General features: G+C 71.7%; 43 protein-coding genes and 1 pseudogene (1 of these 44 running past the window's edge). 24 read left to right on the plus strand and 20 right to left on the minus strand.

Annotation, left to right across the window (positions count from 1 at the left end):
• Window positions 1–434 precede the first annotated feature (434 nt).
• On the plus strand, window positions 435–1,379 hold the full coding sequence (locus ACIPXC_RS09665; protein WP_401615298.1) for a GDP-L-fucose synthase family protein: 945 nt from the start codon (window positions 435–437) through the stop codon (window positions 1,377–1,379).
• A 22-nt stretch (window positions 1,380–1,401) separates the two neighbouring features.
• Here ACIPXC_RS09665 and ACIPXC_RS09670 read toward each other — a convergent pair whose 3' ends face one another.
• Window positions 1,402–2,877 (minus strand): sugar transferase, encoded by a 1,476-nt coding sequence (locus tag ACIPXC_RS09670; protein WP_401615300.1) that lies wholly within the window; start codon window positions 2,875–2,877, stop codon window positions 1,402–1,404.
• Between the two features lie 380 nt (window positions 2,878–3,257).
• Here ACIPXC_RS09670 and ACIPXC_RS09675 point away from each other — a divergent pair, with 380 nt between their 5' ends.
• The gene (locus ACIPXC_RS09675) at window positions 3,258–5,525 is read left to right on the plus strand and encodes a M4 family metallopeptidase (RefSeq protein ID WP_401615302.1); all 2,268 of its coding nucleotides are present in this window, start codon (window positions 3,258–3,260) and stop codon (window positions 5,523–5,525) included.
• A gap of 130 nt (window positions 5,526–5,655) precedes the next feature.
• On the opposite strand, the gene ACIPXC_RS09680 is transcribed toward ACIPXC_RS09675, so the two are convergent.
• Both ACIPXC_RS09680 and glgP read right to left on the minus strand, forming a co-directional pair.
• Window positions 5,656–6,252, minus strand: a complete 597-nt coding sequence (locus tag ACIPXC_RS09680; RefSeq protein ID WP_401615304.1) for a hypothetical protein — start codon at window positions 6,250–6,252, stop codon at window positions 5,656–5,658.
• A 191-nt stretch (window positions 6,253–6,443) separates the two neighbouring features.
• Window positions 6,444–9,080 carry an alpha-glucan family phosphorylase gene (glgP, locus tag ACIPXC_RS09685; protein ID WP_401615306.1) on the minus strand — a complete coding sequence of 879 codons (2,637 nt, stop codon included), beginning with the start codon at window positions 9,078–9,080 and terminating at the stop codon, window positions 6,444–6,446.
• A gap of 763 nt (window positions 9,081–9,843) precedes the next feature.
• Here glgP and ACIPXC_RS09690 point away from each other — a divergent pair.
• The 5 genes from ACIPXC_RS09690 (at window position 9,844) to ACIPXC_RS09710 (ending at window position 18,475) form a co-directional block, all read left to right on the plus strand.
• Window positions 9,844–11,838 (plus strand): maltotransferase domain-containing protein, encoded by a 1,995-nt coding sequence (locus ACIPXC_RS09690; protein ID WP_401615308.1) that lies wholly within the window; start codon window positions 9,844–9,846, stop codon window positions 11,836–11,838.
• Entirely contained in the window at window positions 11,835–13,553 is a 1,719-nt protein-coding gene (gene treS / locus ACIPXC_RS09695) for a maltose alpha-D-glucosyltransferase (RefSeq protein ID WP_401615310.1), read from the plus strand. The genes ACIPXC_RS09690 and treS overlap by 4 nt, the downstream gene beginning before the upstream one ends.
• Before the next feature lie 178 nt (window positions 13,554–13,731).
• Complete coding sequence (locus ACIPXC_RS09700; protein WP_401615312.1) at window positions 13,732–15,195, plus strand: maltokinase; 1,464 nt, start codon at window positions 13,732–13,734, stop codon at window positions 15,193–15,195.
• Entirely contained in the window at window positions 15,192–17,480 is a 2,289-nt protein-coding gene (gene glgB, locus ACIPXC_RS09705) for a 1,4-alpha-glucan branching enzyme (RefSeq protein WP_401615314.1), read from the plus strand. The genes ACIPXC_RS09700 and glgB overlap by 4 nt, the downstream gene beginning before the upstream one ends.
• Window positions 17,481–17,845: 365 nt before the next feature.
• The gene (locus ACIPXC_RS09710; RefSeq protein WP_401615556.1) at window positions 17,846–18,475 is read left to right on the plus strand and encodes a helix-turn-helix domain-containing protein; all 630 of its coding nucleotides are present in this window, start codon (window positions 17,846–17,848) and stop codon (window positions 18,473–18,475) included.
• Window positions 18,476–18,676: 201 nt separating this feature from the next.
• Here the strand turns inward: ACIPXC_RS09710 and ACIPXC_RS09715 are convergent, their stop codons facing one another.
• Both ACIPXC_RS09715 and ACIPXC_RS09720 read right to left on the minus strand, forming a co-directional pair.
• Window positions 18,677–20,695, minus strand: a complete 2,019-nt coding sequence (locus ACIPXC_RS09715; protein WP_401615316.1) for a hypothetical protein — start codon at window positions 20,693–20,695, stop codon at window positions 18,677–18,679.
• Window positions 20,696–21,007: 312 nt separating this feature from the next.
• Entirely contained in the window at window positions 21,008–22,033 is a 1,026-nt protein-coding gene (locus tag ACIPXC_RS09720) for an ATP-dependent 6-phosphofructokinase (RefSeq protein WP_401615318.1), read from the minus strand.
• Window positions 22,034–22,310: 277 nt separating this feature from the next.
• On the opposite strand from ACIPXC_RS09720, the gene pta reads away from it, so the two are divergent.
• The 3 genes from pta to pyk all read left to right on the plus strand — a co-directional run bounded on the left by pta (window position 22,311) and on the right by pyk (window position 27,170).
• Complete coding sequence (gene pta / locus ACIPXC_RS09725; protein ID WP_401615320.1) at window positions 22,311–24,401, plus strand: phosphate acetyltransferase; 2,091 nt, start codon at window positions 22,311–22,313, stop codon at window positions 24,399–24,401.
• 62 nt (window positions 24,402–24,463) lie between these two features.
• A complete protein-coding gene (locus ACIPXC_RS09730) occupies window positions 24,464–25,678 on the plus strand; it encodes an acetate kinase (RefSeq protein ID WP_401615322.1) in 1,215 nt (404 codons plus the stop codon).
• A gap of 61 nt (window positions 25,679–25,739) precedes the next feature.
• On the plus strand, window positions 25,740–27,170 hold the full coding sequence (pyk, locus tag ACIPXC_RS09735) for a pyruvate kinase (protein WP_401615324.1): 1,431 nt from the start codon (window positions 25,740–25,742) through the stop codon (window positions 27,168–27,170).
• Window positions 27,171–27,271: 101 nt separating this feature from the next.
• Here pyk and ACIPXC_RS09740 read toward each other — a convergent pair whose 3' ends face one another.
• The 4 genes from ACIPXC_RS09740 to ACIPXC_RS09755 form a co-directional block, all read right to left on the minus strand.
• Entirely contained in the window at window positions 27,272–28,546 is a 1,275-nt protein-coding gene (locus ACIPXC_RS09740) for a hypothetical protein (RefSeq protein ID WP_401615326.1), read from the minus strand.
• Window positions 28,536–29,108, minus strand: coding sequence for a DUF6114 domain-containing protein (locus ACIPXC_RS09745; RefSeq protein WP_401615327.1), 573 nt, complete (start codon window positions 29,106–29,108; stop codon window positions 28,536–28,538). The genes ACIPXC_RS09740 and ACIPXC_RS09745 overlap by 11 nt, the downstream gene beginning before the upstream one ends.
• A gap of 108 nt (window positions 29,109–29,216) precedes the next feature.
• On the minus strand, window positions 29,217–29,858 hold the full coding sequence (locus ACIPXC_RS09750; protein WP_401615329.1) for a DUF6230 family protein: 642 nt from the start codon (window positions 29,856–29,858) through the stop codon (window positions 29,217–29,219).
• Window positions 29,859–30,488: 630 nt separating this feature from the next.
• Complete coding sequence (locus tag ACIPXC_RS09755) at window positions 30,489–31,487, minus strand: tetratricopeptide repeat protein (RefSeq protein WP_401615331.1); 999 nt, start codon at window positions 31,485–31,487, stop codon at window positions 30,489–30,491.
• Between the two features lie 272 nt (window positions 31,488–31,759).
• Between ACIPXC_RS09755 and ACIPXC_RS09760 the strand changes: the two genes are divergently transcribed.
• Window positions 31,760–32,380 (plus strand): TetR/AcrR family transcriptional regulator, encoded by a 621-nt coding sequence (locus tag ACIPXC_RS09760; RefSeq protein ID WP_401615333.1) that lies wholly within the window; start codon window positions 31,760–31,762, stop codon window positions 32,378–32,380.
• A gap of 228 nt (window positions 32,381–32,608) precedes the next feature.
• On the opposite strand, the gene ACIPXC_RS09765 is transcribed toward ACIPXC_RS09760, so the two are convergent.
• From ACIPXC_RS09765 to ACIPXC_RS09775, 3 genes are all read right to left on the minus strand, one after another.
• A complete protein-coding gene (locus ACIPXC_RS09765) occupies window positions 32,609–34,309 on the minus strand; it encodes a methylmalonyl-CoA mutase (protein ID WP_030964206.1) in 1,701 nt (566 codons plus the stop codon).
• An 87-nt stretch (window positions 34,310–34,396) separates the two neighbouring features.
• Entirely contained in the window at window positions 34,397–34,726 is a 330-nt protein-coding gene (locus ACIPXC_RS09770) for a DUF3817 domain-containing protein (RefSeq protein ID WP_030031371.1), read from the minus strand.
• A gap of 74 nt (window positions 34,727–34,800) precedes the next feature.
• Window positions 34,801–35,310, minus strand: coding sequence for a MarR family winged helix-turn-helix transcriptional regulator (locus tag ACIPXC_RS09775; protein ID WP_030655839.1), 510 nt, complete (start codon window positions 35,308–35,310; stop codon window positions 34,801–34,803).
• Window positions 35,311–35,592: 282 nt separating this feature from the next.
• Here ACIPXC_RS09775 and ACIPXC_RS09780 point away from each other — a divergent pair, with 282 nt between their 5' ends.
• Window positions 35,593–36,624 carry a glycoside hydrolase family 6 protein gene (locus ACIPXC_RS09780; protein ID WP_401615336.1) on the plus strand — a complete coding sequence of 344 codons (1,032 nt, stop codon included), beginning with the start codon at window positions 35,593–35,595 and terminating at the stop codon, window positions 36,622–36,624.
• 11 nt (window positions 36,625–36,635) lie between these two features.
• On the opposite strand, the gene ACIPXC_RS09785 is transcribed toward ACIPXC_RS09780, so the two are convergent.
• From ACIPXC_RS09785 to ACIPXC_RS09795, 3 genes are read right to left on the minus strand one after another with little or no spacing between them, the layout of a single operon-like run.
• Window positions 36,636–37,268 (minus strand): TetR/AcrR family transcriptional regulator, encoded by a 633-nt coding sequence (locus tag ACIPXC_RS09785; protein WP_401615338.1) that lies wholly within the window; start codon window positions 37,266–37,268, stop codon window positions 36,636–36,638.
• Window positions 37,265–37,954: a DUF4166 domain-containing protein gene (locus tag ACIPXC_RS09790; protein WP_401615340.1), complete on the minus strand. Its 690-nt coding sequence runs from the start codon at window positions 37,952–37,954 to the stop codon at window positions 37,265–37,267. The genes ACIPXC_RS09785 and ACIPXC_RS09790 overlap by 4 nt, the downstream gene beginning before the upstream one ends.
• The gene (locus tag ACIPXC_RS09795; RefSeq protein WP_401615558.1) at window positions 37,951–38,649 is read right to left on the minus strand and encodes a hypothetical protein; all 699 of its coding nucleotides are present in this window, start codon (window positions 38,647–38,649) and stop codon (window positions 37,951–37,953) included. The genes ACIPXC_RS09790 and ACIPXC_RS09795 overlap by 4 nt, the downstream gene beginning before the upstream one ends.
• Window positions 38,650–39,382: 733 nt before the next feature.
• On the opposite strand from ACIPXC_RS09795, the gene ACIPXC_RS09800 reads away from it, so the two are divergent.
• Window positions 39,383–39,718: an Imm51 family immunity protein gene (locus tag ACIPXC_RS09800; protein WP_401615342.1), complete on the plus strand. Its 336-nt coding sequence runs from the start codon at window positions 39,383–39,385 to the stop codon at window positions 39,716–39,718.
• Between the two features lie 108 nt (window positions 39,719–39,826).
• Here the strand turns inward: ACIPXC_RS09800 and ACIPXC_RS09805 are convergent, their stop codons facing one another.
• From ACIPXC_RS09805 to ACIPXC_RS09815, 3 genes and pseudogenes are all read right to left on the minus strand, one after another.
• Window positions 39,827–40,933: a helix-turn-helix domain-containing protein gene (locus ACIPXC_RS09805; protein ID WP_401615344.1), complete on the minus strand. Its 1,107-nt coding sequence runs from the start codon at window positions 40,931–40,933 to the stop codon at window positions 39,827–39,829.
• A gap of 627 nt (window positions 40,934–41,560) precedes the next feature.
• Window positions 41,561–41,698: pseudogene (locus ACIPXC_RS09810) on the minus strand (MTH1187 family thiamine-binding protein); the annotation flags it as partial.
• Entirely contained in the window at window positions 41,695–42,039 is a 345-nt protein-coding gene (locus ACIPXC_RS09815; RefSeq protein WP_046776190.1) for a DUF3817 domain-containing protein, read from the minus strand. The gene ACIPXC_RS09815 and the pseudogene ACIPXC_RS09810, both read right to left, overlap by 4 nt.
• Window positions 42,040–42,225: 186 nt before the next feature.
• Between ACIPXC_RS09815 and ACIPXC_RS09820 the strand changes: the two genes are divergently transcribed.
• The 4 genes from ACIPXC_RS09820 (at window position 42,226) to ACIPXC_RS09835 (ending at window position 44,870) form a co-directional block, all read left to right on the plus strand.
• Window positions 42,226–42,864 (plus strand): AIM24 family protein, encoded by a 639-nt coding sequence (locus tag ACIPXC_RS09820; protein WP_401615346.1) that lies wholly within the window; start codon window positions 42,226–42,228, stop codon window positions 42,862–42,864.
• Window positions 42,864–43,514, plus strand: coding sequence for an AIM24 family protein (locus ACIPXC_RS09825; RefSeq protein WP_401615348.1), 651 nt, complete (start codon window positions 42,864–42,866; stop codon window positions 43,512–43,514). The genes ACIPXC_RS09820 and ACIPXC_RS09825 overlap by 1 nt, the downstream gene beginning before the upstream one ends.
• Window positions 43,515–43,528: 14 nt before the next feature.
• Window positions 43,529–44,329, plus strand: coding sequence for an AIM24 family protein (locus tag ACIPXC_RS09830; RefSeq protein WP_401615559.1), 801 nt, complete (start codon window positions 43,529–43,531; stop codon window positions 44,327–44,329).
• A gap of 64 nt (window positions 44,330–44,393) precedes the next feature.
• A complete protein-coding gene (locus tag ACIPXC_RS09835) occupies window positions 44,394–44,870 on the plus strand; it encodes a MarR family winged helix-turn-helix transcriptional regulator (RefSeq protein WP_401615561.1) in 477 nt (158 codons plus the stop codon).
• 618 nt (window positions 44,871–45,488) lie between these two features.
• Here the strand turns inward: ACIPXC_RS09835 and meaB are convergent.
• Both meaB and ACIPXC_RS09845 read right to left on the minus strand, forming a co-directional pair.
• Complete coding sequence (meaB, locus tag ACIPXC_RS09840) at window positions 45,489–46,451, minus strand: methylmalonyl Co-A mutase-associated GTPase MeaB (RefSeq protein ID WP_030964224.1); 963 nt, start codon at window positions 46,449–46,451, stop codon at window positions 45,489–45,491.
• A gap of 76 nt (window positions 46,452–46,527) precedes the next feature.
• On the minus strand, window positions 46,528–47,727 hold the full coding sequence (locus ACIPXC_RS09845; protein ID WP_401615350.1) for an acetyl-CoA C-acetyltransferase: 1,200 nt from the start codon (window positions 47,725–47,727) through the stop codon (window positions 46,528–46,530).
• A gap of 135 nt (window positions 47,728–47,862) precedes the next feature.
• On the opposite strand from ACIPXC_RS09845, the gene mce reads away from it, so the two are divergent.
• The 7 genes from mce to ACIPXC_RS09880 form a co-directional block, all read left to right on the plus strand.
• Window positions 47,863–48,291 (plus strand): methylmalonyl-CoA epimerase, encoded by a 429-nt coding sequence (gene mce / locus ACIPXC_RS09850; RefSeq protein ID WP_401615352.1) that lies wholly within the window; start codon window positions 47,863–47,865, stop codon window positions 48,289–48,291.
• Window positions 48,292–48,480: 189 nt separating this feature from the next.
• Window positions 48,481–53,037, plus strand: coding sequence for a polarized growth protein Scy (gene scy, locus ACIPXC_RS09855; protein ID WP_401615353.1), 4,557 nt, complete (start codon window positions 48,481–48,483; stop codon window positions 53,035–53,037).
• Window positions 53,038–53,233: 196 nt separating this feature from the next.
• Window positions 53,234–54,172, plus strand: a complete 939-nt coding sequence (locus ACIPXC_RS09860) for a cellulose-binding protein (RefSeq protein WP_030964228.1) — start codon at window positions 53,234–53,236, stop codon at window positions 54,170–54,172.
• Window positions 54,173–54,272: 100 nt separating this feature from the next.
• The gene (locus ACIPXC_RS09865; RefSeq protein ID WP_401615356.1) at window positions 54,273–55,286 is read left to right on the plus strand and encodes an ABC transporter ATP-binding protein; all 1,014 of its coding nucleotides are present in this window, start codon (window positions 54,273–54,275) and stop codon (window positions 55,284–55,286) included.
• Between the two features lie 2 nt (window positions 55,287–55,288).
• Window positions 55,289–56,065 carry an ABC transporter permease gene (locus ACIPXC_RS09870; RefSeq protein WP_401615357.1) on the plus strand — a complete coding sequence of 259 codons (777 nt, stop codon included), beginning with the start codon at window positions 55,289–55,291 and terminating at the stop codon, window positions 56,063–56,065.
• Between the two features lie 153 nt (window positions 56,066–56,218).
• Entirely contained in the window at window positions 56,219–57,334 is a 1,116-nt protein-coding gene (locus tag ACIPXC_RS09875) for an ABC transporter ATP-binding protein (protein ID WP_401615359.1), read from the plus strand.
• Window positions 57,331–57,671: the start of an ABC transporter permease gene (locus ACIPXC_RS09880; RefSeq protein ID WP_401615361.1), read on the plus strand. The gene runs 496 nt beyond the window's last position; 341 of the gene's 837 nt are visible here — the first part of the coding sequence; the start codon lies at window positions 57,331–57,333; its stop codon lies off the right edge, out of view. The genes ACIPXC_RS09875 and ACIPXC_RS09880 overlap by 4 nt, the downstream gene beginning before the upstream one ends.

Raw genomic sequence — 57,671 nt, forward strand, 5'->3', positions numbered from 1 at the left:
TTCCCCACACCCCGCTCTTCCGATCTCCGCTCCTGACCGGGCGACGCCCCGGGGCGTCGCCCGGTCAGGAGCGGTGGCCGGCCCGGCGGATGGCACCGGAACCGGGTCCCGGGCGGCCGGCGACGCGGGAAGCGGGTCCGGGCCGCAGACCGTGGCCCGCCGACAGCGGAGTCCGGCGCCGCAGACCGGGGCCCGCCGACAGCACTGTCCGACGCCGCAGACCGTGGCCCGCCGACAGCACTGTCCGACGCCGCAGACCGGGGCCCGCCGACAGCGGAGTCCGGCGCCGCAGACCGTGGCCCGCCGACAGCACTGTCCGACGCCGCAGACCGTGGCCCGCCGACAGCGCTGTCCGGCGCGGCCGGGGCCGCGGCCGGGGCGCCGGCCGCGGACCACTGCGGCCCCCGCGGGAGCGGACTGGCATCATCGGCGGTATGACAAGTTCGCTGCCGCTCCTCCCCCCGAACGCCCGCGTCTTCGTCGCGGGCCACCGCGGCCTCGTGGGGTCCGCGGTCGCCCGGCGGCTCACCGCCGACGGCCACGAGGTGCTCACCCGGGGCCGTGCCGACCTCGACCTGCGCGACGCCGCCGCCACCGGCGCGTATCTGAAGGACGTCCGCCCCGACGCCGTCGTGCTGGCCGCCGCCAAGGTCGGCGGGATCATGGCCAACAGCACGTATCCGGTGCAGTTCCTGGAGGAGAACCTGCAGATCCAGCTCAGCGTGATCGGCGGCGCCCACGCCGCCGGTGTGGGCCGGCTGCTGTTCCTCGGATCCTCCTGCATCTACCCGAAGATGGCACCGCAGCCGATCCACGAGGACGCGCTGCTGACCGGACCGCTGGAGCCGACCAACGAGGCCTACGCCCTCGCGAAGATCGCCGGCATCGTCCAGGTGCAGTCGTACCGCAAGCAGTACGGGGCCTCGTACATCTCGGCGATGCCCACGAACCTCTACGGGCCCGGCGACAACTTCGACCTGGAGACCTCGCACGTCCTGCCCGCGCTCATCCGGCGTTTCCACGAGGCCGCCGCCGAGGGCCGCGAGGAGGTCACGCTGTGGGGATCCGGCACCCCGCGGCGGGAGTTCCTGCACGTGGACGACCTGGCCGCGGCCTGCGCCGTGCTGCTGGAGAGCTACGACGGCGACGAGCCCGTCAACATCGGCTGCGGCGAGGACCTCACCATCCGCGAACTGGCCGAGACGGTCGCCGAGGTGACCGGCTTCCGGGGCCGGCTCGCGTGGGACACCTCCAAGCCGGACGGGACGCCCCGCAAGCTGCTGGACGTCGGCCGCCTGACCTCGCTCGGCTGGAAGCCCGGCATCCCGCTGCGGGACGGCATCGCTTCCACGTACAAGTGGTGGCGCGAGCAGAGCTGATCGCACAGGCGGCCTCGGCCCCTCAGTACGCTCCGCGACCGTCGACGACGGCGCGGAGCGTACGGCCCATCACGTCGACGTCACTGGTGAAGGACCAGTTGTCGACGTACTGCAGGTCCAGCTGGATCGTCTCGTCCCAGGACAGGTCCGACCTGCCGCTGATCTGCCACAGCCCCGTCATCCCGGGCCGCACGGTGAGCCGGCGCAGCTCGACCTCGTCGTACTGGGCCACCTCCTCGGGCAGCGGCGGGCGGGGGCCGACCAGCGACATGTCGCCGATGAGTACGTTGACGAGCTGCGGCAGCTCGTCCAGGGACGTGCGGCGCAGGAGCCGGCCCACCCGGGTGACCCGGGGGTCGCGCCGCATCTTGAACATCAGGCCGTCGTTCTCGTTGGCCCCGGCCAGCTCGGCCTTGCGGGCGTCGGCGTCCACCACCATCGTGCGGAACTTCCACATGACGAAGGGCACCCCGTCGCGGCCGATGCGCCGCTGCCGGTAGAAGGCCGGACCGCGCGAGCCGAAGCGGATCGCGAGGACGATCCCGAGGAAGAACGGGGAGAGCAGCAGCAGGCCCGCCGCGGCGCCCACCCGGTCCAGCACCGACTTCAGCATCGTCTGCACGCCACGGCCGACCGGCGGCGCGACGCGCAGCACGGCGAGTCCGCCCGCGGAGAGGGTCTCCAGGCGCTTGACGGAGACCTCCACCAGCCCGGGGAAGACGGCGAGTTCGAGACCCGCGTCATGCAGGGCCCAGGCGACGCGGCGCAGCCGCTCCCCCGTGAAGCGCACGCCGGGCGCCACCAGCACCAGGTCGGCATGGTGGCTGAGGACCGCACCGAGCACGGCCGCGGAGTCGACACCGGGTGCCTCGGGCGCTTCGCTGTCGAGCCGTGCCGCCACGGGGACTCCGCTGGCGAGCGGCCCGGTGCCGACCGGGACGACGCCGACGACGACGTACGGGTGGTCGGTGCGGGCGGCGAGGTGCGCGATGACGTCCTCGGCCGCGTCGGGTTCCCCTATCACCAGCACGCGGCTCACGGCCTGGGCCTCGCGGCGGGCCGCCGAGAGGTGCCGGTAGGTCAGCTTGTGGCAGGCGACGGTGATCAGCAGGGCGGGCAGCAGGGCTCCGAGGGCGGACAGCCGGGGCGTGTCCTCCTCCGTCACCACGCGCGCCACGGCCAGGACGCCGATCAGAATCAGCCAGTCGTGAAGGACCGGGAGCACTCCGCGGGACTCACCGAGCGCCCGGGTGGCGTACCGGCGGCGCAACGCCTGGATCCCGGTCCACGCCACCGCGGCGGCCAGGGCGCAGTAGACGGGCCGGACCTGCTGGGCGGCGTCGAAGACGAGCGCCACAGGGACGGCCGCACCGAAGAAGTCGGCGGCTATCGCGGCAGGACGGTACCAGCGGGCCTTGTCCCCGAGGCGCCGCACAGGCGCCAGGGTTCCATGGGCCGCCCTGGCCACTCTTTGCGCAGGAAAATGAACATGCCTCATGGGCCCCCCTGGCACGTGGTCTATGACAGTGGCAAGTGTTCACGCTTCCCCTGGCGATGAACATCTGCCGCACCGGCAAACAGTACGACAAACGCCCGTACGGTAAACGCCGTTTCGGTCAACCCAGCCTCTTGTTGCGCAAGTGTTAGCAAACGGTAGCTGGCGTTCCGCATCCCGGACGCCCTGCGCGCACACGAAGGTGAAGGGTCCGGATACCGGATATGCATCTTCGAACAACGAACCGTTTCCGGCCAACATTTTGACGCGGCCCTGACATTCGACCCGCCAAGTGGCAATCTTCGACCGTTCATCGCACCGCACCTGCTCTGCCCGGAGGCCCACCCAGCCATCCGGAACCCCCCTTGCAGAAGGAGTCTGCGTTGAGGTCCACCCCCCAGAGGCGTGCCACCGCGGCGGGCGCGCTCGTTGCCGCGGCAGCCCTGCTCGCCGTAGGTATACAGACCGGAACCGCCACCGCCGACGCCACCGCGTCACAGGCACCCAAGGCCGCCCAGTCCAACCCGGGCGCGGCCAACCGCGTACTCAGCGCATCGGAGCGTGCGACGCTCCTCGCCGAGGCCAACTCGACCACCGCGCAGGCGGCCAAGGCGCTCGGCCTCGGCAGTGGCGAGAAGCTCGTCGTCCGCGACGTCGTCCAGGATGCGGACGGCACCACGCACACCACGTACGAGCGGACCTACGACGGTCTGCCCGTCCTCGGCGGCGACCTGACCGTCCACGCCAGGAACGGCGTCACCAAGAGCGTGACGAAGGCCACCCACCACGAGATCAAGGTCGCGACGACCGAGGCCTCGGTCACCCCGGCGGCCGCCGAGCGCCAGGCGGTCTCCGCCGCCAACGCCGAGGGCTCCAAGGAGGCCAAGGCCTCCAAGAACGCCCGCAAGGTGATCTGGGCGGCCGAGGGCGCTCCGCGGCTCGCGTTCGAGACGGTCGTCGGCGGACTCCAGCACGACGGCACGCCGAACGAGCTGCACGTGGTGACGGACGCCAGGACCGGCGCCAAGATCACCGAGTGGCAGGCCGTCGAGACCGGCACCGGCAACACGATGTACAGCGGCCAGGTGACCCTCGGCACCACCCAGTCGGGCAGCACCTGGAACCTGACCGACGCCGCGCGCGGCAACCACAAGACATACAACCTCAACCGCGGCTCGTCGGGAACCGGCACGCTCTTCTCCGGCCCGGACGACGTCTGGGGCAACGGCCTGCCGTCCAACCTGGAGACGGCCGGCGCCGACGCGCACTACGGCGCCGCGGTCACGTGGGACTACTACAAGAACGTGCACGGCCGCAACGGCCTGCGCAACGACGGCGTCGCCCCGTACAGCCGGGTCCACTACGGCAACAACTACGTGAACGCGTTCTGGCAGGACTCCTGCTTCTGCATGACGTACGGCGACGGTGACGGCAACGCCAAGCCGCTCACCTCCACCGACGTGGCCGCGCACGAGATGACCCACGGCCTGACCTCGGTCACCGGCAACATGACCTACAGCGGTGAGCCCGGCGGCCTGAACGAGGCCACCTCCGACATCTTCGCGGCGGCGGTCGAGTTCTACGCCAACAACCCGCAGGACGTCGGCGACTACCTGGTCGGCGAGAAGATCGACATCCGCGGCAACGGCACCCCGCTGCGCTACATGGACAAGCCCAGCAGGGACGGCTCGTCCAAGGACTCCTGGTACTCGGGCATCGGCTCGATCGACGTCCACTACTCCTCGGGCCCGGCCAACCACTGGTACTACCTGGCCTCCGAGGGCTCCGGCGCCAAGGTCATCAACGGCGTGAGCTACGACTCCCCGACCTCCGACGGCCTCCCGGTCACCGCGATCGGCCGCGACGCCGCCTCGAAGATCTGGTTCCGCGCGCTGACCACCGGTCTGTTCAAGTCGAACACCAACTACGCGGCCGCCCGTACGGCGACCCTGCAGGCGGCGGCCGACCTCTACGGCGCCGGCTCGACCACCTACAACAACGCGGCGAACGCCTGGGCGGCCATCAACGTCGGCCCGCGCATCGTGAGCGGCGTCTCGGTCACCCCGATCGCCAACCAGAACACCCAGATCAACACCGCGGTGAGCCTGCAGGTCCAGGCCACCAGCACCAACCCGGGCGCGCTGAGCTACGCGGCGACCGGCCTGCCGGCCGGCCTGTCGATCAACGCCTCCACCGGCCTGATCTCCGGTACGGCCACCACCGCGGGCACGTCCAACGTGACCGTCACCGTGACCGACTCGCAGGCCAAGACCGGTACGGCGTCCTTCACCTGGACGGTCGGAACCGGCCAGCAGAACGTCTTCGAGAACACGAACGACTACCAGATCACGGACAACGCCACGGTCGAGTCCCCGATCCTGGTGACCCGCACGGGCAACGCCCCGAGCAACCTCAAGGTGGACGTGAACATCGTCCACACCTACGTCGGTGACCTGATCGTCGACCTGGTCGCCCCCGACGGCAGCGTCTACAACCTGCGCAACCGCAGCGGCGGCAGCGCGGACAACATCGTCCAGACCTTCACCGTGAACGCCTCCTCTGAGGTCGCGAACGGCACCTGGAAGCTCCGGGTCAGGGACGCCGCCTGGCTGGACACCGGCTACATCAACAGCTGGAAGCTCACCTTCTGACCCTTCGGGGCAGCCTGAGCGACGGCTGGGCCGACAGATGACACGGGGCCGCCCGGGAGAAGACCTCCCCGGGCGGCCCTGTCCCATGGGGGTGAACAACGGCTCTCCCGGATCCGCCGGGGCAGTCCGGTCAGCCGATGGCGCGCAGGATCCGGGAGACGAGGTCCTCCTCCGCGGCGTCCGTCTCCCGCGCCCCGTCCGTCGCCTCCGCCTCGTCCGCGCCGCCCTGCTCGCCCCGCCCCTGCTCGCCGCCGCCCCAGTCACCGCGGCCCTGGCCCTGCTCTCCGCCGCCGCCCCAGTCACCGCGGCCCTGGCCCTGCTCTCCGCCGCCGTCGCCCCAGTCGCCTCGGCCCGGACCGTGACCGGAATCGCGCACCGGCTCGAAGAAGGCCGCCACGACCCGCACGCCCTTCACCGACCCGTTCGGCCGCAGCGTCGCGACCGCCCTGCCGGCGCAGCCGGGGTTGTCGAACAGCAGCGCTCGCGACCGCGTCCTGTTGGTGACCCCGAGGGCGGGCTCGCGGCGGGAGGTGCCCGTGAGCAGGTAGCAGGTGCCGTCGTCCGCCGGCCGGATCCGGCCCTGCCGCTCGCGGCCGGCGTCGTCGACGTACCGGTAGGCCAGCGTGCCGAGGCGGCCGCCGTGGTCGTCGGCGGGCGCGGGGCCCGCCGTGGGCAGAGCGAGCGCGAGAGCGCCGGCGAACACGGCGGCGGTGGTGCCAAGACGCATGGGGACAGTCCGTTCCTCGGGTCCTCGGGTGCCGGATCCGGCGGCACCCGTGGGCAGCGTAGGAGCGGAGCAGGGGGAAGAAACGATTCGGCATGCCCGGAGCGCCCCCGTGTTCACCCAGGAGGTCCTCCACCGCCGCTGAAGAGGGGCGGCGGATGGCCCCCCGCCCCTCTCCCCCGCTCGCACCCCGGTCAGCGCAGCAGCACCCCACCGCCGGCGTCCGTGCCCGCCGGGGCCGCGACCAGGCCCAGTTCGGCCGGGGTCGCCAGCAGCGGATGCGTCGGCAGGATGCGGACCGTGTAGCCGAAGGGGCCGGTGCGGTCGAGGGCGAGCGGGCCCTCGTACACCCAGCGGCCCTCCATGTCCGGGCCGGCGGCCGGCTTGAGCGGGAAGGTCCGCGCGTCGCGGATCACGTCCTGCGGGTCCACCCGGCCCGCGACCGCCTGGACCTCCACGTCCTGGGGCGCCAGCGTGTCCAGGGACACCTGCACCCGCAGGGTCAGGGTGGCTCCGAGCTCCGCGGTGCCGTTCACGGGAGCCGCGGCCAGCGCCTCCACGTGCTCGACGCCCACCCGCGGCCACGACGCCCGGACCCGGCCCTTCCACCAGGCGAGGTCCCGCGCCGCGTCGGCGGTCAGGGAGCGGTGGGCGAGCGCGGCCGGCGCGTACAGCCGCTCCACGTACTCGCGCACCATGCGCCCGGCGAGGACCTTCGGTCCCAGCGACACGAGCGTGCGCCGGACCATCTCGATCCACCGCACCGGGAGCCCGGCGCGCCCGGCCCGGTCGTAGAACCGCGGCGCGACCCGGCCCTCGATCAACTCGTAGAGGGCGCTCGCCTCCAGGTGGTCCCGGCGGTCCTCGTCCGCACCGAGTCCGTCGGCGGTCGGGATGGCCCAGCCGAAGTCCGGCTCGAACCACTCGTCCCACCACCCGTCCAGGACGGACAGGTTGAGGCAGCCGTTCAGCGCGGCCTTCATGCCGCTGGTCCCGCACGCCTCCAGCGGGCGCAGGGGGTTGTTCAGCCACACGTCGCAGCCCGGGTAGAGCTTCTGCGCCATGGCCATGCCGTAGTCGGGCAGGAAGACGATCCGGTGCCGCACCCGCGGGTCGTCGGCGAACCGCACCAGCTCCTGCACGAGCCGCTTGCCGCCGTCGTCGGCCGGGTGCGCCTTGCCCGCGACGACGATCTGCACCGGTCGCTCGGGGTCCAGCAGCAGCCTGCGCAGCCGGTCCGGGTCGCGCAGCATCAGCGTCAGCCGCTTGTACGAGGGCACGCGCCGGGCGAAGCCGATGGTCAGCACGTCGGGGTCGAGTACGGAGTCCACCCAGTCCAGTTCGGCGGCGGCGGCCCCGCGCTGGAGCCACGAGGCCCGCAGCCGGTCCCGTACCTCCTGCACCAGCTGCTCGCGCAGCACCCGGCGCAGGTCCCACACGTCCTGGTCGGGGATGTCGGCGACCGCGTCCCAGCGCCGGGAACCGCCGACCGACAGGGCGTCCTCGGTGCGGCCCGCGCCGATCTGGCGGGCGCCGAGCCGGACGACCTCGGGGGCCACCCAGGTCGGGGCGTGGACCCCGTTGGTCACGGAGGTGATGGGCACGTCGGCCGGGTCGAAGCCGGGCCACAGGCCCGCGAACATCTCCCGGCTGACCGCGCCGTGCAGGGTGGACACGCCGTTGGCCCGCTGGGCCAGCCGCAGCCCCATCACCGCCATGTTGAACACCCCGGGGTCGCCCCCGGGGAAGGACTCGGCGCCCAGTTCCAGAATCCGTTCGACCGGTACGCCGGCCAGTTCCCCGCCCTCGCCGAAGTGCCGGGCGACCAGGCTCCGCTCGAAGCGGTCGATCCCGGCCGGGACGGGGGTGTGCGTGGTGAACACGGTCCCGGCGCGCACCGCCTCGACGGCGGCGTCGAAGCCGAGGCCCTGCTCCCGCTCCAGTTCCCTTATGCGTTCGAGTCCCAGGAACCCGGCGTGGCCCTCGTTGGTGTGGAAGACCTCGGGCGCGGGATGGCCCGTGATCGCGCAGTACGCGCGCACCGCGCGCACCCCGCCGATGCCCAGCAGCATCTCCTGGAGCAGCCGGTGGTCGCTGCCGCCTCCGTAGAGCCGGTCGGTCACCTCACGGGCCGCGGCGTCGTTGTCCTCGACGTCGGAGTCGAGGAGCAGCAGCGGTACGCGTCCGACGCGTGCCTGCCAGATGTGGGCGTGCAGGGCGCGGCCACCGGGCAGGGTCAGCGAGACGCGGGCGGGGGTGCCGTCGTCCTGGCGGAGCAGGCCGAGCGGGAGTTCGTTGGGGTCGAGGACCGGATAGTGCTCCTGCTGCCAGCCGTCGCGGGAGAGCGACTGGCGGAAGTAGCCGTGCCGGTAGAGGAGTCCCACGCCGATGAGCGGCACTCCGAGGTCGCTGGCGGCCTTCAGGTGGTCCCCGGCGAGGATGCCGAGGCCGCCGGAGTACTGGGGCAGGGCGGCGGTGATTCCGAACTCGGGGGAGAAATAGGCGATGGCGGCGGGCAGTTCCGCGCCGTTCTCGCGGCTCTGGTACCACCTCCCGCCGTTGACGTAGTCATCGAGGTCGGCGGCGGCCACGGCGAGGCGCCGCAGGAACCGGCGGTCCGCCGCCAGTTCCTGGAGCCGGTCGGCGGAGACGGTGCCGAGCAGCCGGACGGGATCTCCGCCGGCGGCCTGCCAGCCCTCGGGGTCGACGGATTGGAAGAGTTCGCGGGTCTCGGTATGCCAGGACCAGCGCAGATTGCGCGCGAGGTCGGTGAGCGGCAGCAGGGACTCCGGGAGGACGGGGCGCACGGTGAATCGACGGATAGCCTTCACACGTTCCACCTTCGCAGGGGATTGCGGATCGGAGCGGCCGCACCACGCTGTGCACCCGCGCATCACCCCGGGAAGGCTAGCGAGGCCCCCGCGTTCCGGCCATGGCGCCTGTGGCGGGCGGCGGCCGCAGGTATCGGCGGGCGGCGGGGCAAGCGGGTCCCGGCGGGTGCCGGGGCAGAGCCGGAGCGCTGCGGCCGCAGCGGCCGCAGCGGCCGGGGCGCGGAGGGCCGGAGGGCCGCCGCCGGGGCGCGGACGGCCTCGCGCGGTTCGTGGAGGGACCCTCTTCGGCCAGATCTCATGAGCCCCTCCGCACCAGCGGCCACTCCCGCCCCGGGACGGTCCCGTGACGTCGTTGCCCGTACCCCCGCGCGGGTGGTTCCCCAGGGGTTCCGGAGGCCGGTGTGGCGGGTGTGCCGGGCTCCTACGTCACCTAGTCCCGGCCGACTTGACGGAGCCCCACCGGAAGTCGAGCGGGGCCTTGGTATTGCCCGTGCCACTACGTACGAGTAGTTAACCAAGTGCGCGGATTGGGCGGGGGGAGAGTGGGAAGGGCTCCCCGGGTACACGCGGTACACGCACGGCGCACCCGCCCACAAACCCTCTCCCCGCCACCCGAGTGAACGCGGACAGGAGCGGCCATGCCCGCAGCCCAGCCGTCTCTTGAGCGGCTAGAAACAGAGCGAACAGAGCGTGCACTACCAGTCGTGATACCGGCTGGCCTGTTGTCACCGAGCCCTGCGAACTGCCCCCAGGTGATCCCATCATGATCGGTCGCATTCCCGTGCTGGACGTCCGCCCCGCCGTCGACTGCGGCGCCAGACCCGCCAAGGCGGTGGTGGACGAGGTCTTCGAGATCTCCGCCACCGTGTTCCGCGAGGGGCACGACGCCGTAGCCGCCCACCTCCTCCTGCGCGATCCGAAGGGGCGGCTGCGGCCCCCCGTACCGCTCGGCGAACTCGCCCCCGGCACCGACCGGTGGGGCGCCCGGGTCTCCGCCGGGACCGAGGGGAGGTGGACGTACACCGTCGAGGCGTGGAGCGACCCGGTGGGCACCTGGCGGGCCCATGCCGCGATCAAGATCCCGGCCGGGATCGACACCGGGCTCGTGCTGCTGGAGGGCGCCGAGCTCTACGAGCGGGCCGCGGCCCGGATCCCCAAGCGCGACGGACGCGAGGCCGTCCTGGCCGCCGCCCGGACCATGCGGGACGAGGACCGCCCGGCCGCCGAGCGGTACGAGGCCGCGCTGGCCCCCGCCGTGGCCGCCGCGCTCGCCAGGCGCCCCTACCGGGAGCTGGTCACCGCCTCCAAGCCGCTGCCGCTGCTGGTCGAGCGCAAGCGGGCCCTCTTCGGTTCCTGGTACGAGATGTTCCCGCGCTCGGAGGGGGCGGTGCTGGAACCGGGCCGGGCGCCGGTCAGCGGCACCTTCCGGACCGCCGCGGAGCGGCTGCCCGCGATCGCCGCGATGGGCTTCGACGTGGTCTACCTGCCGCCCATCCACCCCATCGGCACCACCTATCGCAAGGGTCCGAACAACACGCTCTCGGCGGGGAGTTGGGATCCCGGTGTGCCGTGGGCCATCGGCTCCACCGAGGGCGGCCACGAGGCGGTCCACCCGGAACTCGGCACCATCGAGGACTTCGACGCCTTCGTCGCGCGCGCCCGTGAGCTGCACCTGGAGATCGCGCTGGACTTCGCCCTCCAGTGCTCCCCGGACCACCCCTGGGTGGAGAAGCACCCGGAGTGGTTCCGTCACCGCGCCGACGGCACGATCGCGTACGCCGAGAACCCCCCGAAGAAGTACCAGGACATCTACCCGGTCCACTTCGACACCGACATGGCCGGCATCGTCGAGGAGACCTGCCGGATCCTGCGGCACTGGATGGACCACGGGGTACGGATCTTCCGGGTCGACAACCCGCACACCAAGCCTGTCGTCTTCTGGCAGAAGGTGATCGCGGACATCAACAAGTCCGACCCGGACGTGATCTTCCTGGCGGAGGCCTTCACCCGGCCCGCGATGATGCGCGCCCTCGCCGCCGTCGGCTTCCAGCAGTCGTACACGTACTTCACCTGGCGCAACACCAAGGCCGAGCTGACCGAGTACGTGACCGAGCTGTCCGCCACCCCGTCCGCCTCGGTGATGCGGCCGAATTTCTTCGTCAATACGCCCGACATCCTGCACGAGTACCTTCAGAAGGGCGGCCGTCCCGCCTTCGAGGTGCGCGCGGTCCTCGCCGCGACCCTGTCCCCCACCTGGGGGATCTACGCCGGATACGAGCTCTGCGAGAACACCCCGGTGCGCGAGGGCAGCGAGGAGTACCTGGACTCCGAGAAGTACGAGTTCCGGCCGCGCGACTGGGCCGCCGCCGACCGCGAGGGCCGCACGATCGCCCCGCTGATCACCGCCCTGAACCGGCTGCGCCGACGCAACCCGGCGCTCCAGCAGCTGCGCGACATCCACTTCCACTCGACCGACAACGAACAGGTGATCGCCTATTCGAAGCACGCGGGCGCCAATTCCGTACTGGTGGTCGTCAACCTCGATCCGCACCACACCCAGGAGGCGACGGTGTCGTTGGACATGCCGGTACTCGGCCTCGACTGGCACGGGTCCCTCGCGGTGCGCGACGAGCTCACCGGCGAGACCTATCACTGGGGCAGGGCGAACTACGTGCGCCTAGAGCCGGGCCGCACGCCCGCGCACGTTCTGGCCGCTCTGCGACCGTCCCCGCCCACCGGAGGGTCACCCATCACATGATGATCAACGATCCCGTCCCCGACACCTTCGAGGACACCCCCGCCAAGGACCGCGATCCCGACTGGTTCAAGCGGGCCGTCTTCTACGAGGTCCTCGTCCGCTCCTTCCACGACAGCAACGGCGACGGCGTCGGGGACCTCAGGGGCCTCACGGCCAAACTGGACTACCTCCAGTGGCTCGGCGTCGACTGTCTCTGGCTGCCGCCGTTCTTCGCCTCGCCCCTGCGCGACGGGGGCTACGACGTCTCCGACTACACCTCCGTGCTCCCCGAGTTCGGCGACCTCGCCGACTTCGTGGAGTTCGTGGACGCCGCGCACACCCGCGGCATGCGGGTGATCATCGACTTCGTCATGAACCACACCAGCGACCAGCACGAGTGGTTCCAGCAGTCGCGCAAGGACCCGGACGGCCCCTACGGCGACTACTACATGTGGGCCGACAACGACAAGCAGTACCAGGACGCCCGGATCATCTTCGTCGACACCGAGACCTCGAACTGGACGTACGACCCGGTCCGCAAGCAGTACTACTGGCACCGCTTCTTCTCCCACCAGCCGGACCTCAACTTCGAGAACCCGGCCGTCCAGGAGGAGATCATCTCCGCCCTCCGCTTCTGGCTGGACCTCGGCATCGACGGCTTCCGCCTCGACGCCGTGCCCTACCTGTACGCCGAGGAGGGCACCAACTGCGAGAACCTCCCGCGCACCCACCAGCTGCTGAAAAGAGTCCGGGCCGAGATCGACGCCCACTACCCGGACACGGTGCTGCTCGCCGAGGCCAACCAGTGGCCCGAGGACGTCGTCGACTACTTCGGGGACTTCGCCAAGGGCGGGGACGAGTGCCACATGGCCTTCCACTTCCCCGTCATGCCGCGCATCTTCATGGCCGTGCGAAGAGAGTCGCGCTACCCGGTCTCCGAGATCCTGGCCAAGACCCCGGCCATCCCGAAGAACTGCCAGTGGGGCGTCTTCCTGCGCAACCACGACGAGCTCACCCTCGAAATGGTCACGGACGAAGAGCGCGACTACATGTACGCCGAGTACGCCAAGGACCCGCGCATGCGGGCCAACATCGGCATCCGGCGCCGGCTCGCCCCGCTCCTGGACAACGACCGCAAGCAGATGGAGCTGTTCACGGCCCTGCTGCTGTCGCTGCCCGGTTCGCCGGTGCTCTACTACGGCGACGAGATCGGCATGGGCGACAACATCTGGCTGGGCGACCGCGACGGCGTCCGCACCCCGATGCAGTGGACCCCGGACCGCAATGCCGGTTTCTCCTCCTGCGATCCGGGCAGGCTCAACCTGCCGGTCATCATGGACCCCGTCTACGGGTACCGGGTCACCAACGTCGAGGCCGCGATGTCCTCGCCCTCTTCGCTGCTGCACTGGACCCGCCGGCTGATCGAGGTCCGCAAGGCGAACCCCGCCTTCGGCCTCGGCTCGTACACCGAACTGCAGTCGTCCAACCCGGCGGTGCTCGCGTTCCTGCGCGAGTTCGGGGACGACCTGGTGCTGTGCGTGCACAACTTCTCGCGCTTCGCGCAGCCCACCGAGCTGGACCTGCAGTCGTTCAACGGGCGGGTCCCGGTGGAGCTCACGGGCGACGTGCGCTTCCCGCCGATCGGCGAGTGGCCGTACCTGCTGACCCTGGCGGGACACGGCTTCTACTGGTTCCGGCTGCGTGCCGAACAGCGTGGTGACCGCCGCGCCGAATAGCCGGCACGGCCACAGGCGGACCACGCCTGGGTCAGGGGGCGGGCAGCTCGAACGGGTCAATCGCCCGCCCCTGTACGGATCATCCTGACCCGACACTCGCACATGCCGGAGAAGCAACTGCCGCGCATCCGGGACACTCTGCGCATTCTGTGACGACCCGGGGAAAGGACGCGACGCCATGTCGGAGGCTGCATCCGCCCGGAGCCGGCTCACGGCCGACCGGGCCGCCGGGATCGCCCCACTGGAACCGATGCTGCGGGCCTGGCTGCCCGCACAGCGCTGGTTCGCGGGCAAGGGCAGGGCCATCAGCAGGCTCACGACCGTCTCGGCGGCCGACCTGCTGCCCCCCGGCTCCACCCCCGGACTGCTGCACGTGCTCCTGGACGTGGACGGGGACTGCTACCAGCTGCTGCTGGGCATCCGCCCGTCCCTGCCGCCCGCCCTCGCACCCGCGCTGATCGGCCACGCCGAGGACGGGCCGTACGCGGGCCGGGCGGTCTACGAGGCGCTGGGCGACCCCCGGCTCGCGGCGATGCTGCTGGAACGGCTGCGCTCCCCCGGCGTGCTCGGCCCGCTGCGCTTCGACCGGGACCCCGCCACCCCCGTCCCGGCCGGGCTCACGCCCCGGCCGCTGTCCGGGGAGCAGACGAACTCCTCCCTGATCTACGGAGATTCGTTCATCCTGAAGGTCTTCCGGCGGGTCGGTCCCGGGGTCAACCCGGATCTGGAACTGCCCAGGGCACTGGCCGCCGCCGGCTGCACGCGGGTGCCCGCACCCGTCGCCTGGTACGAGGCCGAGCCGCCCGGCGGCGAACCGCTGACCCTGGGCGTACTCCAGCCGTACCTGCGCGGCTCCGACGACGGCTGGCAGCTCGCGCTGCGCCGGCTCGGCGCCGGGCAGGAGTTCACCTCCGAGGCGCACGCGCTCGGCCGGGCCACCGCCGAGGTGCACAGCGCGCTCGCCGCGGCCCTGCCCACCGTCGCCCTCGGCCCGGAGCAGACCGCCCGGCTGGCCGCCGGGATGACCGCGCGGCTCGCCGCCACCGCCCGGGAGGTGGCGGCGCTGCGGCCCTACGAGGCCGGACTGCGGGGGGCCTTCGACGCACTGGCGGCGTCCCGGGGGGCGGGGGTGGCCGCGCAGCGGATCCACGGTGACCTCCATCTGGGGCAGACCCTGCGCACCCTCGACGGCAGCTGGTCGTTGATCGACTTCGAGGGTGAGCCGGCCCGGCCCCTGGCCGACCGGCGCCGCCCCGAACCGGCGGTCCGCGACATCGCCGGGATACTGCGTTCCTTCGACTACGCCGCGCGCTCGCACCGGCCGTTCGCCCCGGCCTGGGCGGACGACTGCCGGGCCGCCTTCTGCGAGGGCTACGCCCGCACCACCGGGCGGGACCCCCGCGAGGATCCCGTGCTGCTGCGGGCGTACGAGACCGACAAGGCGGTGTACGAGGCCCGGTACGAGTCCCGGCACCGCCCCGACTGGCTGCACGTCCCGATGGCCGCGATCCGGCGGCTCTCGGAGCCCGCGCGACCCGCCCACCGCGTGCCGTCGACCCCGCCCGCCCCGGGCGCCCTCTCCCCCCACCCGCACCCCCACCCGCACCCCCACCCGAAGCCCCCGAGGAGGCCGCTCGCGTGAGCGCCGCACGACAGCCGTCACCGACCGTCCGCGACGAAGCCGTACCCGCCGCCGCGGCGGCCAAGAAGCCACGCACTCCCCGGGCACGCCGCGCCGCCCCGCCGCGCGGGGTCCGGCCGGCGCCGGCACTCGGCGCCGAGGAACGGGCCCGGCTGCTGGAGGGCCGTCACCACGACCCGCACGCGGTACTGGGCGCGCGCGCACAGCGCGGCGGAGTGGCCTTCCGGATGCTGCGCCCGTACGCCAAGGCCGTCACGGTCATCGCCAAGGGTCTGAGGGCCGAGCTCCACGACGACGGCGACGGGCTGTTCTCCGGGCTGCTGCCGCTGACCGCGGTGCCCGACTACCGGCTGCTGGTGGCGTACGAAGACGACGAGATCGAGGTCCACGACCCCTACCGGTTCCTGCCCGCCCTCGGCGAACTGGATCTGCACCTGATCGGCGAGGGCCGCCACGAGCAGCTGTGGACGGCGCTGGGCGCGCAGCCGATGGAACACCAGGGCGTGACCGGGACCCGGTTCACGGTGTGGGCGCCGAACGCCCAGGGGGTCCGGGTCACCGGGGACTTCTCCTACTGGGACTCCGTCGCCCATCCGATGCGCTCCCTCGGCTCCAGTGGCGTCTGGGAGCTGTTCCTGCCCGGGGTGGGCGCCGGGACGCTCTACAAGTACGACATCACGCGCCCGGACGGCAGCCACACGCTGCGGGCCGACCCGATGGCCCGGTCCGCCGAGGTCCCCCCGGCGAACGCCTCCGTGGTCACGGCCTCGGAGTACGAGTGGCAGGACGCGGACTGGATGGTGCGGCGCGGCGCACGGGCCCCGCACCAGTCCCCCTTCTCGGTGTACGAGCTGCACCTGGCCTCCTGGCGGCCCGGCCTGTCCTACCGGCAGCTCGCCGAGCAGCTCCCCGCGTACGTCAAGGAGCTGGGCTTCACGCACGTGGAGATGATGCCGGTCGCCGAGCACCCCTTCGGCGGCTCGTGGGGGTACCAGGTCACCGGCTTCTACGCGCCGACCTCGCGGATGGGCACCCCGGACGACTTCCGCTTCCTGGTGGACTCGCTGCACCGGGCCGGGATCGGCGTGATCGTCGACTGGGTGCCGGCGCACTTCCCGCGGGACGACTGGGCGCTCGCGGAGTTCGACGGGCGGCCGCTGTACGAGCACCAGGACCCGCGGCGGGCCGCGCACCCGGACTGGGGGACGCTGGAGTTCGACTACGGGCGCAAGGAGGTCCGCAACTTCCTCGTCGCCAACGCCGTGTACTGGTGCGAGGAGTTCCATGTGGACGGGCTGCGCGTGGACGCGGTGGCCTCGATGCTCTACCTGGACTACTCGCGGGGCGAGGGCGAGTGGACGCCCAACGAGCACGGCGGCCGGGAGAACCTGGACGCGGTGGCGTTCCTCCAGGAGATGAACGCCACCGTCTACCGGCGCTGCCCGGGCGTGGTGACCATCGCGGAGGAGTCCACCGCCTGGAACGGCGTGACCCGGCCGACGGACGGGGGCGGGCTGGGCTTCGGACTGAAGTGGAACATGGGCTGGATGCACGACACCCTGCGCTACATGTCGAAGGAGTCGGTGCACCGCAAGTACCACCACCACGACATGACCTTCGGGATGATCTACGCCTTCAGCGAGAACTACGTGCTGCCGATCTCGCACGACGAGGTGGTGCACGGCAAGCGTTCGCTGGTGTCGAAGATGCCCGGCGGCGACTGGTGGCAGCAGCGGGCCGCGCACCGGGCGTACCTGGGCTTCATGTGGGCCCACCCGGGCAAGCAGCTGCTCTTCATGGGGCAGGAGTTCGCCCAGGGCTCGGAGTGGTCGGAGAGCTACGGGCCGGACTGGTGGCTGCTGGACTCCTCCTACGCGGCGGCCGGCGACCACCGGGGCGTGCGCGAGCTCGTCCGGGACCTGAACCGTGCGTACACCGCGACGCCGGCGCTGTGGGAGCGCGACACCGTGCCGGAGGGCTTCGCCTGGGTGGAGGCGGACGCGGCGGAGGACAACGTCTTCGCCTTCCTGCGGTACGCCCAGGACGGTTCGCAGTTGCTGGCGGTGTGCAACTTCTCGCCGGTGGTCCGGCACGGCTACCGGATCGGGGTGCCGGAGGAGGTCCCGCTGTGGCGTGAGGTCCTCAACACCGACCTGGAGGCGTACGGCGGCAGCGGGGTGCACCACGCACGGCCGCTGCGGCCCGAGCCGGTGCCGGCCCAGGGCCGCCCGGCGAGCCTGCGGCTGACGCTGCCGCCGCTGGCGACGATCTGGCTCAGGCCGTAGGAGCCGCGTGGGGCGGGTGGCGAGGGGGCGGGGCCCTCGCCACCCCCGTATGCGAGGGCCCCGCAGGAACCACGTACGGAAGGGGGGCTCCGGTTCACATTCCGTGGAGGCCGTGTGAGGGGTATTGCGCCGCGTGGAGTTGGCTGGAACCTTATGCATTACTGGATCTTCGAGTGCACCGATTACCGGACAGTCGCCGGATAACCCGCCAAAAGGCCCCCATTCCATAGGACGTTCCTACGAGGTATGGGCTTGTTTGTTTGGTCTGTAGGCGGCGCAGCCCGGCCACTTCTACGGTGTGCGGTGTGCACTCCAGCCCACCATTCAATGCCCCCGCCGCGCGGCGCCTGCGCGCGGCCCTGGGCATGGCTCCCGGACATGTCGCCTACGGCCTGCGTGCCCAGTACGGACTCGTCGTCGCGCCCGAGACGGTGATGGCCTGGGAACGTGGCGAGATATCGCCGTCATCCGCCGAGCTCACGGCGCTCGCGGGCGTCCTTTGGTGTTCACCGGGTGAACTGCTGGCCGAACCGGTCACGTTGCGCGAGCACCGGATGGCCCGGGGACTGGCCGCGGACGAACTGGCCCGGCGGGTCGGCCTGGAGACGAACTCCTACCAGAGGATGGAGGACACCGGGCGCTGGAAGGGCAACGAGCGGCAGTCCGCCGCCCTGGCCACCGTGCTCGGCCTGACCCTGGCCCAGTTCGTGACGGCGACCGGGAAGCACGAGGAACTCGCGGAGCTGCTGCGCAGCGCGGTCACCACGCGCTGGCAGGCGTACGTGAAGCCGCTCGGCAAGCTGCTGCCGATCCCCAGGCAGCACCTGGAGCGGGTGCTGGAGCAGCTGCACGGGGAGTACCAGTCGCGGATGGTGGCGACGCTCAGCTGGGGCGGCGGCCAGGGCGACGCCGGCAGCGGGGACGCGGGCCGGGAGTTCCTCACCGGGATCGTCGGCCACTTCTGGCACCTCGCGGGCGGCGCGGGCACCTCCTAGGGCCTGTATTGAGTTGCCCCGTGGAGCAAGGAGCGGCGTTCGGTGCGTGCCCTCGGCGTGCGGGACGAATATCCTCGTAGCGGAGCTACTAGGACATTCGGCTCGTGCGCCGAGGGTGCGTGCCGGGCGTCGCGACGCCGCGGGGCAACTCAATACAGGCCCTAGAACCAGGTTCCCGTCAGCGCCGCCCGGAGCGCGGCGTCAGTGCAGCGGGGCGTGGACCACGGAGGCCTCGGTGCCGGCGGCCGCGAGGTCCTGCCGGATCCGGTCGGCGGTCCTGAGGTCGGCCACCAGGACGGTCGGCCGGGACGGGCAGGAGGCGATCGCGGTCTTCAGGTGGCCCAGGGATGCCTGGTACTCCTTCTCCTCGACCGCGTCGGGCCCGCCGACCTTGACGTAGAAGACCTCGTACAGCCCGACCATGGTGCCCCCCTGCTTGGTGAGGATCTGGGCGAGGAAGGTCGACCGCAGGTTGAGGTAGGCGTCGTTGCTGTAGAGGGCGATCACCGGCGAGGTGGCCCCTTGCAGGTCTCGCCCGGTGAGGGCGCGGGCGGGCGGGGCGATGTCCTTGCTCCTGGCATCACCCCGGGCCCACCTGAGCATGGGGCTGTCGTACCAGGCGGAGGGGTGGCCCCAGCCGGAGGGCACGCCCCACTGGACGCCGCCGAACAGCGCCAGTGCCGCGGCCGCCGCGAGGCCGGAGCGCAGCGCCAGGTCCGCACGGCGGCGCAGCCCGGGGCCCGTGGTCCCGCCGGCGGGCGGCAGCATCAGCCCGATGAGGCCGAGCGACAGCAGCGCGATCACCAGCCCGGCGGCGGTCAGCTTCTCGAAGTAGTACGAGTAGTAGCCGATGGTGTACTTCTGCCAGGCACCGAAGGCGCCGATCATCGCGGTCGCGCCGAGGACGAGGGCGAGCACCATCTGTCCGGTGCCGGTGCGGCGGTTCACCGGGAGGGTGGCCGCGACCAGGGCCAGCAGGCCGAGCCCGATGAACACCGGGCGGTCGGGGATGACCATCGGACCCGCCAGGTTCGAGGTCTTGGCGACGTCCAGCTTGGTGAGGACGGAGAAGACGCTGGGCAGCCCCGCCACGAGGGTGACGCCGGCGAGTGCCGCGAGGACCGGGATCCAGCGGCCGGTGAAGCGGCGCCGGTGGACCAGGAGCACCGCGGCCAGGGCGATGCCGACGAGCGCGCCGTAGAGGTTGTAGACGAAGGTGACGGAGATCAGCCCGGCCGCCGCGACGAGGACGAACTCGGTCCGGCCCGCCGCGGGCCGCACCAGCAGGGCCAGGGCGACCGCCAGGAACAGCAGGCCGATGGTCTCGGAGTCGAAGCCCCGCTCGATCAGCTGCGCCATCGATCCGGACATCATCACCGCGGCGACGGTGGCGCAGGCCGCGGCCGCGCGCCAGCCGCGCAGGCGCGGACCGCCGATCCAGCGGGCGGCCCAGACCAGCGCCCCGCAGAACAGTGCGTAGGAGGCCAGGACGTAGATGAAGTAACGATTCGTCATGGCGAGGGCGGAGCCCGCCTGGGCCGAGGACGTCACCAGGGCGTCGATCCACGCCAGCAGGAAGTGGGAGCCCTGCGGATAGACCGCCTCGGCCGGCGTCATCATGTACGCCCGGGCGGCGTCCTGGTGCAGGAAGGCGTAGCCGCCGACCTCCCGGATCCCGGTGAAGTACGAGAAGTGGCCCATCCGGTCCTCGGACGTGACGAAGTAGGCCAGCCGTTCGGCGGCCGACCTGCCGGCCACCGGGTGGTGGACGTAGTGCCAGACCACGGCCACCGTGCCGGCGATCAGCGCGTCCGAGCCACGCAGCCGCAGCGGGATGCGGGGCCTGCGACGGGCGAGCCAGCCCGCGACGGAGGCGATCGTCAGCATCAGACCGGCCCCGGGCACGGGGGCCAGGCCCCACGGCCAGACGGAGAACAGCAGGCCGAGGCCCATCACGGCGCCGCTGAGCAGGAAGGCCGCGACCACGAGGCGGTCGAGCAGTCCGCCGCCCACCCGGATCAGCGCGGCGATCGTCAGGACCAAGACGGGGAGGAGCAGCACGTCGAGGGCGACCGCGTGGAGGAGCAGCGGCACCGCCCAGGAGGCGGCGAGGGCCGTGGCGAGGACGGTGGGGCTGCGCCGTGCGGAGGGGCCGGTGCTCCCGGGTTCCGGTCGGTGCGCGACCGGATCGCTGGTCAGGACGGCAGAGCTGGTCGCCACGGGAGTGAGGCACCTTTCATCGAGTGCGTGAGAGTGAAGGAGGGGGCGCGAACGTGGTGCCCCGATCCGCCCGCACACGACTCGGCCGGCCCAATCCCCCCACGGGAATCATAACCAGCGGGGGGCGACGGCCGACGGGGCCGGAGGGCACGCGCCGGAGCGGAGCGGCGGCCTCCGGGCCGTCCGGCCGTACAGCGGCCTAAGGACCCGGCCGGGCGGGCCGGAGGGCCTGGCGCGGGCGGGGCGCGGTGCCCGGCCGGGCAGGGGCCAAGGGCCCGCCCGGCGGCTGCCGCGGGGGCCGGGCCGGCCGGTTCAGAAGACCGACTCGGCCTCGTACATGCGGTTCTCGGGGACGGTCTTCAGCTCGGTGACCGCATGGGCGAGCGGGGCCATCACGATGTCGGTGCCGCGCAGGGCGGTCATGTTGCCGAAGTCGCCGCGGTGGACGGCCTCCACCGCGTGCCAGCCGAAGCGGGTCGCGAGGACGCGGTCGTAGGCGGTGGGGGTGCCGCCGCGCTGGACGTGGCCGAGGATGACCGGCCGGGCCTCCTTGCCCAGGCGGTGCTCCAGCTCGACGGCGAGGCGGTTGCCGATACCGGCGAAGCGCTCGTGGCCGTAGGCGTCGATGGCGCCCTTCTCGTAGGGCATGGAGCCCTCGGCCGGGTGCGCGCCCTCGGCGACGCAGACGACGGCGAACTTCTTGCCGCGGGAGAAGCGTTCCTCGACCATCTTGACCAGGGCGTCCACCTCGAAGGGGCGCTCCGGGAGGCAGATGCCGTGGGCTCCGCCGGCCATGCCGGACTCCAGGGCGATCCAGCCCGCGTGGCGGCCCATCACCTCGACGACCATCACGCGCTGGTGCGACTCGGCGGTGGTCTTGAGCCGGTCGATGGCCTCGGTGGCGACCATGACGGCGGTGTCGAAGCCGAAGGTGCGGTCGGTGGAGGAGATGTCGTTGTCGATGGTCTTCGGCACGCCGACGACCGGCATCCCGGCGTCGGACAGCATGCGGGAGGCGGTCAGGGTGCCTTCGCCGCCGATCGGGATGAGGGCGTCGATGCCGTAGCGGGTGGCGAGCTCCTGCGCGTTCTCGGCGGCCTCGTGGAGGCGGGCCCGTTCCATGCGGGCCGAGCCGAGGATCGTGCCCCCGCGGGCCAGGATGCCGCTGACGGCGTTGATGTCCAGGGGGCGGAAGTGACCGTCGAGGAGCCCTTTGAAGCCGTCCTCGAAGCCGATGACCTCGTCCCCGTGGCCGACCACGGCCCGGTGTACGACCGACCGGATGACAGCGTTGAGGCCCGGGCAGTCGCCGCCTGCGGTGAGAACTCCGATACGCATCGTGCTGTGTCTCCTGCTCCTGGTCGTACGTGGCCGTGCGCGAGGACACCTGCGGCCCGCCGGCCGCACATACGAAGGGCGTATTGGTGCCGCCTGTCCGATTGTTCCATGGTCCCGGGGCGGGGCGCGCTGCGCACCACCCGCCCCGGAGGGCCTTCGGGCCCCCCGGACCGGGCCTTTGTTCCGGCGGGCGCCCTATCCATTGGCGGAGGTATTGTCAAGAGGGCAAGCCATCCCAACCGGGTCGACCGACCACACGAAGAGACGGAGAGCACGCGTGACGCGCAGCGTGTACGTGACCGGCATCGAGCGGGGGGACGGCCGGCAGGTCGTCGAACTCGGGATCATGGAGCTGCTGACCCGGCAGACGGGGCGGGTCGGCGTCTACCGCCCGTTGCTCCACGACGCACCCGACCGCCTCTTCGACCTGCTCAAGGCCCGCTACCGGATCGACCAGGACGCCTCGACGGGCTACGGGATGGAGTACCGCGAGGCTTCCGCGATCCTGGCGGAGAAGGGCACCGACGAGCTGGTCTCGCAGCTGGTCGACCGCTATCACCGGCTGGCCCGTGACTACGAGGTCGTGCTGGTCCTCGGCACCGACTACGCGGAGACCAACCTCCCCGACGAGCTGGCGCTCAACGCCCGCCTCGCCAACGAGCTGGGCGCGGTCGTCGTGCCCGTCGTGGGCGGCACCAAGCGTCCCGCCGAGGCCGTCCGCGCCGAGGCCCGCAACGCCTACCGCGCGTACGAGAGCCTGGGCTGCCACGTGGTCGCGATGGTCGTCAACAGGGTGGCCGCGGAGGACCGCGACCTCATAGCCGAGCGGCTCGCCGCCCGCCTCCCCGTGCCCTGCTACGTGCTGCCCGACGACAAGTCGCTGTCCGCCCCGACCGTCGCCCAGATCACCCGGGCTCTCGGCGGCGAGGTGCTCCTCGGCGACGAGGCGGGCCTGGCCCGCGACGCCCTGGACTTCGTCTTCGGCGGCGCCATGCTGCCGAACTTCCTGAACGCCCTGACCCCGGGCTGCCTGGTCGTGACCCCCGGCGACCGTTCCGACCTCGTCATCGGCGCACTGGCCGCGCACGCCTCGGGCACCCCGCCGGTCGCCGGTGTGCTGCTCACCCTGAACGAACGGCCGGGCCCGGACATCCTGACGCTGGCCTCGAAGCTGGCGCCGGGCACGCCCGTGGTGTCGGTGGCCGGCAACAGCTTTCCGACCGCCGCCGAACTCTTCTCGCTGCAGAGCCGGTTGAACTCCGCGACCCCGCGCAAGCTGGAGACGGCACTCGGCCTCTTCGAGCGGCACGTGGACACCGCCGAACTGCGCGGTCTGCTGTCGGTGGCCCGCTCCGAACGCGTCACCCCGATGATGTTCGAGCACGAGCTGCTGGAGCGGGCCCGCTCCGACCGCCGCCGCGTCGTGCTGCCCGAGGGCACCGAGGAGCGGGTGCTGCGCGCCGCGGACGTGGTGCTGCGCCGGGGCGTGTGCGACCTGATCCTGCTGGGCGACGAGCAGACGATCCTGAAGAAGGCCGGTGACCTCGGCGTCGACATCTCGGGCGCCCAGATCATCGACCCGGCGACCTCCCCACTGCGGGACGGCTTCTCCGAGTACTACGCCGAGGTCCGCGCGCACAAGGGCATGACCGTCGAGCTGGCCCACGACGTGGTCACCGACGTCAACTACTTCGGCACCCTGATGGTCCAGCGGGGCCTGGCCGACGGCATGGTCTCCGGCTCGGTGCACTCCACCGCCGCCACCATTCGCCCGGCCTTCGAGATCATCAAGACGAAGCCCGAGGCGTCCATCGTCTCCTCGGTCTTCTTCATGTGCCTGGCCGACCGGGTCCTCGTCTACGGCGACTGCGCCGTCAACCCGGACCCGGACGCCGAGCAACTCGCGGACATCGCCGTCCAGTCGGCGGCGACCGCCGCCGCCTTCGGCGTCGAGCCGCGGATCGCGATGCTCTCGTACTCGACCGGCACCTCCGGCTCGGGCGCCGACGTCGACAAGGTGCGCAAGGCCACCGAGGCCGTTCGTGAGCAGCGCCCCGACCTGGCGGTCGAGGGCCCGATCCAGTACGACGCGGCCGTGGAACCCTCGGTCGCCGCGACGAAGCTGCCCGGGTCGGAGGTGGCCGGCCGCGCGACGGTGCTGGTCTTCCCCGACCTCAACACCGGCAACAACACCTACAAGGCCGTGCAGCGTTCGGCGGGCGCGGTCGCGGTCGGTCCGGTGCTCCAGGGTCTGCGCAAGCCCGTCAACGACCTCTCGCGCGGTGCGCTCGTCCAGGACATCGTCACCACCGTGGCCATCACGGCGATCCAGGCGCAGGGCGCTCCGGGCCCCGCCGCCGGCGCCTGACCACCCGTCCTCTCCCCCTCCTCCTCCCGCCCTTCCGCCCGCGACAAGGAAAGACCCGCACCGTGACCGCATCGCGCGTACTCGTCCTCAACTCCGGCTCCTCGTCCGTCAAGTACCAGCTCCTCGACATGGCCGACCGTTCGCGCCTGGCCGTCGGCCTGGTCGAGCGCATCGGCGAGGAGACCTCCCGGCTGGTGCACGAGCCGCTCACCGGGCCCGCCGCGGCCGGTGGCAAGCGCGAGCAGGTCGGCCCGATCGCGGACCACGAGGCCGCGCTGAAGGCCGTGGCCGCCGAGCTCGCCGCCGACGGGACGGGCCTGGACTCCCCCGAGCTGGCCGCGGTGGGGCACCGGGTGGTGCACGGCGGGACGAGGTTCACCCGGCCGACGGTGATCGACGACGAGGTGCTGGCGGAGATCCGGAACCTGATCCCCCTGGCGCCGCTGCACAACCCGGCGAACGTCACGGGCATCGAGGTGGCGCGCTCGCTGCGCGCGGACATCCCCCAGGTCGCCGTCTTCGACACCGCCTTCCACTCGACGATGCCGGAGCACGTGGCGCGGTACGCGATCGACGCCGGGACGGCCGAGGCGTACTCCATCCGGCGGTACGGCTTCCACGGCACCTCCCACGCCTACGTCTCGCGGGCGACGGCCGCGCTGCTCGGCAGGCCGGTGGAGGACGTGAACGTGATCGTGCTGCACCTGGGCAACGGCGCGTCCGCCTCGGCCGTACGGGGCGGGGTCTGCGTGGAGACGTCCATGGGCATGACCCCGCTGGAGGGGCTGGTCATGGGCACCCGCTCGGGCGATCTGGACCCGGCGGTCGTCTTCCACCTGGCGCGGGTGGGCGGCCTCTCGGTGGACGAGATCGATTCGCTCCTGAACAAGAAGAGCGGTCTGCTGGGCATGTGCGGCGACAACGACATGCGCGAGGTGCTGCGGCGGGCGGGCGAGGGCGACGAGACGGCGCGCCTGGCCTTCGAGGCGTACGTCCACCGGCTGAAGAAGTACATCGGGGCCTACTCGGCCGTGCTCGGCCGGGTGGACGCGGTGGCGTTCACGGCCGGGGTCGGCGAGAACGCCCACCAGGTGCGGGAGGCCGCGCTGGACGGCCTGGCCGAACTGGGCCTGGCACTGGATCTCGAAGCCAACGCGGCGCGTTCCCCGCAGCCGCGCCTGATTTCGGCGGATCATGCCCGTGTGGCCGTGGCGGTCGTCCCGACGGACGAGGAACTGGAGATCGCCACCCAGACGTATGCGCTGGTTACTCGATAGTCGCTTGGACTTTCCACCAGCCGGAATATTCCGCTGCGAAACAAACCGATAGGATCCAGTCATGCGCCGTTCCAAAATCGTCTGCACGCTGGGCCCCGCCGTCGACTCGTATGAGCAGCTGAAAGCGCTCATCGAGGCAGGTATGAACGTGGCCCGATTCAACTTCAGCCACGGCTCCCAGGCAGAACACCAGGAGCGGTACGACCGCGTCCGGCAGGTCTCCGAGGACACCGGGCGCGCCGTCGGCGTCCTCGCCGACCTCCAGGGCCCCAAGATCCGGCTGGAGACCTTCGCCGAGGGCCCCGTGGAGCTGGTGCGCGGTGACGAGTTCACCATCACCACCGAGGACGTCCCTGGTGACAAGTCCATCTGCGGCACCACCTACAAGGGTCTCCCGGGTGACGTCACCAAGGGCGACCAGGTCCTGATCAACGACGGCAACGTCGAGCTCCGCGTGACGGAGGTCGAGGGCCCCCGGGTCCGGACCATCGTCATCGAGGGCGGTGTCATCTCGGACCACAAGGGCATCAACCTGCCCGGTGCCGCCGTGAACGTCCCGGCCCTGTCGGAGAAGGACGTCGACGACCTCCGCTTCGCCCTGCGGATGGGCTGCGACATGGTCGCCCTGTCCTTCGTCCGCGACGCCAACGACGTCAAGGACGTCCACCGGGTCATGGACGAGGAGGGCCGCCGGGTCCCCGTCATCGCCAAGGTGGAGAAGCCGCAGGCCGTCGAGAACATGGAGGCCGTGGTCGCCGCCTTCGACGCGGTCATGGTGGCCCGTGGCGACCTGGCCGTCGAGTACCCGCTCGAGAAGGTCCCGATGGTCCAGAAGCGGCTCATCGAGATGTGCCGCCGCAACGCCAAGCCGGTGATCGTCGCGACCCAGATGATGGAGTCGATGATCACCAACTCCCGCCCGACGCGCGCGGAGGCGTCCGACGTCGCCAACGCGATCCTCGACGGCGCGGACGCGGTCATGCTGTCGGCGGAGTCCTCGGTCGGCGCCTACCCGATCGAGACCGTCAAGACGATGTCCAAGATCGTCACGGCGGCCGAGGAGGAGCTCCTCTCCAAGGGCCTCCAGCCGCTGGTCCCGGGCAAGAAGCCGCGCACCCAGGGCGGCTCCGTGGCCCGTGCGGCGTGCGAGATCGCCGACTTCCTGAACGGCCAGGCGCTCATCGCCTTCACCCAGTCCGGGGACACCGCCCGCCGCCTGTCGCGCTATCGCGCCACGCAGCAGATCCTGGCGTTCACCACCGACGTCAACACCCGCAACCAGCTCACGCTGAGCTGGGGCGTCGATTCGTACATCGTCCCGCACGTGGACACCACCGACGCCATGGTCGACCTGGTGGACGGCGAGCTGCTGAAGCTGGGCCGCTACAACGAGGGCGACACCATGATCATCACCGCCGGCTCGCCCCCCGGCGTCCCGGGCACGACCAACATGGTCCGGGTGCACCACCTGGGCGGCGTCGACCGCGTCTGACGCCGTCGCACCACGAAGCTGCGCCGCACAGGGACCGGGGGCGGCGCCCCGCAGTGATGCGGGGCGCCGCCCCCGGTGGGTGCGCAGGGCGTGCGGGCGGACTATTCCGGCGGGCCGATGTAGTTCTTCAGGCCCGGGACCGTCAGGGTGCCGCCGAACTGCGCCGCCTGGACGACCTTGACGTCCGTGAAGAACGCGAACGGGACGTTCAGGGGCGGTGGGCTGTTCGGGGTGAACTCGATCGGGATCAGACCGAACAGGTTCCCCTTGAGACTCTCGGTGTACATCGTCACCGTGCCGCCGCGGATCTTGGAGGTGGAGCCCGGGCGGGACTTCAGATGGGCGACGTTCCCGCCCTTGCCGACCGTCTGGTAGAGGTCCTTGATGTCCAGCGAGTCCGCCGTGAACTTCAGGACCTTCTTGATCTTGCCGCTGCCGGTCTTCACCTCGACGATGCCGTGGTAGTCCAGGCCGTAGAGGGTCAGCAGCGAGCTGTCGAGGTACCAGGGCTCGTCCGGCACGAGCGGGATGCCCTGCTCCAGGTCGGCGTTGGCCAGGGCCTCGGCGTCGTAGGTCGGGCAGGGGAAGGGTTCCTTCCCGTCCGGGTCCTTCTTCGCCTCGTCCTTGTCGTCCTTGCCCTTGTCGTCCTTGTCCTCGTCGCCCTTGTCCTCGTCGTCCTTGTCCTTGGGCGTCTCGTCCTTGGGCTTGTCGACGGTGTCCTTGACCTCGTCAGGCAGCTCCTCGACCGTGGCGCCCGCCCGCTGTGCGGCGTCCCGGATCGCGTCCGCTGCCGGGTCCGGAGCCGGGGCCGGCTTCTCGGTCGTGGAGGGCGTGGGCGTCGGGGTCGCCTTGGAGTCCTTGAGCGGCTGGCCGAGCCCGTCGACGAGGTCCTTCAGCTTGTCGCCGACGCCCAGCGGGTCCAGGGGGTTCGCGGACCGGGTCGGCTCCGGCGCCGGTGTGGTGGCGGGGGCCGGGGCGTTCGCCGACGGGGACTTGGTCGCAGACGGAGAGGCGCTCGCCTTCGGCTTGGCGGCCGTCGACGGTGCGGGTGACGCACTGGGCGAGGCGCTCGGCGAGGCCGTCTTCGAGGGCGTGGGGGACGGGGACTTCGACTCGGTCTCGGCCGGCTCGTCGGACCGCGTCACACACGGCCCGGGGGCGAAGGGGATCTCCTTGTCGTCGGCAACGGCGAGCCTGGGTGCCACGCCCATCCCGACGAACACGGCCGTCGGCATCGCCGCCAGCGCCATCGTCTTGCCGACGGGTATCTGGATCTTGTTCAGCAGCGACTTCCTGGGCGCCGCGTGGCGCGGGCCCTTCCTCTCACGGGACTCTGCGCCCGGGGCCACGGCCCGCTGCGTCTCGTCACCCCGCACTGTTCCTCCCGCCATCGGCGTGGGCAGTCGTCTCGGTCGCGTGTGCCGTCTCCGTCTCACGGGGTCCGGGGATGTCCCGGAAGCCGTCCACCGCCTCCGCCCTGGTCGGACCGGCGGCGGCCGGCGGCCGGGCCGCCGGCTCCTCGTCCGCCGGCCGTCCGGGCGCCCACGACAGCGCGAGGGCGCCGCCGACGAGGGAGAGGATGAAGCCCATCCCGAATCCGCCCAGGTTGGACACCGGCAGGGACACCAGGGCCAGCAGGATCGAGGCGACACCGGCGAAGACGCGGATGGCCTGCTGGAACCAGAGGACCAGGCCCAGCGTGATCAGCAGTACACCGATGATCAGTGCGCCGGCTCCACCCGTGGTGGCCATGGCGAGACTGACATTGCCCAACCGGAGGTCCGCATACGGGAAGTACGCGATCGGGAAGCCACCGAGGAGCGTGAACAGCCCGGCCCAGAAGGGACGGCGACCGCTCCAGGCATGGAAGTGGTAGTACACCACGGTGAGCCAGGCGTCGTCTTCTGCGCGAACGTAAACCGGGGCCTGGGGGTTCATGGACAACAGCTCCCTGGAAACGGTGGTACGGAGAACTCTGTGGAGCCCGGACGGGCGGGCGGCGACGGCCGCCGCGGCCCGCCCGTCCGGTCAGTCACCAGGACCTGTTCAGTCCTTGATGTCCTGGTAGCACGGCTTGTCGCCACCGAGCAGACGCAGCTTCAGGTCGGGCAGCTTGAACGTGCCGGCGGTGGTCGCCCACGCCTTCTGGCGCACGTTCGTCAGGATCGCCTTGTCCGCGCGCTGCGAGAACGCGTACGGGCTGGCGACGGTGCCGGCCTGCGGCTTCGTCTTGTGGCTCGGGTCGCCGACCGCGACACCGATGTCCAGGTTCTTGAACTCGGCGTCGGTGTCGAGCTCGGCAACATCGAGGTAGATGTTGTCGGCGACGGCCGGCTTGCCCTTGTGGCCGGTGCGCAGCTGCAGCGTGATGTTGCCCAGCGGGGTCGGGGTCACCAGCGACTGGCACATGTTGGTGATCTCGGCGTGGCTGAACCCGGAGATGGTCACCGGGTGGTGCTGCGCATTGCCCTTGAGGTCGTGCCCCTCGGCGATGCCGCCGTACTGGATGAGGTTGTCACCGTCGAGCTTGTCGGCCGTGACCTTGAAGTCCTGACCGGAGACGCTGAAGGACGCCGCGAGGGCACCCTGCGCCAGACCCACACCGACCGCGGCCGTGGCCGCGATGCTCGGCACCATGACGAGCGCGAAGCGCTTCCATCTGGTCCCGCCACGAACCTGAGAACTCATTTCGTTCCTCCTTCTCGGACGTACATCTCCGGTCCGGGCAGAGCCCGTCCTGGGATGGGAGAAGTGCTACGTCCTCGGGAAGGAGCGCAGGCGGCCGGGCCGCGGCCGTGCCACGTCCGATACACCGGCGTTCACCCCCGAGCGACAACCACTGGGCCACGCGTTCGCGCAACCTGGAGGACAGGCCCCGCCGGTGCGGCAGAGACCCCCCTGTCCCACGGTCGGTGCCACTGCCACCGGCCGGCCCGGTGGGGACCCTCCACCGCGGCTCCGAGTGAGCGGCTCTGCGGGAAGGACCGAGCGTCGCCGATCGTGGTCCATTCCCGGCCGGGGCACAAGGGGGTTCGTTACTGGCGGGTAACGGCCAGATAACCTGGATGCTGCCCGTAACCGTCCGTCGGCAACGCAGGGTGCCGCCCAGGGCCACGACAAAACGGCGAACCGGTGAACACACCGGACAGTTCACAGGGTTCGATTTACTGCGAGTAACAGCGGCCGCGATTGCCAAGTTTTGGCAAAGCGCGGCCGCTGTTTATCTACGTGTCAACAAATCGGCGGCGGCCCGCCCACGTCCGGAAGGCTACGGAGAGCGGGCTCCGAGCCACCCCGGAGCGGGGGCGCGGGGACCGCCTAGAAGAGCACCCGCGCGAGCGCCGTGCGCGCCGCCGTCACCCTCGGGTCGTCCGCGCCGATCACTTCGAACAGCTCCAGCAGGCGCAGCCGCACAGCGTCCCTGTCGTCACCGAACGTGACCTTCACGGTGTCCACCAGACGCCCGAAGGCGTCCTCCACGTGACCGCCGACCAGGTCGAGGTCGGCCGCGGCGATCTGCGCCGCCGGGTCGCGCGGGTTCTCGGCCGCGGCGGTGCGGACCTGCTGCGGGTTCATGTGCTGGACCCGGGCGAGCAGTTCGGCCTGGGCCAGGCCCAGCTTGGCCTCGGTGTTGCCCGGGTCGTCCGCGAGTACGTTCTTGTACGCCTGCACCGCGCCGCCCAGGTCACCGGCGTCCAGCGCGACGACGGCCGCCTCCAGCAGTGCGTCGTGCGGACCGGCCGGGGCCTCGGCCGGGGCGGCCTCGGCGGCACCCTCGGCGTTCGGGTCCACCTCGATGCCGATGATCCCGAACCGCTCCTCGGCGACCTGGACCAGCTGGGCGAGGGTCTCGCGGATCTGCTGCTCGGGGGCGACGCCCTGGAAGAGCGGCAGCACCTGACCTGCGACCACGGCGAACACGGCCGGGATGCCCTGGATCTGGAACTGCTGCATCAGCATCTGGTTGGCGTCGACGTCCACCTTGGCCAGCACGAGGCGGCCGTTCGCCTCGACGGTCAGGCGTTCCAGGAGCGGGCTGAGCTGCTTGCACGGCTGGCACCACTCGGCCCAGAAGTCCAGGACGACCGGGACTTCCGCGGAGAGCTGGAGCACATCACGTTCAAAGCCGGCCTCGTCTACGTCGATGACGAGCGCGGACGGCGGAACGGCACCGGCGGCCGGGGCGGTCCCGCCGCCCTGGCTCGCCTGGCGCGCCGCCTCGGCGCGGGCCTGCTCGGCCTTGGCCTTGGCCTCGCCGGCCGCCTTCACCGCGGCGAGGTCGACGACGCCGCTCATGGACATGTTTCTGGGCTGCATGCGTACATCCTCCCCCGTGTGCGCGCGCCGACGAAAAAGATCGCGCGAATTGGCCGTGCCGTCGTCACCGCACGGCCGTGCCGTCGCGTCCGTCGCGATCGTGTTGCTGTGCGGCGCCGGGTCCCCACCTGGCGCCTGTAGCCCTTCGCGTGGTTGTCGCTCTTACGCTACGAGCCGTAGCGTAACTCCCCCGGAGGCCCTCCGGGCCCCCGGGGTGCCCGTGATCTGAACCACAGCCGCTCGTTTGGCTACCGGCGGGTATGGTCTCGGCCATGCGCAACGCCAGCCCCGGCCGCACCGGTCGCCCCCGCAGCGCGGCCGCGGACGCCGCCATCCTCGCCGCCACCCGGGACGCGCTGGTCGAGCTGGGCTGGTCGAAGCTGACGATGGGCGACGTCTCGGCCCGCGCCGGCGTCGCCAAGACCACCCTCTACCGGCGCTGGGCGGGCAAGAGCGAGCTGGTCGTGGACGCGGTCGCGGAGCTCTTCGACTCGCTCGAACTGCCGGACCGGGGCTCCCTGGAAGCCGACATCGAGTACGTCGTCCTGCGCTTCGCGGAGCTGCTGCGGCGGCCGGAGGCCCGTACCGCCCTGATGGCGGTCGTCTCCGAATCCACCCGGGACGAGGCCCTGCGCGACCGGATCCGGTCGGCGATCGTGGACCGGCAGAAACGTCTCGTCGTGCTGGGTCGCGAGCGGGCCCAGGCGCGCGGAGAACTCCCCTACGAGGCGGACGAGTTCGTCGCGGGCAGCACCACCGACCTGATCTTCGACGTGATCGCGGGCACCGTCGTGCACCGTGCCCTGGTGAGCTCCGAGCCGGTGGACGAGCTCTGGGTGGCCGCCTTCACCGCCCTTCTGATGCACGGCCTGCGCGGCGCGGCCGCCGCCTGACCCCGCCCGGCCGCCGCCGCACCGCCAGAAGGTCCGCGCCCCGAAAGCGGCGCCGGCCGTCGGGCCGGGTGGTTCGAAGTCCACCACGAGGGACGCGTACGGCCCGCAGCCGGTCCGCCTCACCACGCGAACGCCGACACCGGGCACGGAAACGGGAAGGCCGGTCGCGCGCCTCCGTATGGGCGCCGCGACCGGCCTTCCACGTGGTTTCCGGGACGGGACCCGGCCTCAGAAGCCCGGGGGCTCGGTGTAGGTGCCCCACTCGTCGCGCAGCGTGTTGCAGATCTCGCCCATCGTGGCCTCGGCGCGCACCGCGTCCAGCATGGCGGGGATCATGTTCGACCCGTCCCGGGCGGCGTCCAGCATGGCCTTCAGGGACGCGGCCACCTTGGCGTCGTCGCGGCGGGCCTTGCGGTCGGCGAGGACGCGGACCTGCTCGCGCTCCACCTCGTGGCTGACCCGCAGGATCTCCAGGTCACCGGTCACCGACCCGTGGTGGACGTTGACTCCGACGACCCGCTTGTCGCCCTTCTCCAGCGAGCGCTGGTACTGGAAGGCCGACTCGGCGATCTCGCCCGTGAACCAGCCGTCCTCGATGCCGCGCAGGATGCCCGAGGTGATCGGCCCGATGGGGTGCTGCCCGTCGGGGTGGGCGCGCAGGCCGCGCTCCTTGATCTGCTCGAAGATCCGCTCGGCGTCGGCCTCGATGCGGTCGGTGAGCTGCTCCACGAACCAGGAGCCGCCCAGCGGGTCCGCCACATTGGCGACGCCGGTCTCCTCCATCAGCACCTGCTGGGTGCGCAGGGCGATCTCGGCGGCCTGCTCGCTCGGCAGCGCGAGGGTCTCGTCGAGGGCGTTGGTGTGCAGGGAGTTGGTGCCGCCGAGGACGGCCGCGAGGGCCTCCACCGCGGTGCGCACGACGTTGTTGTACGGCTGCTGGGCGGTCAGCGAGACGCCGGCGGTCTGCGTGTGGAAGCGCAGCCACATCGACTTCTCGCTCTTGGCTCCGTAGACCTCCTTCATCCAGCGCGCCCAGATCCGGCGGGCGGCGCGGAACTTGGCGATCTCCTCGAAGAAGTCGAGGTGCGCGTCGAAGAAGAAGGAGAGACCGGAGGCGAAGTGGTCCACGTCCAGGCCTCGGGAGAGCCCGAGCTCCACGTAGCCGAAGCCGTCGGCGAGGGTGTAGGCGAGTTCCTGCGCGGCCGTGGCCCCGGCCTCGCGGATGTGGTAGCCGGAGACGGACAGCGGCTTGTAGGCGGGGATGCCCTTCGCGCAGTACTCCATGAGGTCGCCGATGAGGCGCAGGTGCGGCTCCGGTTCGAAGAGCCACTCCTTCTGGGCGATGTACTCCTTGAAGATGTCCGTCTGGAGCGTGCCGTTCAGGACGGCGGGGTCCACGCCCTGACGCTCGGCGGCGACCAGGTACATGCAGAAGGCGGGTACGGCGGGGCCCGAGATCGTCATGGAGGTCGTGACGTCGCCGAGGGGGATGTCCTTGAAGAGGACCTCCATGTCGGCGGCGGAGTCGATCGCGACGCCGCAGTGGCCCACCTCGCCGAGGGAGCGGGGGTCGTCGGAGTCGCGCCCCATGAGGGTCGGCATGTCGAAGGCGACGGAGAGCCCGCCGCCGCCGGCGGCCAGGATCATCTTGTAGCGCTCGTTCGTCTGCTCGGCGTTCCCGAAGCCGGCGAACTGGCGGATGGTCCAGGTCCGACCGCGGTAGCCGGTGGCGTGCAGGCCGCGCGTGTACGGGTACTCCCCCGGCCAGCCGATCCGCTCGAAGCCCTCGTAGGTGTCGCCGGGGCGGGGCCCGTAGACCGGTTCGACCTCGTCGCCGGAGAGCGTGGTGAAGTCCGCCTCGCGCTTGCGGGCCTTGTCATAACGGGCCTGCCAGCGGCGGCGGCCCTCCTCGATGGCGTCAGCGTCCATACCCACGAATTTACTAGGACGTCCTAGTAAATGTCGATGGGAAACCCCCGGGAGTCGTCCCGGGGGTGAGTGACGCTCGCCTCGCCGTCAGGCCTTCGCGGTCGCGAGCGGGTCGCTGATCAGCGGCTCCACCTCGGCGCGGATCCCCCGCTCGACGAAGAAGGCCGCCAGCGGGATCGTGCCCGACACCAGCACCCAGAGCAGCTTGCCGAAGGGCCACTTCGCCTTGGAGCCCAGGTCGAAGGCGAAGACGAGGTAGATCATGAAGAGCACACCGTGCGTCTGCGACACCACGAAGGTGAGATCGGCACCGGTGTCGAAGCCGTACTTCGCCACCATGCAGGCGCAGAGGATCAGGAGCATGACCGCGGTCACGTAGGCCATGACGCGGTAGCGGGTCAGCACGCTTCGTTTCATGCGGACGAGCCTAACCGTCCGTTTTGCTCGATCTTGACTCGGCCCCGTGATCGCGGACCGGGCGGGCGGGGCCCTCAGGACTCCTCGAAGTCCGCGGCGGCCACCCGCAGCGGACGGAGCAGGGCGAAGATCTCCCCGCACTCCTCGGCGTCGTACGCGCCGAGGCCGAAGTCGACGGCCATCAGGTCCTTCGTGGCCGCCTCGACGACCTCCCGGCCCTTCTCCGTGATGGAGGCGAGGGTGCCGCGGCCGTCGTTCGGGTTGGGTCGCTTGGCGACCAGCCCGGACCTCACCAGCCGGTCCACGGTGTTGGTCACCGATGTCGGGTGGACCATCAGCCTCTCGCCGATCTTCGACATCGGCAGTTCACCCGCCTTGGAGAAGGTGAGCAGCACCAGCGCCTCGTAGCGCGCGAAGGTCAGCCCGTAGGGCTTGACGACGGCGTCGACCTCGCCGAGCAGGATCTGGTGGGCGCGCATGATCGAGGTGATCGCGGCCATCGAGGGCACGGGACCCCAGCGCTGCTGCCAGAGCTCGTCGGCGCGGGCGATGGGGTCGAAGGGAAGGCTGAGCGGCTTGGGCACGCTTCCGACCCTACCGGGAGGTCATTTCCCGGCGGGGGCCGTCTCATCCCTCAGTCGCTCCTCCTGCCGCACGGCGGAACGGAGTTCGACCAGGAGCGCCAGGACGACGGCGGTGCCGAGCACTCCGGCCCCGGTGACGACGGGCCGGCGGGCGCGGGCGGGGCCGCGTGAGCGGTGTCGCGGAGCGGTGTCGCGCGGTCGAGCCGACTATCCGTCATGTCACCATATTCCGGTCATGCGGCGTTATGTCCGCCGCCCGGCCCTTCGTCGCGAGGAAACCGGATGCCACCCGTCGCCGCCCGGCCCGCCGCAGTCCTCGGCCTCCTCCTGCTCCTCGCGGCGGCCACCGCCTGCAGCTCCGCACCGCAACCCGGTCCCCCGGGCCCCGCCGCGGCTCCCGGGGCCCCCGCCCCGGCCGCCACCGACGGCGAGTCCGCTTTCTGGGTGGACCCGGGCAGCGAGGCCGCCCGGCAGGTCACGGCGTGGGAGGCGACGGGCCGCTACGACGACGCCCAGGTGCTGCGCCGGATCGCCGAGCGGCCGGTCGCGCTGTGGGGGCGGCCGGGCGATCCCGGCCCCGGGATCCGCCGGGCCCGCGCCGCGGCGAAGGCCGCCGGGCGGACCCTGCTGCTCGCCGCGCACAACCTCCCGCACCGCGACTGCGGGAAACAACCGGCCGGGGGCGCCCCCGACGCCCGGGCCTACGGCCGCTGGATCGGGGCCTTCGCCGATGCCATCGGCGACGCCAGGGCCCTCGTCGTGCTGGAGCCGCACGCCGTCGCGCACATCGTCGACGGCTGCGTACGCGCCGAGCACCGCGCCGAGCGCTACCGGCTGCTCTCCGAGGCCGTCGACCGCCTCAAGAAGAACCGCAACACGAAGGTCTATCTGGACGCGGGCGGTCCGGCATGGATCCGGGACCCGTCGGACCTCGCCGGCCCCCTCCACGAGGCGGGCCTCGACCGCGCCGACGGCTTCGCCCTCAACGTCTCCGGTTTCCAGCCGGACGCGTCCGTCCGGGCCTACGGCGCCGAGCTCTCCCGGGCCGTCGGCGGCAGGCACTTCGTCGTCGACACCGGCCGCAACGGCGCGGGACCGCTGCCGGGCGACCGTGAGCAGGCCTCCTGCAACCCGCCGGGCCGCGCCCTCGGCACACCGCCGACCGACCGGACCGGGGACCCGCTCGTCGACGCGTACCTCTGGGTGAAGCGGCCGGGCGAGTCCGACGGGACCTGCCGCGGCGGCCCGGCGGCCGGTACCTGGTGGCCCGAGCAGGCTCTCGGCCTGGCCCGCCGCGCGCGGGACACCCCGTAGGCCCAGGGGCGTCAGGTGCGGGTGCCGCGGCGCAGGCCGTGGCGGACCGCGCGCTGGCTCAGGGGGCCCAGCCCCTCCAGTACCGCGGCCAGTCCGGCGAGCTGCTCCAGGGCGTCGAACGCGCGGCCGGCGCCCTTGGGGTCCACCGCCTCGTACAGCTCGATGCCGACGAAGGAGGCGGCGGTGGCCCGGGCGAGCCCCGCGGGGTCGGCGAACCCTTCCAGGGGGGTCGCCGCGAGCAGCCGGGTGAGCACCGCCTCCAGCTCCTCGATCCACAGGCCGAGTCCGTCGGCGGTGGCGGCCGCGAGGGCGGGCGAGTTCGGCCCGGCGGCCAGCAGCTGCCCGAGCATGGCGACGTGGCCCGCCTCCCGCTCCTCGGCGTGCATGACGCGTGCGAATGCGACCAGTTCGGTGAGGCCGCCCAGTGCGGAGAGCCGGTCGCGGTAGCGGGCCACCCGCTGCTCGGCCCCGTACCGGCAGGCGGCGGCGAGCAGTTCGTCGACGGAGCCGAAGTGGTAGAAGATCAGGCCCTGACCGACCCCGGCGGTGGCCGCGATGGTGCGGGCCGAGGCCTTGGCGACACCCTGCTCGACGAGCGTGCGCAGGGCCCCTTCGAGGAGCTTCTCCTTGGTGGCCGCACTCACGCCCGGGCCTCCTCGCGGACCGGCCGCAGGTCGCCGCAGAGCCCGGTCGCCCACCGTTCCCGGGCGTCGACGTACCGCGCGGTGAAGGATCCCTCGTACCCGAAGAGCGGCCCGAAGCGGCGGTTGACCACGCGCACCCGGATCCGGAACCGGCCGGTGGCGTCGTCGAAGGACTCGCGCACCTCGGCGTCACCGCCGATGAGGTCGGGGACGCGGACGTCGACGGGCCCCTCGCGGAAGCGGTGTTCGCCGGAGCGGATGAGCAGCGAGCCGTCCGGTTCGGCACTCATGTGCAGGTCGCTGGCGAGGTGCTGGTGCGTGCCCAGGTAGTCGAGGACGCAGTCGCGCTCGGGGCTGTGGACCATCGTGGCGTCGAACCGGTGCGGCCTGTCGGGCAGCCGGAAGGTCCGCACGAAGGTGACGGTCTCGCGCCCGAAGGAGTCGAGGTAGGGGAGGTTCTCGATGACGAAGGGGACGTCGCGGCCCTCGCGCGGCACCAGGATGTTGCGCATCCCGCCGAGCCGGAGGAAGGGCTTCACGAAGCTGCCGCCGTGCCAGATCCGGTCCATCGTGCCGCTGCCGACGCAGCCCTCCCCGCTCTCCAGCCCGACCGAGAACCGGCGCTGGATCTGCGGGTGCAGACGGTCGAAGTCGGCGCCCATGTGGGCCCGGAAGATGGAGGTCATGACGGCTCCAGGGTGCTGAGCAGACGAGGGGCCGCGACCGGGGTGCGACCGGGCGGGGTGCGCAGGCAGCGGCGGGCGGCCGGGGTGCCCGGCAGGGGCGGCAGCAGCACCGCCGCGGCCAGGACGAGCAGGGCCACGGCCACGGGGGCGTACAGCAGGGCGGCCGCGGACAGCAGGGCGCGCAGCGCGCACTCGGCCGCCGCCCGGGCGAGGGCGAGGCCCGGCGGGGTTCCGCGTTCGCACCACAGCCGCAGCCTGTCGAAGGACCAGGCGGTGGCCCAGCCCATGAGCGGCCGCAGGACGAACCGGTCGGCGAGGGCCCCGAAGCGGCCCCAGCGGGGCCGGTAGTCGTAGCCGGTGAGGAAGCGGATGCCGTCGCCGTCCGGGACGTAGCGCCAGTAGCCGCTGCCCTCGGCGAGCAGCGAGAGCGGGTGGTCCGAGGCGAACCGCAGGGCCGACACCCTCGTCCCGTCGGGCCGGCGGCGCTCCCCCGCGGAGACGCCGGTCCCGTCGACGGAGACGAAGGGCAGTACGCGGGTCGCGTACCGGAACCGCTGCGGCTCGCCCTCGGACCGCGGGAGGTAGTGGATGGAGGTGAACCTCAGGTCCCACCGCTGGTGCCGGGCCGGATCCTGGCTGCGTTCCCACAGCTCGTCCATCCCGGCCCGGACGAACGTCTCGACGTACAGGCCCATGGCCACCCCCGTTCCCGCGTTTTGAGCGATCGCTCAACCCGGACCCTAGGCTAATTTGAGCGATCGCTCAACCTTGCCCTTGCCCCTGCGGGGTTGCTCGGCGGTTGGGCCTTGGCTTCGCGGGTGCCCTGCGGGCGTGCTCGGCGGTTGGGCTTTGGCTTCGCCGGGTGTCGGGGTGCGGTCTGCCCTACGGGCGTGCTCGGTGGTCCGGCTCTGGCTTCGCCCGGTCGGGGTCGGGGAGCGGTCTGCCCTGCGGGCGTGCTCAGCGGTTCCGGCTCTGGCTCCGGTTCGGGATGTCCGGCGGGGTCGGGGAGCGGGGACGGTCCGGGGTGTCTCCTCGGCTCGGCGCGGACTGCTTGTCCCGGCCGGGAGCCTTGGTCGCGCCTCGTCCTGCGGGGACACCCCGGCCCGCCCCCGCTCCCCTCGGCCGCACTCCGGTTAGGTTGCGTCCTGGGAAGTGGTGTACGGGTTGCACCTGTTCCGGGGGTTTGTGCCGGGGTTCGGGTGGGTGCCCGCATAGACGAACGGCCACCGGCTGATCTTCGAAGTGTTCGAAGCCTCGAAGCAGATCAGCACGATGACCGCACCCGACAGTCTGCCCCTGCACGCCCTCTCGGAGGACAACCTCGCCACGGCGACGATCCAGCTCCGCCAGGGTGGGTCGATGCCGGATGCTCAGCCCAGCAATCCACCTGGCCGGGCGTCGGGGCGCGGCCGTCCTTACCATCGCCACATGACCCGCGCATCAGCCCTGGCCCCGTTTCGCCTGGACGAAGGCAGCGAATCCGATCCCTCCCACTGCCTCTACCTCATCGACGGCGACATGGAGCAGGTCGCCGAGAGCCACGGCCATGGCTGGGAGGGCCTCGCCGAGTCACTGGTCCGCTCCCGCATGCCCGAAAGTGTCGACAAGCTCCACTTCGGATCAGAGGCCAGCACCTTTGTGGTAACAAGTGCCGACCTGAAGGCCCTCACGGACCTGGCCGCCCTCCTGCACTCCGTCTTCCATGACCGTGCACTCCTCAGCGAGTACATCCTGACGGCCGACCCACGGCTCCTGCCCCGCTGAAGTTCAGCCGAAGTACCCTCCGGCGATCCCGGCCCGAGTTCGGAACGTGCGCGCTGGGTGTGAGTGGGTTTCCTCACCCTCACATGTCGCTGAACTGCCACCAGGGGATCAGGACTGTTCGACCTCTGACATCAGGAGGCGGAGAGTCAGGGAGTGCTTTTCCGGCGGCAGGGCGTCCAGCGCTGTGCGTGCGTAGGCGGTTCCGCCGGACACGTCACCGGACCGGGCCAGCATGAGCCCCCGGTGCATCTCTAGGTGGGTCGCGAAGCGAGGCAGGGTGGACGGTAGTTCGGTCCGTGCCGCCTCCTGAGCCGCGACGGCCGTTGCTTCGTCTCCCAGTCTGGCGGCGAGTAGGGAGACGAACACGTTGACCCGCCACCACGGGACGGCATAGTCCGAGGTCTGTTCGTGCGATCCGGCCTGGTCGAAGACGCGCCGGCCATCGGTGAGCAGCCTCCGCGCCGTGGCGTGATCCCCTCGGAGCGCCGCCGCGTGCGCCTTGCCGAAGATGGCGTTCAGGAGTCCGAGCGACGGTCTGTCGCTTATGGCTATCGCCTGATCGGCCAACACGTCGGCAACGCCCAGCGCGGCCCCCTCGTACCCGAGGGCGATAGCGGCCCGTCCCCGCACCCACACGCGTACGTCATCGTCGCCAGACTCATCGGCTGCCTTGGCCGCCATCCGGTACCAGTGCACGGCCTTGGCGCCGTCCGACCCCGGGAAGGTCTTCGCGTACAAGGTCATCAGCCGGGCAGCGACGGACCACAACCGGGGATCGTCGAGTTGCTGTTGCACGGTGACCAGTTCCGCGCTGACACGCCGCTGAATGTCGGCAGCGCCCAGGCTCATGTACTCGGTTCCGTACGTCGTCAACTTGGCCTCCCACGCGTCCACTGACGGCCCCCCGGACAGACGGGCGGCGAATCCCGCGCTGAGCAGGTCTGAGGCGACGACAGGAGCTATGGCTGCCCCGGCAACGTCGGTAAGGAACTCGCGTCGATCCACTTGACCTTCCAGGACAGCTAGGGGCACGTCGAGCGTGGCGGAGAGCGCGGCAAGGTAGAACGCACCGGGCGTGACCTTGGAACGCTCCCAGTTGCTCACGTACTCCCGCGTCAGCGTCGTGCCGTACGCCGCGTTGATCGCTGACGCTAACCGCCCCTGGCTCAAGCCGCGAGCCTTGCGGAGATCCCTGATCAGCTCCCCGAGTTCCATGGCTTCAGCGTGCCACTACCAATGCCACTGGACGGAGCCGTTTCCCCATGCCGGCGCAGGTTGCCACTACGGATCTCACTATGCGGTGCTGTCCGACCGGCGGGACGATCCAGTGAGCGAGCGGACCCGAGGGGACGGCGAGAGATGGCGACCAGCAACGCGACCGACGCACGTCAGTGGGAGTACACGACCTACGCACCGAAAGGCGAGCAGTGCCCGGCGTGCCTGCGGCCGATCCAGTCCCTGGAGAAAGTCCGCCGGGGGACGCTGGCCCGGTCGTCAGAGCCGCCCGTTGTCGTCTACCGCCACGCCGAGTGCCCCGGAGCATCCGAATGAGGCCCCGAGCGGCTGACGGAGAGGTGTTACTCACCTTGCGGGTCTCCCGGGACGGCGGACGGACGTACGGCCCGCAGAGGGCGGTACACAGCTCCGAGGAGTTGCCGCCGCTGGTCTCCGCCGCGTGGCCCCCGTGCCGTTGTCCCCGGTGCGACGTGGGCCGGTAGCCCGAAGGTTCCGCCCCCTACCGTGATCGCGGCGGCGCGAGGCGGCAGAGGGGGGACACCGCCCCGGTCTGGTTTCGCAAGTGGGCCAGGCCGGGGCTTCGCCATGTACTCAGAGGTACTCTCGTTCGCCCTCGACGGTGGTGAACAGGGCGTCGGTGCGGTTCGGCAGCCCGGACTCGCGGACCACGCGGACCGCGTCGGCGACGTATTCCCCCACCTCTTCGCCGACCCCGAGCGGGGTCACCGAGAACGCGACGATCACGCCTGGGCCGCCTCGCGGGCACGGGCCGCGACCACGCTGTCGGCCTCTTCGCGCTTGAGCAGCTTGTCGCCGTAGAGGCCGCCCAGGGGCACCACCGAGAGGACGAAGAAGAACAGGACCTTCTTGAAGGGCCACTTCGCCTTGTACCACACGTCCAGCAGCAGCACCGAGTAGACCATGAACAGGAACGCGTGCAGAAGGCCCAGCGGCAGCAGCAGGTAGTCGATGTCCGAGATCCGGCTCAGCAGCGAGCCGAAGATCAGCAGGGCCGGGAACGACAGCGCCTCCGGGACGGAGACGAGGCGCAGGCGGTGCAGGGCGGAGGCGGTCTTGATGTCCACGTGGAACCTTCGGGGGTGGAGGCCAGGGTCGCCTCCAGTGTCTCAGCCGCTTTACGGGATCTTGACCCGGCCCCGCCGCCCGGCCCCCGCCGGGAGGGACCGGGAACGCTCCCAAACGCCCGGGTGTGTCATATATCAGGCCACGGGACTCTGTTCGGGTCCGCCCGCTGCCGATAACGTCTCCCCGTGGCTCAGTTCCGACTCCAAGGCAGCAAGGTGCTGGCCGTCGACCTGACCGGGGACGCCGTGAAAGCGAAGAACGGCTCCATGGTCGCGTACGACGGGCAGATGGCCTTCAAGAAGATGACCGGCGGTGGCGAAGGCCTCCGCGGCATGGTGACCCGCCGGCTGACCGGCGAACAGATGACGGTGATGGAGGTACAGGGACACGGCACCTGCTTCTTCGCCGACCGCGCGAGTGAGATCAATCTGGTCGATCTGCGCGGCGAGAAGCTCTACGTCGAGTCCAGCAACCTGCTGTGCACCGACGCCGGACTGCGCACCGGCACCAGCTTCACCGGGCTGCGGGGCGCCTCGACGGGCAACGGCCTCTTCACCACGACGGTCGAGGGATCGGGCCAGGCCGCGATCCTCTCCGACGGTCCGGCCGTGGTGCTGCGCGTGAGCGCCCAGTACCCGCTGTCCGTCGACCCGGGGGCGTACATTGCGCACACCGGAAACCTCCAGCAGTCCTTCCAGTCCGGTGTGACGTTCCGCACGTTCATGGGCGAGGGCTCCGGCGAGGCGTTCCAGATCCGCTTCGAGGGCGAGGGCCTGGTCTACGTGCAGCCCAGCGAGCGCAACACCATCGGGGGCGACGTCTGATGCCGTTCCGCGAGATCAACTCGAAGATGGTCGAGGCCCAGGTCGTCCCGGGCCAGAGGATGTTCAGCCAGCGCGGAGCGATGCTCGCCTACCGCGGCGACGTCTCCTTCACCCCGAGCCTGACGGGCGGTCAGGGCGGGGTCATGAGCATGATCGGGCGCCGCGTGGCGAACGAGCAGACCCCGCTGATGACGGTCGAGGGCAGCGGCACCGTGATGTTCGGCCACGGCGGCCACCACATCCAGGTGATCAACCTGGCCGGCGAGACCCTCTACGTCGAGGCCGACCGGCTGCTCGCCTTCGACGGGACCCTCCAGCAGGGCACCATGTTCATGGGCTCGCAGGGCGGGGTCATGGGCATGGTCCGCGGCCAGGTGACCGGCCAGGGCCTGTTCACCACCACTCTCAAGGGCCACGGCTCGGTCGCCGTGATGGCCCACGGCGGGGTCATCGAACTCCCCATCACCCCGAACCGGCCCGTCCACGTGGACCCCCAGGCCTACGTGGCCCACCACGGGGACGTCAGGAACAAGCTCTCCACCGCCCTCGGCTGGCGGGACATGGTGGGGCGCGGCTCGGGCGAGGCGTTCCAGCTGGAACTGTCCGGTCAGGGCGCGGTGTACGTACAGGCCTCCGAGGAGAAGCTGTGAACTTTGGCCCCGTGATGGGCGGACCCAGCGGCCCGACGGTCTTCGACCCGTACACGCTGCCCTCCGACGACAACGTGAACGCGTACACCTTCTGCGTGGAGCTCAAGGGGAGCCAGTGGTTCCTGCAGAAGGGCAAGATGATCTCGTACTACGGGCGCATCGAGTTCAACGGCATCGGCAACGGCCGCTTCGACCGGCTACTGCGCACCAGCTTCCACTCCCCGCTGCACGCCAGCGACTGGGTCGTGGCCGAGGGCCAGGGCAAGATGCTGCTGGCCGACCGGGCCTTCGACGTGAACTCGTACGACCTGGACAACGGCAACCTGACGATCCGGTCGGGCAACCTGCTGGCGTACCAGCCCTCGCTCGCCCTGAAGCAGTCCATCGTCCCGGGCTTCCTGACACTGATCGGGACCGGGAAGTTCGTGGCGGCCTCCAACGGGCCGGTGGTGTTCATGGAGCCGCCGCTGCGCGTGGACCCGCAGGCGCTCGTCGGATGGGCGGACTGCCCGTCTCCCTGTCACCATTACGATCACGGCTACATGTCCGGCGTGATGGGCGGACTGCGCTCGCTGACCGGCGTCGGGGGCACCTCGGGCGAGGAGCACCAGTTCGAGTTCGTCGGAGCCGGAACGGTGCTCCTTCAGTCCTCGGAGATGCTGATGGCGGAGCAGTCGGTCGGCGCGGTGGGCGCCGGGGCGGCCACGGGCGACGCGCAGGGCGTGCCAGGTGCCGGCCAGGGGCCGCTGGGGCAGATCGGTGTGCCGCGGATGCCCGGGCAGCTGGGTGACCTCCAGCGCCGCTTCGGACTGTGACGGCCGGGACCTCCAACCTTTGTACGCAATTCAACTTTTTAGGTAGAGTTCATTCATGGAGACCATGGAGACCGAGACGGCCACGCGCTGGCTGACCGACGCGGAGCAGTGCGCCTGGCGCACCCACCTGGACGTCAGCCGGCTCCTTATGCACCAGCTGGAAAAGGATCTCCAGCCCTTCGGGCTCACCAACAACGACTACGAGATCCTCGTGAACCTCTCGGAGTCGCAGGACCACCGGATGCGCATGAGCGACCTCGCGACCGCCACCCTGCAGTCGAAGAGCCGGCTGTCGCACCAGATCACGCGCATGGAGACGGCGGGCCTGGTCCGCCGGGTCAACTGCGAGTCCGACCGCCGCGGCCTGTACGCGGTGCTCACGGACGAGGGCATGGAGACGATGCGGAAGGTCGCCCCGCACCACGTGGCGTCCGTCCGCCAGCACTTCATCGACCTGCTGTCGCCGGAGGCCCTGGCGGCGCTGCGCGCCTCGCTGACCCCGGTCGCGGAGCACCTGCGCGGCACCCGCGGCAAGGTCTGAGCCGGGCGCTCGGCGCCCCCGGCGGGGCGGCGGACCGGACCGGGGCGGTGAGCGCCCGCTGCCGGCCGCCGCCGAGCACGCGTGAGCGCCATGGCCGGCCCGAGCAGGTCCCGCCGAGCCCTCCTGCCGTGCGCGGGCGGGCCCGGGCTGCGGGACCCGTGCCCCGGCGTCGCGGGCCCGCGACGCAGGGGCCGGTGAAGCCCCGGCACACCGTACGGCCCCTCGCGCGACGGGCCAGCCCCGCCCGACGGGCCCGCACGGCTCAGCGGCGAAAGGGACCGGGCCACCGTCCGACGGCCCGCGGCGGGTGGCGCGGACGGCTGAAGCACGCCGCGCAGCCGCCGGACCGCCCCGTCGACCTCGCCGGAGGGCGCCCGGCGGCGAAAGGGACCGGGCCACCGTCCGACGGCCCGCGGCGGGTGGCGCGGACGGCTGAAGCACGCCGCGCAGCCGCCGGACCGCCCCGTCGACCTCGCCGGAGGGCGCCCGGCGGCGAAAGGGACCGGGCCACCGTCCGACGGCCCGCGGCGGGTGGCGCGGACGGCTGAAGCACGCCGCGCAGCCGCCGGACCCGCCCCGTCGACCTCGCCGGAGGCGGCGGGCGGCGGGCGGCGGGCGTCAGGCCTCCGTGAGGGTCGCCAGGAGGGCGTCGGCGGCCGCGTACGGGTCCAGGTCGCCCTCGGCGACCCTGGCGGCCAGCGCGCCGAGGTGGGCGTCGCCGTGGACGTCCGCCATCCGCGCCCGCAGCGCCGTCACCGCGATCGTCTCGACCTCCCGCGCGGCCCGGGCCGCGCGCCGCTCGGCCAGCACTCCGCGCTCGTCCATCCACGCCCGGTGCTTCTCCAGCGCCTCGACGACCTCGTCGATGCCCTGGCCGCGGGCCGCGACCGTCTTCACGATCGGCGGCCGCCAGTCGTCCCGGCCGCGCGCCTCGCCCAGCCCCAGCATGTGGTTCAGCTCCCGGGCGGTCGCGTCCGCGCCGTCCCGGTCGGCCTTGTTGACCACGTACACGTCGCCGATCTCCAGGATGCCCGCCTTCGCGGCCTGGATCCCGTCGCCCATCCCGGGGGCCAGCAGCACCACCGAGGTGTCGGCCTGCGAGGCGATCTCCACCTCCGACTGCCCGACCCCGACCGTCTCGACGAGGATCACGTCGCAGCCGGCCGCGTCCAGGACCCGGATCGCCTGCGGCGCAGCCCACGCGAGACCGCCCAGGTGGCCGCGGGTGGCCATGGAGCGGATGTAGACCCCCGGGTCGGAGGCGTGGTCCGACATCCGCACGCGGTCGCCGAGCAGCGCCCCGCCCGAGAAGGGCGAGGACGGGTCGACGGCGAGGACGCCCACGCGCTTGCCCGCCCGGCGGTACGCGGACACCAGCGCCGAGGTCGACGTCGACTTGCCGACGCCCGGCGACCCGGTCAGGCCCACCACGTACGCCCCGCCCGTCAGCGGGGCCAGCGCGGCCATCACCTCGCGCAGCTGCGGGGACGCCCCCTCGACCAGCGAGATCAGCCGGGCCACCGCTCTCGGCCTGCCCTCACGCGCCTGGGCCACCAGCTGGGGGACGTCCACCGCCGTCATACGTGCTGCGCTCCTCGGTTCTCGTACGGGATACGTGGGGGCCGCCGGGCCAGGTACGGCCCGGCGGCCGGGCCGCCTACTTGGCGACGCGCACGATCAGCGCGTCACCCTGGCCGCCGCCACCGCACAGCGCGGCCGCGCCGACCCCGCCGCCGCGGCGCTTGAGCTCCAGCGCCAGGTGCAGCACCACACGGGCGCCGGACATGCCGATCGGGTGGCCCAGGGCGATGGCGCCACCGTTGACGTTCACCTTTTCCGGGGTCACGCCCAGGTCCTTCATTGACTGCACGGCGACCGCGGCGAAAGCCTCGTTGATCTCGATGAGGTCCAGGTCGGAGACCTCCAGGCCCTCCTTCTTCAGGGCGTGCAGGATCGCGTTGGACGGCTGCGACTGGAGGGAGTTGTCCGGGCCGGCCACGTTGCCGTGGGCGCCGATCTCCGCGATCCACTCCAGACCGAGCTCCTCGGCCTTCGCCTTGCTCATCACGACCACGGCGGCCGCGCCGTCGCTGATCTGCGAGGAGGTGCCGGCCGTGATCGTGCCGTCCTTGGCGAAGGCGGGACGCAGCTTGCCCAGGGACTCCACGGTGGTCTCGGGGCGGATGCCCTCGTCCGCCGAGAAGATCACCGGGTCGCCCTTGCGCTGCGGGATCTCGACCGGGGTGATCTCGGCCTCGAAGACGCCGTTCTTCCGGGCGGCGGCGGCGCGCTGGTGCGAGGCCGCGGCGAACTCGTCCTGCGGGGCGCGCTCGATGCCCAGGCGGGCGTTGTGCTTCTCGGTGGACTCGCCCATCGCGATGTTCTCGAAGGCGTCGGTGAGGCCGTCGTGGGCCATCGCGTCCAGCATCTCGATCGCGCCGTACTTGTAACCCTCGCGGGACTTCGGCAGCAGGTGCGGGGCGTTGGTCATCGACTCCTGCCCGCCCGCGACCACGATGTCGAACTCACCGGCGCGGATCAGCTGGTCGGCCAGGGCGATGGCGTCCAGGCCCGAGAGGCACACCTTGTTGATGGTCAGGGCGGGCACGTTCATCGGGATGCCGGCCTTGACCGCCGCCTGGCGGGCCGGGATCTGGCCCGCGCCGGCCTGGAGCACCTGGCCCATGATCACGTACTGGACCTGGTCGCCGGAGATCCCGGCCCGCTCCAGCGCGGACTTGATGGCGAAGCCGCCGAGGTCGGCACCGGAGAAGGACTTCAGCGAGCCGAGCAGCCGCCCCATGGGCGTGCGGGCCCCGGCGACGATCACGGAAGTGGTGTTGTTCGATCCGGACATGAGGCACAGCCCCTTGGATGAGGAGTGAACGAGGGTTTACGTGAATGTACTGGGCGGTACCGCAGCGGTCACCGGGCAGCCGGTGTGATCGCGCGCACGTTGCGTGACGACCCCCTTCGGCGGTGCACTGTCCCCATGCTGACAAGAATCGACCACATCGGGATCGCCTGCTTCGACCTGGACAAGACTGTCGAGTTCTACCGTGCCACGTACGGCTTCGAGGTGTTCCACACCGAGGTCAACGAGGAGCAGGGTGTCCGCGAGGCCATGTTGAAGATCAACGAAACCTCCGACGGCGGCGCCTCCTACATCCAGCTCCTGGAGCCCACCCGCGAGGACTCCGCGGTCGGCAAGTGGCTCGCGAAAAACGGAGAGGGCGTGCACCACATCGCCTTCGGCACCGAGGACGTGCTGGGCGACTCGGAGGCCATCCGCGGCAAGGGCGTCCGCGTGCTCTACGACCGGCCCCGCACCGGTTCGATGGGCTCCTCGATCACCTTCCTGCACCCCAAGGACTGCCACGGAGTCCTCACCGAACTGGTCACCTCCGGCCCCGACCATTGATGGACCACTGATGGCCCGATTCCCCGGCCGGTAGAGTGGCCATGGCTCGGCCGGGGTTCGGTGCGGAGAGGGTCGGGGCCTGTGACCCCTGCCCCGGTATCTGACACCATTCCCCCGGGGGCGTCGTTCAGCGGGCGAGCGATGCTCATTGGAGTGAGCTTGCGACCAGGGGACGGATGGGACCGCGCTGTGCGGGGCTACGAAAGCCAGGAGAGCCATCAGGCCGAGGCCGACCATCTCTCGCGCTTCGAGGCCGAGATGGAGCGGCTGAAGAAGGAGCGCGGGAAGGCCGTCCAGCACGCCGAGGACCTGGGTTACCAGGTCGAGGTGCTGCGCGCCAAGCTCCACGAGGTGCGCCGGGCCCTCGCGTCCCGCCCTGCCTACGACGGCGCGGACATGGGCTACCAGGCGGAGCAGCTGCTCCGCAACGCCCAGATCCAGGCCGACCAGATGCGCTCCGACGCCGAGCGCGAGCTGCGCGACGCCCGGGCGCAGACCCAGCGCATCCTGCAGGAGCACGCCGAGCACCAGGCGCGCCTGCAGGCCGAGCTGCACACCGAGGCCGTCAACCGGCGCCAGCGGCTGGACCAGGAGCTCAACGAGCGCCGCCAGACCGTCGAGGCGCACGTCAACGAGAACGTGGCCTGGGCCGAGCAGCTGCGTGCCCGTACCGAGGCACAGGCGCGCCGCCTCATGGAGGAGTCCCGCGCCGAGGCCGAGCAGTCCCTGAACGCGGCCCGCGCCGAGGCCGCCCGGGTCGCCGAGGAGACCCGGCGCCGGATGGCCTCCGACGCCGAGGCCGCCCGCGCGGAGGCCGAGTCCACGCTGCTGCGCGCCCGCAAGGAGGCCGAGCGGCTGCTGACCGCCGCCTCCACGCAGGCGCAGGAGGCCGCCCAGCACGCCGAACAGCTGCGTTCCACCACCTCCGCCGAGGCCGAGCAGACCCGGCAGCAGACGCTGGACCTCGGCCGGATCGCCGAATCCCGTGCGCAGGAGGCCGAGTCCGCGCTGCGCGAGGCCCGCGCCGAGGCGGAGAAGGTCCTCGCGGAGGCCAAGGAGAGCGCCTCGCGGCAGCTCGCGTCGGCGGAGTCCGTCAACGAACAGCGCACCCGCACCGCCAAGGAGCAGGTCGCCCGGCTGGTCGGCGAGGCCACCAAGGAGGCCGAACTCCTCAAGGCCGAGGCCGAGCAGGCCCTGGCCGACGCCCGCGCGGACGCCGAACGGCAGCGCACCGAGGCCGGCGAGCAGGCCCGTACCGCCGCCGCCGAGGACATGGCGGCGCAGCTGGCGAAGGCCGCCCGTACCGCCGAGGACGTGCTGAACAAGGCCTCGGAGGACGCCCGGGCCACCACCCGCGCCGCGTCCGAGGAGGCCGAGCGGATCCGCCGCGAGGCCGAGGCGGAGGCCGACCGGCTGCGCCTGCAGGCCGCGGCCACGGCCGACGAACTCAAGGGCGCCGCGAAGGACGACACCGAGGAGTACCGGGCCCGCACGGTCGAGCTTCAGGAAGAGGCCCGGCGGCTGCGCGGCGAGGCCGAGCAGCTGCGCGCGGAGGCCGTCGCCGAGGGCGAGCGGATCCGCGGCGAGGCCCGCCGCGAGGCGGTCCAGCAGATCGAGGAAGCGGCCAAGACGGCCGAGGAGCTGCTCGGCAAGGCCAAGTCGGACGCGGACGAGCTGCGTGCCGGGGCGACCACCGAGAGCGAGCGGGTCCGTGCCGAGGCCGTCGAGCGGGCCGGCACCCTGCGCAGGCAGGCCGAGGAGACCCTGGAGCGGACCCGCGCCGAGGCGGAACGGCTGCGCGGCGAGGCCGAGGAGCAGGCCGAGTCGGTCCGTGCCGAGGCGGACGCCGCGGCCCTGGCACGGCGCGAGGAGACCGAGCGGGCACTGGCCGCGAAGCGCGCCGAGGCCGATGAGGAGCTCGTACGGCTGCACACGGAGGCCGAGGGCCGGCTGACCACGGCGGAGCAGACGCTGCGTGACGCCCGCAGTGCGGCGGAGAACATCCGCCGCGAGACGGCCGAGGAGAACGACCGGCTGCGCGCCGAGTCGGCGGAACGCATCCGCACGCTCCGGACGCAGTCCGAGGCCGAGGCCGACCAGCTGCGCACCGAGGCGGCTCAGGACGCCGGCCGGGTGCGCGCCGAGGCCGAGCAGGTGGCCGTACGGCTGCGCGGCGAGGCCGAGGCCGAGGCGGAGCGCTTGCGCTCCGAGGCCCAGGAGACCGCGGACCGGCTGCGTGCGGAGGCCAAGGCGGCGGCCGAGCGGGTCGCCGCGGAGGCGGCCGAGGCGCTGGCCGCAGCGCAGGAGGAGGCCACCCGGCGCCGCCGCGAGTCCGAGGAGACCCTGGCGTCCGCCCGGACCGACGCCGACCAGGAGCGGGCGCAGGCCCGCGAGCAGAGCGAGGAGCTGCTGGCCGCGGCCCGCCGCCGCTCGGAGGAGGCCCAGGCCGAGGCGGCCCGCCTGACCGAGGAGGCCGAGAGCCGCGCCTCGGAGCTGGTGTCGGCGGCCGAGGCCACCGCCCAGCAGGTGCGCGACTCCGTGGCCGGGCTGCACGAGCAGGCCGAGGAGGAGATCTCCGGGCTGCGCAGCGCCGCCGAGCACGTGGCGGAGCGGACGAGGGCGGAGGCCGAGGAAGAGGCCGCCCGGGTCAGGGCCGACGCCCACGCGGAGCGGGAGCGGGCCGCCGAGGACGCCCACCGGATCCGCACCGAGGCGCGCACCGAGACGGACGCGGCGAAGGCGCTGGCCGAACGGACCGTCGGCGAGGCGATCGCCGAGGCCGAGCAGTTGCGCGCCGACACCGCCGAGTACGCCCAGCGGTTGCGTACCGAGGCCACGGACGCGCTGGCCGCCTCCGAGCGTGACGCCGCCCGCACCCGGGCGGACGCCCGCGACGACGCGAACCGCATCCGCGGTGAGGCGGCGGAGTCCCTGGAGGCCGCCCGCACCGAGGGCGCCCGGATCACGGCCGAGGCCTCGGCGGAGGCCGCGCGGATCACCGAGGAGACCCGCGCCGCGAACGCGGCCACGGTCGCCGACGCCGAGGCGGAGGCGGAGCGGATCACCACCGAGGCGGCGGAGGCTGCCGAGGCCACCCGCACCGAGGCCGCGGCCACGCTGGACGAGGCGCGCGCCGAGGGCAACCGGCTGCGCACCGAGGCCGCGGAGCAGGTCGACCGGCTCATCACGGAGGCCTCGGCGGAGGCGGACCGCCTCATCGAGGAGACCCGCGCCGCGAACGCGGCCACCGTGGGCGAGGCGGCGGCGGAGGCCGAGCGCCTCACCACCCAGGCGGCACGGCTCAAGGCGCAGGCGGCCGAGACACTGGCGAGCGCCGAGCGCGACGCCGCGAAGATCATGGTCGACTCGCGTGCCGAGGGCGACCGGCTCATCGACGAGACCCGGGTGGCCAACGAGGCCACGGTCGGCGAGGCCGCGGCGGAGGCCGAGCGGTTGCGCGCGGACGCGGCCCGGGGCCTGGAGGACGCCCGCGCGGAGGGCGGCCGGATCATCGGCGAGGCCACCGCGGAGGCGGACCGCGTCACGGCCGCGGCGGGCGAGACGCTGGCCGGCGCCGAGCGCGACGCCGAGCAGACGCTGGACGAGGCGCGCGCCGAGGCGAACCGGCTGCGCACCGAGGCGGCCGAGCAGGCGGACCGGCTCATCACGGAGGCGGCGTCCGAGGCGGACAAGCTGATCGAGCAGACCCGCAAGGACAACGAGCGCACGGTCGGCGAGGCGGCGTCCGAGGCGGAGCGGCTGCGTGCCGACGCCTCCGAGGCGCTGTCCTCGGCGCAGGAGCACGCGACCCGCACCCGGTCGGAGGCCGAGCGGGTCAAGGCGGAGGCCGCGTCCGCGGCGGAACGTACCCGCGCGGAGGCCCGCAAGGAGTCCGAGCGGCTGCTGGACGAGGCCCGCGAGGAGGCGAACAAGCGCCGCAGCGAGGCGGCGGAGCAGGTCGACCGGCTCATCACCGAGGCGGCGACGGAGGCGGACCACCTCACCGTCGAGGCGCAGAAGCAGGCCCTCGCCGCCACGACGGCGGCCGAGGAGCAGGCCGACGCCATGGTCGACGCGGCCCGCAAGGAGGCGGCGCGGATCACCTCGGAGGCCACCGTCGAGGGCAACTCCCTGGTGGAGAAGGCCCGTGCGGACGCCAACGAACTGCTGGTCGGTGCGCGCACGGACGCCGCCGCCATAAGGGAACGGGCTGAGGAGCTGCGCGGCCGCGTCGAGGGCGAGGTCGAGGAGCTGCACGAGCGGGCCCGCCGGGAGTCGGCCGAGCAGATGAAGTCGGCCGGCGAGCGCGTGGACAAGCTGGTGCGCGCGGCGACCGAACAGAGCGTCGAGGCCGAGGCGAAGGCCAAGGAACTGCTGTCGGACGCGAGCAGTGAGGCGAGCAAGGTCCGCATCGCCGCCGTCCGCAAGGCGGAGGCGCTGCTCAAGGAGGCCGAGCAGAAGAAGGCGGAGCTGGCCCGGAAGGCCGAGAGCGCGCTGGCGGAGGCCCAGGCGGAGGCCGAGCGCCTCGTCGAGGAGGGCCGCCGTGAGCTGGAGGTCCTGGTCCGCAGGCGGCAGGACATTCAGGGGGAGATCTCCCGTGTCCAGGACGTTCTTGAGGCGTTGGAATCATTCGAGGCGCCTTCGGGTGGCGGAAAGCCCACAGTCGGCGGGCAGGGCGCGGGGGGCGCCAAGGCCGGAGTGACAGCGGGATCCACTCGTTCGGGTGGCAAGTCGTCGGAGGGCTAGCCAAGGAGACCAGGATGTGCGCACCTGATGAAGGTTCAGGCGAACGGGTGACAAGCATTCCACCGCCTTGCCACTCAAAAGGGGTGTCATTGTCCAGATCAAACGCGGATTGACTCGATGACACGCCGTCTGGGCGCCTAGGATTCCCCTTAACACCTCACGTAGCACCTCATCGGTCTCATTCGACAGGAACCCCATGAGCGACACTTCCTCCCCCTTCGGCTTCGAGCTCGTGCGGCGTGGTTATGACCGCGGTCAGGTGGACGACCGCATTACCAAGCTGGTCTCCGACCGCGACAGCGCCCTTGGACGTATCAACTCTCTGGAAAAGCGGATCGAGGAGCTGCACCTCGAGACGCAGAACGCCCAGGCCCAGGTCAACGACGCGGAGCCGTCGTACGCGGGTCTCGGAGCCCGGGTCGAGAAGATCCTGCGGCTGGCCGAGGAGGAGGCGAAGGACCTGCGCGAGGAGGCCCGTCGCGCGGCCGAGCAGCACCGTGAGCTCGCCGAGTCGGCCGCCCAGCAGGTGCGCAACGACGCCGAGTCGTTCGCGGCGGACCGCAAGTCGAAGGCGGAGGACGAGGGCGTCCGCATCGTCGAGAAGGCCAAGGGCGACGCCGCCACCCTGCGCGCCGAGGCCCAGAAGGACGCGGCCTCCAAGCGCGAGGAGGCCGACGCGCTGTTCGAGGAGACCCGCGCCAAGGCCGCCCAGGCCGCCGCGGACTTCGAGACCAACCTGGCCAAGCGCCGTGAGCAGTCGGAGCGCGACCTGGCCTCCCGCCAGGCCAAGGCCGAGAAGCGCCTCGCGGAGATCGAGCACCGCGCCGAGCAGCTGCGTCTGGAGGCCGAGAAGCTGCGTACGGACGCCGAGCGCCGGGCCCGCCAGACGGTGGAGACCGCGCAGCGCCAGGCCGAGGACATCGTGGCCGACGCCAACGCCAAGGCGGACCGCATCCGCAGCGAGTCCGAGCGCGAGCTGGCGGCGCTCACCAACCGCCGCGACTCGATCAACGCGCAGCTGACCAACGTCCGCGAGATGCTGGCGACGCTCACCGGTGCGGCCGTCGCGGCGGCCAACCCGATCGCGGACGACGAGCCCGTCACGCGCGGAGTGCCGGCGCAGCAGAGCCGCTAGCACGCGGACATGACCCGCGGCTGGCCGAAGAGCCTGATCGAGGGCCCTATGTCACCCGTTCGAGGTGGCGTAGGGCCCTCGGGCGTTCTAGCGTGGCCGCATGATCGAGCTCGAGGAACTCACGAAACGATTCGGCGCCAAGACCGCCGTCAACAACCTCAGCTTCCAGGTCAGACCGGGGGTGGTGACCGGCTTCCTCGGCCCCAACGGGGCGGGCAAGTCCACGACCATGCGCATGATGCTCGACCTCGACAATCCGACCAGTGGTCAGGTCCGGATCTACGGGAAGCGCTACCGGGAACTCCAGGAACCGCTGAAGCACGTAGGGGCACTGCTGGACGCGAAGGCCATGCACGGCGGCCGCAGCGCGTACAACAACCTGCTCTGCCTGGCCCAGTCGAACGGCATCCCGCAGCGCCGGGTCGGCGAGGTGCTGGACCTGGTCGGGCTGACCCCCGTGGCCAGGAAGAAGTCCAAAGGATTTTCACTGGGCATGGGACAACGGCTGGGAATCGCCTCCGCATTGCTGGGCGATCCGAAGATCCTCATGCTCGACGAACCCGTCAATGGTCTGGACCCCGAGGGAATTCTCTGGATCCGCAATCTGATGAAGGGCCTGGCGGCGGAGGGCCGCACGATCTTCGTGTCCTCCCACCTGATGAGCGAAATGGCCCTGACCGCGGACCATTTGATCGTGATCGGTCAAGGAAGACTGCTGGCCGATACCTCTATGGCTGATTTCATCCACCAGAACTCCCGCAGTTACGTCCGCATGCGTTCACCGCAGCAGGAGCAGCTCAAGGACGTCCTGCACGAGGCCGGGATCAACGCCGTCGGCGTCCCCGCCACCGGCACGCTGGAGATCGACGGCGGGGACGCGGAGCAGCTCGGCGAGCTGGCCGCCCGCCACCGGATCGTGCTGCACGAACTCAGCCCGCAACGGGCTTCACTGGAGGAAGCGTTCATGCGCATGACGGCGGATTCCGTCGAGTACCACTCCCACGCGCCGGGCGCGCCCGGCGCGCCCGCCGACAACCCGGCCCGGCCGGCCGACGTCCCCGCCTGGGGCGCCGGCTTCGGCTCCGCCGACGCCGCGGGCAAGGGCGGGCGCTGACCATGGCCTTCACCTCCGTCCTCACCTCCGAGTGGACCAAGATCCGCACCGTCGCCTCCACCAGCTGGACGCTCGCGGTGGCCCTGATCGTCACCGTCGGCTTCGGCGCCCTGATCTCGACCGCGGCCAAGGCGGGCCTCGACAACATGAGCGCTCTCGAACGGGCCACCTTCGACCCCACCCTGGTGAGCTTCACCGGGATGCAGTTCGGCCAGCTGGCGATGATCGTCTTCGGTGTCATGGTGGTCAGCACCGAATACAGCACGGGCATGATCCGCACCTCGCTCGCCGCCGTGCCCGCGCGGGCCGGCTTCCTGTTCGGCAAGCTCACCGTGGCCACGGCGCTGGCCCTGCTGGTCGGGCTGCTGACCAGCTTCGTGTCGTTCTTCGTCGGCCAGGCGGTCCTGGGCGACCACGGCACCGACCTCGGCGGGGAGAACGTCCTGCGCGCGGTGGTCGGCGCCGGCGTGTACATGGCGCTGCTGGCGCTGTTCTCCATGGGCGTGGCCGCCATGCTGCGCAGCTCGGTCGCCGCGATCAGCATCCTGATCCCGTTCTTCCTGATCGTCTCGAACGCCCTCAACGCCTTCGAGGCGACCCGCACGTACGGCCAGTACCTGCCCGACGCGGCCGGGTCGAAGATCGTCCAGGTCGTGCCGAACGCCTTCGGCGGGACCGAGGCCCCGTACGGTCCGTGGGGCGGGCTCGGCATCATGGTCCTGTGGGTGGCCGCCTCGGTACTCGGGGGCTACCTCGTCCTCAGGAAGAGGGACGCCTGACGGCCTGCCCCCTCCTCAAGGACTACGGGTCATGCCAGGGTCGGCCTCGGGGACGGGTCAGGGATCCGGCCCGGGACGGAACCGGAGGATCCTCGTTATCCTCTTAATCCTTACGCGGGCGAGAGTCGTCCCGGCCTGGTAAGGGGCAGCAAGATGATCGAGGCAGTCGGCCTGACCAAGCGCTACGGCGCCAAGACCGCCGTCGACCAGTTGTCCTTCCAGGTCAAGCCGGGTCACGTGACGGGCTTCCTGGGGCCCAACGGCTCCGGGAAGTCCACGACCATGCGCATGATCCTCGGGCTCGACCGGCCCACTTCCGGTCATGTCACGATCAACGGCCTGCCCTTCAGGGAGCTGCCGAACGCCCAGCGGCACGTCGGGGCCCTGCTCGACGCCAAGGCCGTGCACGGCGGCCGCCGGGCCCGTACCCACCTGCTGTCCGTCGCCCAGCTCTCCGGGATCCCGGAGAAGCGGGTGGACGAGGTGCTGGCCGTGGTCGGCCTCCAGGACGCCGCCCGGCAGCGCGCGAAGGGCTTCTCCCTCGGCATGGGCCAGCGCCTCGGCATCGCGACCGCACTGCTCGGCGACCCCCAGGTGCTGCTGTTCGACGAGCCGGTCAACGGGCTCGACCCGGAGGGCATCCTCTGGGTCCGCAACCTCATGCGCCGGCTCGCCGCCGAGGGCCGCACCGTCTTCGTCTCCTCGCACCTGATGAGCGAGATGGCGCTGACCGCCGACCACCTGATCGTCATCGGCCGCGGACGGCTGCTGGCCGACATGGGGACGCAGGAGTTCATCGCGCACAATTCGGCCGGATTCGCTCGGGTGCGGACGGCCGACACCGACCCCGACGGCCGGGCGGTATTGGGCAAGGCCCTGGCCGGGGCGGGCGGCCGGGTCCTCCAGGAGCCCGACGGAGCGCTGCGCGTGACCGGGCTGGAGCTCCCCCGCATCTCGGACCTCGCGCACGCGGCCGGCGTACGGCTGTGGGAGCTGTCCCCGCACCGGGCCTCGCTGGAGGAGGCGTACATGCGGATGACCCAGTCGGCCGTCGAGTACACCTCCACCGAGGACCCGCGGGCCGAGCTGTGGGAGCAGGACCCGCTGGTCCTCCCGGTCTGGGAGGACGAGCCGGCGGCCCCCGAGGTCCCGCAGGCGGGCTTCTTCGCCCCGCCGCCGCCCGGAGCGGGCGGGAAGCCCTTCCTGATGCCCAGCAATCCCGGCGAGCTCGCGAGCACCGCCAAGGACTCCACCGAGGAAGCCCGATGACCCCGAGGACCACGACGCCGGACCAGCCGCGGAGCTACACCTCTCCGCTGCCCTCGCCGCGGCCGCACCTGGGACACGCCCTCGCCTCGGAATGGACCAAGCTGATCTCGATCCGCTCCACCCTGTGGACGCTGGGCTCGCTCGTGGTGACCGTCGTCGGCGTCGGGATGCTCTTCGTCTCGCAGACCACGGACCGGGACTACGAGTCCATCTCCTTCACCACGCCCGCCCTCTTCGGCCTGATGGTCGGCCAGGTCGCGGTGATGGTCCTCGGTGTGCTGACGATCGCCTCGGAGCACGCCACGGGCCTGGTGCGGACCACCTTCACCGCCGCCCC

It is taken from the genome of Streptomyces sp. NPDC090021, from assembly GCF_044748225.1.
Lineage (GTDB): Bacteria > Actinomycetota > Actinomycetes > Streptomycetales > Streptomycetaceae > Streptomyces.

Bases quoted from the DNA above. Each gene is read 5' to 3' on its own strand.
- ACIPXC_RS09805 (WP_401615344.1), bottom strand. From the start codon at position 40,933: ATGGAACTCGGGGAGCTGATCAGGGATCTCCGCAAGGCTCGCGGCTTG.
- ACIPXC_RS09770 (WP_030031371.1), bottom strand. From the start codon at position 34,726: ATGAAACGAAGCGTGCTGACCCGCTACCGCGTCATGGCCTACGTGACC.
- ACIPXC_RS09835 (WP_401615561.1), top strand. From the start codon at position 44,394: ATGGAGACCGAGACGGCCACGCGCTGGCTGACCGACGCGGAGCAGTGC.
- ACIPXC_RS09670 (WP_401615300.1), bottom strand. From the start codon at position 2,877: ATGAGGCATGTTCATTTTCCTGCGCAAAGAGTGGCCAGGGCGGCCCAT.
- ACIPXC_RS09780 (WP_401615336.1), top strand. From the start codon at position 35,593: ATGCCACCCGTCGCCGCCCGGCCCGCCGCAGTCCTCGGCCTCCTCCTG.
- ACIPXC_RS09710 (WP_401615556.1), top strand. From the start codon at position 17,846: ATGGCTCCCGGACATGTCGCCTACGGCCTGCGTGCCCAGTACGGACTC.
- ACIPXC_RS09690 (WP_401615308.1), top strand. From the start codon at position 9,844: ATGATCGGTCGCATTCCCGTGCTGGACGTCCGCCCCGCCGTCGACTGC.
- pyk (WP_401615324.1), top strand. From the start codon at position 25,740: ATGCGCCGTTCCAAAATCGTCTGCACGCTGGGCCCCGCCGTCGACTCG.
- ACIPXC_RS09680 (WP_401615304.1), bottom strand. From the start codon at position 6,252: ATGCGTCTTGGCACCACCGCCGCCGTGTTCGCCGGCGCTCTCGCGCTC.
- ACIPXC_RS09795 (WP_401615558.1), bottom strand. From the start codon at position 38,649: ATGGGCCTGTACGTCGAGACGTTCGTCCGGGCCGGGATGGACGAGCTG.
- ACIPXC_RS09720 (WP_401615318.1), bottom strand. From the start codon at position 22,033: ATGCGTATCGGAGTTCTCACCGCAGGCGGCGACTGCCCGGGCCTCAAC.
- ACIPXC_RS09755 (WP_401615331.1), bottom strand. From the start codon at position 31,487: ATGCAGCCCAGAAACATGTCCATGAGCGGCGTCGTCGACCTCGCCGCG.
- ACIPXC_RS09830 (WP_401615559.1), top strand. From the start codon at position 43,529: ATGGGCGGACCCAGCGGCCCGACGGTCTTCGACCCGTACACGCTGCCC.
- ACIPXC_RS09760 (WP_401615333.1), top strand. From the start codon at position 31,760: ATGCGCAACGCCAGCCCCGGCCGCACCGGTCGCCCCCGCAGCGCGGCC.
- ACIPXC_RS09745 (WP_401615327.1), bottom strand. From the start codon at position 29,108: ATGAACCCCCAGGCCCCGGTTTACGTTCGCGCAGAAGACGACGCCTGG.
- ACIPXC_RS09765 (WP_030964206.1), bottom strand. From the start codon at position 34,309: ATGGACGCTGACGCCATCGAGGAGGGCCGCCGCCGCTGGCAGGCCCGT.
- ACIPXC_RS09825 (WP_401615348.1), top strand. From the start codon at position 42,864: ATGCCGTTCCGCGAGATCAACTCGAAGATGGTCGAGGCCCAGGTCGTC.
- ACIPXC_RS09860 (WP_030964228.1), top strand. From the start codon at position 53,234: ATGAGCGACACTTCCTCCCCCTTCGGCTTCGAGCTCGTGCGGCGTGGT.
- mce (WP_401615352.1), top strand. From the start codon at position 47,863: ATGCTGACAAGAATCGACCACATCGGGATCGCCTGCTTCGACCTGGAC.
- ACIPXC_RS09870 (WP_401615357.1), top strand. From the start codon at position 55,289: ATGGCCTTCACCTCCGTCCTCACCTCCGAGTGGACCAAGATCCGCACC.
- ACIPXC_RS09700 (WP_401615312.1), top strand. From the start codon at position 13,732: ATGTCGGAGGCTGCATCCGCCCGGAGCCGGCTCACGGCCGACCGGGCC.
- ACIPXC_RS09750 (WP_401615329.1), bottom strand. From the start codon at position 29,858: ATGAGTTCTCAGGTTCGTGGCGGGACCAGATGGAAGCGCTTCGCGCTC.
- meaB (WP_030964224.1), bottom strand. From the start codon at position 46,451: ATGACGGCGGTGGACGTCCCCCAGCTGGTGGCCCAGGCGCGTGAGGGC.
- ACIPXC_RS09865 (WP_401615356.1), top strand. From the start codon at position 54,273: ATGATCGAGCTCGAGGAACTCACGAAACGATTCGGCGCCAAGACCGCC.
- treS (WP_401615310.1), top strand. From the start codon at position 11,835: ATGATGATCAACGATCCCGTCCCCGACACCTTCGAGGACACCCCCGCC.
- ACIPXC_RS09845 (WP_401615350.1), bottom strand. From the start codon at position 47,727: ATGTCCGGATCGAACAACACCACTTCCGTGATCGTCGCCGGGGCCCGC.
- ACIPXC_RS09875 (WP_401615359.1), top strand. From the start codon at position 56,219: ATGATCGAGGCAGTCGGCCTGACCAAGCGCTACGGCGCCAAGACCGCC.
- ACIPXC_RS09790 (WP_401615340.1), bottom strand. From the start codon at position 37,954: ATGACCTCCATCTTCCGGGCCCACATGGGCGCCGACTTCGACCGTCTG.
- ACIPXC_RS09800 (WP_401615342.1), top strand. From the start codon at position 39,383: ATGACCCGCGCATCAGCCCTGGCCCCGTTTCGCCTGGACGAAGGCAGC.
- ACIPXC_RS09665 (WP_401615298.1), top strand. From the start codon at position 435: ATGACAAGTTCGCTGCCGCTCCTCCCCCCGAACGCCCGCGTCTTCGTC.